This window comes from Microcystis sp. 49638_E5, assembly GCF_021300285.1.
Classification (GTDB): Bacteria; Cyanobacteriota; Cyanobacteriia; order Cyanobacteriales; family Microcystaceae; genus Microcystis; species Microcystis aeruginosa_C.
This window is the reverse complement of the sequence record NZ_JAJTDH010000027.1, coordinates 1-40,378: the sequence shown is the minus strand read 5'-3', so window position 1 is coordinate 40,378 and position 40,378 is coordinate 1. Positions and strand designations below refer to the sequence as shown.

General features: G+C 43.5%; 32 protein-coding genes and 1 pseudogene. 18 read left to right on the top strand and 15 right to left on the bottom strand.

Annotation, left to right across the window (positions count from 1 at the left end; genetic code table 11):
- Nucleotides 1–111 precede the first annotated feature (111 nt).
- The 3 genes from LW728_RS09690 to LW728_RS09680 all read right to left on the bottom strand — a co-directional run bounded on the left by LW728_RS09690 (nt 112) and on the right by LW728_RS09680 (nt 4,134).
- Nucleotides 112–1,071 (bottom strand): ribose-phosphate pyrophosphokinase, encoded by a 960-nt coding sequence (locus tag LW728_RS09690; RefSeq protein WP_230400840.1) that lies wholly within the window; start codon nt 1,069–1,071, stop codon nt 112–114.
- Nucleotides 1,072–1,484: 413 nt separating this feature from the next.
- Complete coding sequence (gene typA / locus LW728_RS09685) at nt 1,485–3,278, bottom strand: translational GTPase TypA (protein WP_002803668.1); 1,794 nt, start codon at nt 3,276–3,278, stop codon at nt 1,485–1,487.
- Between the two features lie 151 nt (nt 3,279–3,429).
- Nucleotides 3,430–4,134, bottom strand: coding sequence for a DUF1997 domain-containing protein (locus LW728_RS09680; RefSeq protein ID WP_287766478.1), 705 nt, complete (start codon nt 4,132–4,134; stop codon nt 3,430–3,432).
- A 123-nt stretch (nt 4,135–4,257) separates the two neighbouring features.
- On the opposite strand from LW728_RS09680, the gene LW728_RS09675 reads away from it, so the two are divergent.
- The gene (locus LW728_RS09675) at nt 4,258–4,917 is read left to right on the top strand and encodes an SDR family oxidoreductase (RefSeq protein WP_002803673.1); all 660 of its coding nucleotides are present in this window, start codon (nt 4,258–4,260) and stop codon (nt 4,915–4,917) included.
- A gap of 224 nt (nt 4,918–5,141) precedes the next feature.
- Here LW728_RS09675 and LW728_RS09670 read toward each other — a convergent pair whose 3' ends face one another.
- Nucleotides 5,142–5,705, bottom strand: coding sequence for a Uma2 family endonuclease (locus tag LW728_RS09670; RefSeq protein WP_287671406.1), 564 nt, complete (start codon nt 5,703–5,705; stop codon nt 5,142–5,144).
- Between the two features lie 204 nt (nt 5,706–5,909).
- Here LW728_RS09670 and LW728_RS09665 point away from each other — a divergent pair, with 204 nt between their 5' ends.
- Complete coding sequence (locus tag LW728_RS09665) at nt 5,910–6,146, top strand: ATP-binding protein (protein WP_287671408.1); 237 nt, start codon at nt 5,910–5,912, stop codon at nt 6,144–6,146.
- 59 nt (nt 6,147–6,205) lie between these two features.
- On the opposite strand, the gene LW728_RS09660 is transcribed toward LW728_RS09665, so the two are convergent.
- The 3 genes from LW728_RS09660 to LW728_RS09650 form a co-directional block, all read right to left on the bottom strand.
- Nucleotides 6,206–6,508 (bottom strand): hypothetical protein, encoded by a 303-nt coding sequence (locus LW728_RS09660; protein ID WP_287671410.1) that lies wholly within the window; start codon nt 6,506–6,508, stop codon nt 6,206–6,208.
- A gap of 170 nt (nt 6,509–6,678) precedes the next feature.
- Nucleotides 6,679–7,371 carry a response regulator transcription factor gene (locus LW728_RS09655; RefSeq protein ID WP_002801205.1) on the bottom strand — a complete coding sequence of 231 codons (693 nt, stop codon included), beginning with the start codon at nt 7,369–7,371 and terminating at the stop codon, nt 6,679–6,681.
- A 24-nt stretch (nt 7,372–7,395) separates the two neighbouring features.
- Nucleotides 7,396–8,604, bottom strand: a complete 1,209-nt coding sequence (locus LW728_RS09650; protein ID WP_287671412.1) for an RNA-guided endonuclease InsQ/TnpB family protein — start codon at nt 8,602–8,604, stop codon at nt 7,396–7,398.
- Nucleotides 8,605–8,846: 242 nt separating this feature from the next.
- Between LW728_RS09650 and LW728_RS09645 the strand changes: the two genes are divergently transcribed.
- From LW728_RS09645 to LW728_RS09635, 3 genes are all read left to right on the top strand, one after another.
- A complete protein-coding gene (locus tag LW728_RS09645) occupies nt 8,847–10,211 on the top strand; it encodes a sensor histidine kinase (RefSeq protein ID WP_287671414.1) in 1,365 nt (454 codons plus the stop codon).
- 456 nt (nt 10,212–10,667) lie between these two features.
- Nucleotides 10,668–11,069 (top strand): photosystem II protein Psb27, encoded by a 402-nt coding sequence (psb27, locus tag LW728_RS09640; RefSeq protein ID WP_012265509.1) that lies wholly within the window; start codon nt 10,668–10,670, stop codon nt 11,067–11,069.
- Between the two features lie 168 nt (nt 11,070–11,237).
- Nucleotides 11,238–13,607 (top strand): endonuclease MutS2, encoded by a 2,370-nt coding sequence (locus LW728_RS09635; protein ID WP_287766475.1) that lies wholly within the window; start codon nt 11,238–11,240, stop codon nt 13,605–13,607.
- 588 nt (nt 13,608–14,195) lie between these two features.
- Here the strand turns inward: LW728_RS09635 and LW728_RS09630 are convergent.
- Nucleotides 14,196–17,300 (bottom strand): efflux RND transporter permease subunit, encoded by a 3,105-nt coding sequence (locus LW728_RS09630; protein WP_287671419.1) that lies wholly within the window; start codon nt 17,298–17,300, stop codon nt 14,196–14,198.
- A 151-nt stretch (nt 17,301–17,451) separates the two neighbouring features.
- Nucleotides 17,452–18,129: a C40 family peptidase gene (locus tag LW728_RS09625; RefSeq protein ID WP_287766473.1), complete on the bottom strand. Its 678-nt coding sequence runs from the start codon at nt 18,127–18,129 to the stop codon at nt 17,452–17,454.
- A 488-nt stretch (nt 18,130–18,617) separates the two neighbouring features.
- Between LW728_RS09625 and LW728_RS09620 the strand changes: the two genes are divergently transcribed.
- From LW728_RS09620 to trpE, 7 genes are all read left to right on the top strand, one after another.
- Entirely contained in the window at nt 18,618–20,006 is a 1,389-nt protein-coding gene (locus LW728_RS09620) for an LCP family protein (protein WP_287766470.1), read from the top strand.
- A 2-nt stretch (nt 20,007–20,008) separates the two neighbouring features.
- Nucleotides 20,009–20,509 (top strand): pentapeptide repeat-containing protein, encoded by a 501-nt coding sequence (locus LW728_RS09615; protein WP_287670805.1) that lies wholly within the window; start codon nt 20,009–20,011, stop codon nt 20,507–20,509.
- A gap of 127 nt (nt 20,510–20,636) precedes the next feature.
- Complete coding sequence (locus tag LW728_RS09610; RefSeq protein WP_043997742.1) at nt 20,637–21,224, top strand: anthranilate synthase component II; 588 nt, start codon at nt 20,637–20,639, stop codon at nt 21,222–21,224.
- A 61-nt stretch (nt 21,225–21,285) separates the two neighbouring features.
- Nucleotides 21,286–22,095, top strand: coding sequence for an MBL fold metallo-hydrolase (locus tag LW728_RS09605; RefSeq protein ID WP_287670802.1), 810 nt, complete (start codon nt 21,286–21,288; stop codon nt 22,093–22,095).
- Between the two features lie 78 nt (nt 22,096–22,173).
- Nucleotides 22,174–23,811, top strand: a complete 1,638-nt coding sequence (locus tag LW728_RS09600) for an ABC transporter permease (RefSeq protein ID WP_287766469.1) — start codon at nt 22,174–22,176, stop codon at nt 23,809–23,811.
- A gap of 284 nt (nt 23,812–24,095) precedes the next feature.
- Nucleotides 24,096–24,521 carry a photosystem I reaction center subunit II PsaD gene (locus LW728_RS09595; RefSeq protein ID WP_002740397.1) on the top strand — a complete coding sequence of 142 codons (426 nt, stop codon included), beginning with the start codon at nt 24,096–24,098 and terminating at the stop codon, nt 24,519–24,521.
- A gap of 335 nt (nt 24,522–24,856) precedes the next feature.
- The gene (trpE, locus tag LW728_RS09590; protein ID WP_043997743.1) at nt 24,857–26,377 is read left to right on the top strand and encodes an anthranilate synthase component I; all 1,521 of its coding nucleotides are present in this window, start codon (nt 24,857–24,859) and stop codon (nt 26,375–26,377) included.
- A 75-nt stretch (nt 26,378–26,452) separates the two neighbouring features.
- Here trpE and LW728_RS09585 read toward each other — a convergent pair whose 3' ends face one another.
- Complete coding sequence (locus tag LW728_RS09585; RefSeq protein ID WP_287670796.1) at nt 26,453–27,586, bottom strand: PulJ/GspJ family protein; 1,134 nt, start codon at nt 27,584–27,586, stop codon at nt 26,453–26,455.
- A gap of 433 nt (nt 27,587–28,019) precedes the next feature.
- Between LW728_RS09585 and gloA the strand changes: the two genes are divergently transcribed.
- Nucleotides 28,020–28,430, top strand: a complete 411-nt coding sequence (gene gloA, locus LW728_RS09580; protein ID WP_002801217.1) for a lactoylglutathione lyase — start codon at nt 28,020–28,022, stop codon at nt 28,428–28,430.
- A 10-nt stretch (nt 28,431–28,440) separates the two neighbouring features.
- Nucleotides 28,441–28,914, top strand: a complete 474-nt coding sequence (locus tag LW728_RS09575) for a CYTH domain-containing protein (RefSeq protein WP_002801218.1) — start codon at nt 28,441–28,443, stop codon at nt 28,912–28,914.
- 18 nt (nt 28,915–28,932) lie between these two features.
- On the opposite strand, the gene nusB is transcribed toward LW728_RS09575, so the two are convergent.
- From nusB to LW728_RS09550, 5 genes are all read right to left on the bottom strand, one after another.
- A complete protein-coding gene (gene nusB, locus LW728_RS09570) occupies nt 28,933–29,586 on the bottom strand; it encodes a transcription antitermination factor NusB (protein WP_002801220.1) in 654 nt (217 codons plus the stop codon).
- 137 nt (nt 29,587–29,723) lie between these two features.
- On the bottom strand, nt 29,724–31,187 hold the full coding sequence (locus LW728_RS09565) for a DNA phosphorothioation system restriction enzyme (protein WP_287670792.1): 1,464 nt from the start codon (nt 31,185–31,187) through the stop codon (nt 29,724–29,726).
- Between the two features lie 280 nt (nt 31,188–31,467).
- Entirely contained in the window at nt 31,468–32,055 is a 588-nt protein-coding gene (gene hemJ, locus LW728_RS09560) for a protoporphyrinogen oxidase HemJ (RefSeq protein ID WP_287670790.1), read from the bottom strand.
- A gap of 630 nt (nt 32,056–32,685) precedes the next feature.
- Nucleotides 32,686–33,636 (bottom strand): SdiA-regulated/phytase-like domain-containing protein, encoded by a 951-nt coding sequence (locus LW728_RS09555; RefSeq protein ID WP_287766466.1) that lies wholly within the window; start codon nt 33,634–33,636, stop codon nt 32,686–32,688.
- 7 nt (nt 33,637–33,643) lie between these two features.
- The gene (locus LW728_RS09550) at nt 33,644–35,008 is read right to left on the bottom strand and encodes a UDP-N-acetylmuramoyl-tripeptide--D-alanyl-D-alanine ligase (protein WP_287766464.1); all 1,365 of its coding nucleotides are present in this window, start codon (nt 35,006–35,008) and stop codon (nt 33,644–33,646) included.
- A gap of 698 nt (nt 35,009–35,706) precedes the next feature.
- Here LW728_RS09550 and purD point away from each other — a divergent pair.
- The 4 genes and pseudogenes from purD to LW728_RS09530 form a co-directional block, all read left to right on the top strand.
- A complete protein-coding gene (purD, locus tag LW728_RS09545) occupies nt 35,707–36,972 on the top strand; it encodes a phosphoribosylamine--glycine ligase (RefSeq protein ID WP_287766461.1) in 1,266 nt (421 codons plus the stop codon).
- Nucleotides 36,973–37,180: 208 nt separating this feature from the next.
- A complete protein-coding gene (locus tag LW728_RS09540) occupies nt 37,181–38,407 on the top strand; it encodes a glycosyltransferase family 4 protein (protein ID WP_287670782.1) in 1,227 nt (408 codons plus the stop codon).
- A 178-nt stretch (nt 38,408–38,585) separates the two neighbouring features.
- Complete coding sequence (locus LW728_RS09535; protein WP_287766458.1) at nt 38,586–40,142, top strand: type II CAAX endopeptidase family protein; 1,557 nt, start codon at nt 38,586–38,588, stop codon at nt 40,140–40,142.
- A gap of 92 nt (nt 40,143–40,234) precedes the next feature.
- Nucleotides 40,235–40,378, top strand: a pseudogene (locus LW728_RS09530) (Uma2 family endonuclease); the annotation flags it as partial.

Below are 40,378 nucleotides of genomic sequence, written 5' to 3'. Positions count from 1 at the left end.
GGGAAAAAGTAGCTGAATTTCCCCCTGATCACTCCCATATCTGGTACTTTTGGATTTCAAAAAAGGCTAAAAGTCTTATCCAGCAAGGTTTTTAGATTTATTCAGCAGACCCTATTTAAACATATTACTTACGGAATTGTCCTCATGAATGCGCCATATGGCCTCACCCAGAATCGGGGCAACCGGCAAGACTTTCAGTTGCGGGAAAAAATGTTCTTGGGGGACGGGAATCGTGTTAGTAACGATCACCTCCTCGACTATGCCACTGGATAAACGCTCGATCGCAGGACCGGAAAAAACCGGATGGGTGGCACAAGCATAAACCTGTCGCGCCCCCTTGGCTTTCAGTAACTGCGCCCCTTGAGCGATCGTACCGGCCGTATCGATCATATCATCGACTAAAACCGCCGTTTTATCCTTAACATCGCCGATCAAGTTCATCACTTCCGCCACATTATGGGTTTGCCGGCGTTTATCAATAATTGCTAGGGGCGCATCATTGAGTTTTTTGGCAAAAGCCCGCGCCCTAGCCACCCCACCCACATCGGGAGAAACCACGACGATATCGGGTAATTGTTTACTGAGAAGATAGTCCACCACCACTGGGGAACCGTAAACGTGATCGAAGGGAATATCGAAATAACCTTGAATTTGGGCTGAATGCAAATCCATGGCCAGCACGCGACTTGCCCCCGCTTCCGTGATCAGATTAGCCACCAGTTTAGCGGCGATCGATTCCCGGCCGGCGGTTTTGCGATCGGCGCGAGCATAACCATAATAGGGAATTACGGCGGTAATTTGTCGGGCAGAAGCACGACGACAGGCATCGATCATGATCAACAATTCCATCAAATGATCGTTGACGGGATTGCAACAGGGTTGAATTAAATAGACATCACAGCCCCGGATCGATTCCTGAATCTGGATGTACAATTCACCATCGGCGAAACGTTTACGAATCATCGGACCCACATCCATGCCCAGATAACGGGCCACCTCTTGGGCAAGAGATACATTAGCGGATCCCGAAAAGAGACGAAGACGATTGCTGTCCGACGCGGCGGGAAACATCGGATGTCGCATCAAAGTAGCAGAATAGCTCACAGCAGATTCTTTACCCTCAAACTCAAGGCACTTTTTTCTATCATCTCAGTTTTGTTGAAAATCTGAGTGGATTTCTTTGTTAGATCTCAATCTTAACCAATTACCGATCATCGGAAATTTTGGGTCTGAAACCCCGCCGTTCTAGGTTGGCTTTACGTTAGAATTAAAAGGCCAGTCTCGAAAACCAAGTGGACGGTGTGTAAGACAGTACATGGTTTTTTAACTGTGGTATGCGACGGTGGTGGAAGCAGAAACTTAAATCGTGAGGTTTAGGAATCGCCGCACTTTTAGGGCGGCGAGGATGTCAACTTCGAGCCATTGCTGCCCCTTTTAGCGGCAATGGCCATGGCAAAATTGCCGCCGGATTTTGTCAAAACCGATTAACGTTTGGCTAACTTTTTCACCGGTAATTTACGCAGACGGATCGATTTCGGGGTAATTTCTACCAACTCATCTGGTCCAATGTATTCGAGGGCGCGTTCGAGACTCATATCCACGGGGGATTGTAACTGAACCAATTCATCCCCGGTGGCGGAACGATGGTTAGTTAACTGTTTAGTTTTGCAGATATTGATCTCCACGTCCTGGGGCCGGTTGCTTTCGCCGATAATCATGTTTTTATACACTCTTGTCCCAGGAGTAATAAAGAATACCCCCCGGTCCTCGGCGTTTTTGAGGGCGTAGAAAGTGGCCACTCCTTCCTCAAAGGCAGTAATCACGCCATTGTAACGGGTGGCTAATTCCCCGGAGAAAGGACGATATTCGAGGAAACTATGGTTCATAATCCCCTCACCGCGACTCAGACGGATAAATTCGCCCCGGAAACCGATTAAACCCCGGGCCGGAATCACGAATTCCAATTGAGTACGGCCATTGCTGCCCGTCTGCATATCCTGCATTTCCCCTTTCCGTTGGCCGAGACGTTCGATACTGGAACCCACCGCTTCTTCGGGTACATCTAAAACGAGGTATTCGTAGGGTTCGCAGGGTTGACCGTTAATTTCCCGATAGATAACCTGCGGCTGCGATACTTGGAATTCGTAGCCTTCCCGACGCATGGTTTCGATGAGAATGCCTAAATGCAGTTCTCCCCGGCCCGAAACCAGGAATTTCTCGGCGGAATCACTTTCTTCCACCCGTAGGGCGACGTTAGTTTCTAATTCTCGCATCAGACGATCGCGAATTTGCCGCGAGGTGACAAAAGTGCCTTCCTGACCGGCAAAGGGAGAATCGTTCACCGAGAAGGTCATTTGTAGGGTCGGTTCATCGACTTTAATTAGGGGTAAAGCTTGCGGGTCATCGGCTAAAGTTACGGTTTCTCCGATGTTAGCGTCGGCAAAACCAGCCACAGCAACGATATTACCGGCGCTGGCCTCGTTTAGTTCCACCCGTTTAAGACCTTCAAAACCAAGAAGTTTTGTTATTTTACCCTTGACAACCGCGCCCGTATCCTTTACTAAAGCAGCCTGTTGACCGGCTTTAATTACGCCGTTATGGATGCGGCCGATAACGATGCGTCCTAAGTATTCCGAGTAATCGAGGGTGGTTACTTGCAGCTGTAGGGGTTTGTTAACGTCCCCGGCCGGTGGTGGAACGTGGTGTAAAATCGCCTCAAACAGGGGCTGCATATCTTTGTCTTCGTCTTCGAGGCTTTCTTTGGCGAATCCTTGCATCCCGGAAGCGAACAGAGTAGTAAAATCACATTGGTCGTCATCGGCGCCCAGTTCCACAAACAGATCGAAAACTTTGTCCACGGCTAGGTTAGGATCCACGTTAGGGCGATCGATTTTATTAACCACGACAATCGGTCTTAATCCCTTTTCTAGGGCTTTTTTCAGCACAAAACGCGTCTGGGGCATCGGCCCTTCGTTAGCATCGACAATCAGGATACAACCGTCCACCATACCTAAAACCCGTTCCACTTCGCCACCAAAGTCGGCGTGACCGGGAGTATCGACGATGTTAATCAGGGTGTTTTGGTAACGAACGGCGGTGTTTTTGGCCAGAATGGTGATACCGCGTTCTCTTTCGAGGTCATTGGAATCCATGACGCAGGTGGGTACATCTTCCCCTTCTCGAAAGATTCCCGACTGTTTGAGGAGTGCATCGACGAGGGTGGTTTTCCCGTGGTCAACGTGAGCAATGATAGCAACGTTACGGATAGGCAGAGACATAAAATATTGAAGTAGTCTTAGGTTTATTTTTACAAGTAAACATTTCTTAAAATTCTAGCTTAGACTGACCAGCACCGTTAGCAAATCTTTATTTTTCCTTGGTTTCCCATCAGCAAGCTCTACTGATTACTGTTGACAGGCCCCCCAAACCCTAAGCAAGCAACCCACCCTCGGATGAGTCGAGACGATAGAAAAGACGACTGGAGGCAGGGGGTAGGGGTAAATTGAAGCTAGAGTGAAAATCCTCTTGAACTTTGTAGGTTAAGCGGGGGGAAACTTGGCGAACAATTTGTGTCAACAGTTTATCACCGGTTTTTTGGAGAATGGGACGGGGAATTTTATGAATAAACTTGGGAAACTTAACCATAACATTCATATGCAGTTCCCAGGTGACTTGGGTGATAACCGCCGGAATATCCCGTCCCTGTTGTCGAAAAATTGCCTCAATTTCCCGACTAGGAGAAGATAGCGGCATTTCCTCTAGTTTCATAATTGCCTGATAATCCACTAGATAGCCCAAAAACGGTTGATCGGGAATGGGAACACTACGAGTATGATAGACTCCATTGACGGGCAGCTCCAGAACCACAGCGATTTTCGGCTCCAGTTCATAGCCAAAAGCTCCATATTTACCGATGGTGATAATATAACCATTGTCACCGAAGGGCAGAGTTTTCATCGGTTCGGCACAACGACAAAACCAACCTTCGTGAGCGCGCAGATAATCGGCAACCTTGTCCTGATTGCTATACATATCCATACATCCGGCAAAATGGGTTTGAAAACCGAGAAATTGATTGTCTTCTTTGACTTCTACAGATTCGAGAGCTAGGGAGTTAATGGGGGGACGCTGCATGACTTAAAACCTGGAAAATGATAGTGCTAGAAACAGTTGGGGATTAACTGCCAAAGGATCAGGGAAATTTGTAGAATTGAGATTAGTGTAACGTATTGTTAAAAACTATTTGGTCAAGAAGCGATGAAAGCATTTGTAGCAGGAGCCACGGGGGAAACGGGACGGAGAATCGTTGCCCAATTAGTCGAACGTCAGATTCCCGTGCGTGCTTTGGTGAGAAACCCAGAGAAAGCGGCAGAAATTTTGCCAGCAGGGGTGGAAATCGTCGTCGGAGATGTCCAACAGGCCGATAAGTTAGAGGCACTCATCGCTGATTGTAGCGTTTTGCTATGCGCCACGGGAGCCAGACCGAGCTTTAATCCCACGGAACCTTTGTTAGTGGACTACTTGGGAACTAAAAATCTCATCGATGCCGCCAAAAAGAAAGGAATCGAACATTTTGTTCTCGTTACTTCCCTCTGTGTATCGAACTTTTTCCATCCTCTCAATCTCTTTTGGTTAATTTTATTCTGGAAAAAACAAGCGGAGGACTATTTAATCAATAGTGGCTTAACCTACACGATTGTGCGCCCCGGCGGCCTTAAAAACGAGGATAATCTTAATGCCATTAAAATGTCATCCGCCGATACCCTTTCTGAGGGCAATATTCCCCGCACAAAAGTGGCCTCGGTTTGCGTAGAATCCTTATTTTATCCCGCCGCTAACAATAAAATTCTCGAAATTGTTGCCCCCTCAGACGCACCCAATCTCGATTGGACCCAATTGTTTCAAAGTGTCAGCTAAACAGTGAACAGTAATCAGTTATCAGTAATCAGTGATCAGTAATCAGTGAACTGATAACTCAAATCTGGAAACTAAAAACTCATAGATGCCCCCCTTATTAAGGGGGATCCCCCCGCCTATCGGCACCCCCCTTATCAAGGGGGGCAGGGGGGATCGAACCTAAAATCCATTTTTAATTTAATTATAACCAGCTACTTAACTGATAACTGGTAACTGATAATCCGTTAACCTCTTAACCAGTCAAATAATTGACCGAGGGTGATTTGAAAATTCGTAGCAAAAGCGGGGACGGGTAAAAGAGCATTTTCTGATTCAAAAATAGCGATAGTTCGATCACTAAAATAAACAAAGATAATTTCTTCTTCTGGATCGATTAACCACCCCATTTGAGTGCCGTGATCCAGACAATAAAGAATATTTTTAACAACTTTAGTCTGATTTTGATCGGGAGAGAGAATTTCAATTAACCAGTCAGGAGCGATCGCAAAATTATTTAATACTTTTCCCTCGCCATCGCGGGGAATATTTTCCCAGAGAAAAACTGAAACATCAGGAACTAGAGAACGACTGCCAAAAGTACAACGCAATTCAGGATAGGCACGGGCAATTCGTTGGGGTTTTAGACTGGCGTTAATAGCTGGAACTAAATCACCTTGAATAGTGCTATGTTTACCTTGGGGCATCGGTTTAGGAATAATTTGACCGTCAATAAATTCCTTGCGGGGTTTAGTTTCTGGTAATTGCAGAAATTCCCTTAGTGTCAGGGAATTATTAACAGTGACAACCATAAAATTTTTTTATTGATCGCTATGATCGTTAATTTTATCGCAATTTCTCAAAGCAGAGAAGATCCAAACAGTTATACAGGGCTGGCTGAATAAATCTAAAAACCTTGTTGGGTAAGACTTTTAGATCTTTTGTCAATCAAAAAGTACTGGCTCTGGGAGTGATCGGGGGGAAATTTAGGCACTTTTTCCCTGAAAATTAGGTAATTGGCCACCTCAAAACTGGTAAAACCCCACACCCCACACCCCACACCCCACACCCTGCCACCACCGAAAAACTTTTTGCCGCAAACCCTATATAAAAATGTCCGTCACATCGCTGGGACAGGGTTGGGTTTGGTGGTGGTGCAGAAATGCGTGGAACTACACGGTAGCTCGATCGAAATTGCTATTATCCCCAGTAATGGAACCACTGTCACGATTCTATTACCGAAACTGGCCTGAAAATCAATAAATCGGAGCGAGAATCATTCTCAATCAGGGGAAAACTTCCGGGGAAGAAATTAGGAAACACCACCCAGACGGGCATATTCTAAAATTGACTGGCTAAGAGCATCGCGATCATCGCGGCTGAGATAATAATTCCGGCCGCCGATATCATTGAGAAATCGCAGTAGGGCAAGACAAGCGGACTCTAGATCCGCTCTGCGTCGGGCAGCGGCTAAAGCTTGTTCAGAGGTGGCATAAACTAGGCAATCGCTAATTCCTTCCCTGCCATCCACTCGCCAACATTGAAAAGAATAACCCTGCATTTCTAGGATCAATTCAATCTGCCAGCCGTGATAGTCAAGTCGCGTATAAATCATCTCAAGCAGCCCCGTTTAGGAGAGGAAAGTCACAGGTTTGACCGCTCTGATTGTCTAGAAGTCCTGCACCTGTCTAACTTTCTAATTTAACGGGTGATTATGGAAACCCTCTGCAAACTTCGTGCAGATTCCGTGCAGAAATGATTTTGTCTACTGTCCCAAGGCAGATATTACTTTAAACGATAACCAAGACCGTGAACGGTTTCAATAAAGTCTTCCGGCGCACCGAGGGATTTTAGCTTGTGACGAAGACCGCGAATATGGGAAGTAACGGTTTCCTCGGCTGGAGAATCGTCCAAAGACCAAACTCGCTCAATAATACCCGATCGACTTAAGACCCGGCGCCCATGGGTAACAAGTAATTCTAAGAGAGCGAATTCCTTGGGGGTGAGGGAAAGAAATTGACCGTTATAACTGGCCTCGTGGGTACTGGGATTTAACTGCAAACCCCCCCAAGATAATAAAACACTGCTGGTGCTGCTGCCGCGTCGGATCAAGGCCCGAATCCGCGCCATTAATTCGCCCAAATCGAAGGGTTTAGTGACATAATCATCGGCCCCTGCGTCTAATCCGTCGATTTTATCGATTACCGTATCCCTTGCGGTTAATAATAAAACGGGAACGGTGGCATTAGCAGAGACGGGATGATGGGATTCCGCTCGTCGCAGACGTTGACAGAGCAAAGTTCCGCTTAATTTGGGCAGGGTGACATCAAGAACTAAAAGGTCATATTTGCCTAATTCTAGCCAATTCCAGCCTTCTTCTCCGTCTCTAGCCACATCGACAACGTATTGTCGCTCGCTCAACGCCTCTCGCAAAATCTCGGCTAGTTGCATATCATCTTCTACTACTAAAATTCGCATGGTCTAGACTTGACACTCCCGCCGTCAAGCTGACGCTGTGACGGGGGATTCTTGATTCACAGAAACCCGCTTTTCGGTACAAGTACCAACGAGTCTTACAGTTTCTCCCCAAGCTTGAAATTCCGACTGTCCATCGGTATTTGTTGACAGTATTCTCATACCTTCTTCCCTTACATTCTTGGCGGCGTTTTCATCTCTATCGTGCTGCGTCTTACATTCTGGACAAATCCATTCACGAATACTGAGAGTCAATAAATCATTTTTAAATCCACAGCAAGAACAGAGTTTTGTACTCGGATAAAACCTGTCAACTTCTACAAGTTTTCCTCCCTCTCTTTTTAGCTTGTAGTCCAAGAAATTAAGCAACATACCAAAACCAGCGTCATGTATTGATTTGGCTAATTTAGTCCTTGCTAACCCTTTAATATTCAGATTCTCGGCTACAACGATTTGGTTTTCATCGCATAACTTTCTGGAGAGTTTATGAAGAAAATCCTGTCTAGTATTTGCTATCTTTTCGTGAACCTTGGCTACCTCCTTAATGGCTTTTTGGCGATTATTAGACCCCTTGGCTTTACGAGACAATGCTTGTTGTCTCCGCTTTAAACGTTTAGCATATTTTCTGGTAGGTTTGATTGGGTCAATCTTGTAGGTTGTTTCACCATCAAAAACCGTAACTAAAGAAGATAAACCTAGGTCTATCCCTGATATTTTTAGTTTTTCAATGGTTGTTGAGTCATCCATCTCAAACAAGATGGCAGCAAAATATTTATCTGTACTGGTTTTAGAAACAGTTACGGATTTAATCTTACCATTTATTACTTGAGAAATCTTAGCTTTTACAACCCCTAATTTAGGTAGCTTAATTCCCTTATTTCTAATTGAACAACTTTCAGGATAACGGATTGATTGTTTTTTGTTCTTACTTTTAAATTTAGGGAATTTTGTTCTTTTTGAGAAGAAGTTCTTAAAAGCAGATTCTAAGTTTTTCAATGATTGCTGCAAGGTAGCGGCAGTAGCCTCAGCTAACCATTCAAAATCCAGTTGTTTCTTGAGTTGGGTAAGGTCTTTTGCCATGTCACAGTAGGTCATTCCTTTACCAGTCTCTAGGTACTGATTGTTAGTTTTATTTAAGTAGTAATTCCAAACAAAACGGACGCAACCAAAGTTTTTAGCTAAGGCTAGTTCCTGTTTTTTGTTTGGGTATATTCTCACTTTTAAAACATTTAACATCAGCCTGACCCATCTGTGTTATCTTTCCACTATAACACTTACCGCTTAAATATGTCAAGCTCATACATACCTTGAGAATCAAGCCTTTCCTTATTAGGAAACGCTGTCGCGTTAGTTTAGATTCTGGGGGCAATTCATCTCCCGTTAATTTCTGGTATATTTTTAATTAAGGAGAAATTTAACGGGAGTCCTCTTGCTCCATTTAGATAGAGTAAGCTGGAAATAGCTTCGGTTTGCTGCTGATGAATTGGCTCAAACAAGGAAAATGGATCGCGGGAGGTTTCGGGCTAACTGTCTTATTGATGGGAACTATTAGCCTAGTTTCCTATCGCAATACCCTCGCTCTGCGTCAGCGCGCTGCCGAGGTGGAAGTTACCTACGAGATCATCGATAATCTCAGTAATCTTTACGCTAACATGGCGGTGGCCGAATCGGGAAGACGGGGTTATATCAAAACTGGCAGCCCCAGTGAATTGGGCCGTCATCGTCGGGCGATCGCTTTGATGCAATCTAACTGGCAACTCTTGGCTAAACAATTAGAAAACGGCACGGATTTCGAGCGGGAAATGGTGACTCAGATCGGGGATTTAATGTATCGGCGAATTACTTTATTTAATCAATCGATCGCTACCTATAAATCCGATCGATCCGATGATATTTCTCAAGATGCAATCACGGTTAAAAGTGTCGAAGTCCGGGATAAGTTTCAAAATCTTCTTACCTATTTACAAGCTAGTCAGAAAAGGAATTTAAGAAGTAGTATCGCTAGTTCTAGGGATAGTATTAGCGAAAATTCTCTGTTGGGTTTACTGGGAACTTTTACTAGCTTTGGGATTATTTGCGGAGTTTATTTTTTAGTTTTTTGGCAAGAGAAACGGCGACAAAAAAGTGATGAAATTCACCGGTTATTACTACAGGAAAAAGAACTTTCCGATCTAAAAATTCAGCTTTTTTCTATGATATCCCATGAGTTCCGAACTCCTTTAACCGTAATTCTTTCTGCCTCGCAGTTATTAGAAAATGGCTTAAAAGATGCAGAGCAGTCGAGCAGAAAAAACCTATATAGAATCCAGTCTTCTGTCAAGCTAATGAATCAATTCTTAACAGATATTTTGATTTTAACAAGGGCAGAATCTGGTAATCTCAGTTGTCGGCTAGAGCCGCTCGATATTGAAGCTTTTTGTTTAAATTTGGTCGAGGATTTTCAATTTATCAATAAAAATAATACGCCGATTAAATTTGTCAGTCAGGGATTGATGATCCGTCCTTATCTAGATGAGAAACTGCTCTACTCGATTTTAAGTAATTTACTCTTAAATGCGATTAAATATTCCCCCACGGGAGCAGGGATTAGTTTGATTTTGGGGAAAGATAGCGATCGCATTGTTTTTCAAGTCCGGGATCACGGGATCGGCATTGCCGAGGAAGATAGAGGTAAGATCTATGAACCCTTTTATCGGGGTCAGAATGTGGAAAATATTATTGGCACGGGATTGGGGTTAGCAGTGGTTAAAAAATGCGTCGAACTCCACCGTGGCGAAATCACCCTAGATAGCCAAGTGGGTGAGGGAACAAGCTTTACCGTCAAACTGCCCATTTCACCCTAGTTCCAGCTTGAGCGGCCAAAAGATTACAAAAGTAGTTATAATTAAATTGAAGATAGATTTTGCCTCTGATCCCCCCTGCCCCCCTTGATAAGGGGGGTGCCGATAGGCGGGGGGATCCCCCCTGCCCCCCTTGATAAGGGGGGTGTCTGACAACTTTTAACACCTACCTACTTATCTTCTAGATTAATCGATCGCAAGATCCAATCTCGATCGACCCTGAAACCGCCACCAGTGCCTGATTGCAGCCCGAATTAGCCCAGAATCAACCCCGAGGGAGTTGATGGCATCGCAACTTTTAGGCAAAAATAGGGCTTTTGCCGCCAAAAAAGCCTATATTTTGGCTCTTTGCCCCCTGTTTGACCCCTGATTTTTGCAGCCAGTTGACTCTCCTGGGGAACTGGTCACGGTTTCCTGATAGGATAAGGTGACTTGGGATTAACTTATGGTGTTGAAAATATGTCTCTAAAACCTTACATTTCTCGCTTATTAGCTTTGGTTCTCGTCCTGGTCATCGGATTGATGGGTTGTTCTAGTAGTTCGGGGTTAACGGGCAATTATGGAAAAGATACCCTGACGGTGATTGAAAGTTTAACCACAGCCCTTGATTTAGTCAAAGATGACCCGAATAAAGCGGCAGTTGAGTCGCAAGCAAAGGAACAAATCAACGATTACATCTCCCTCTACCGACGAGATAAAAAATCCGGGGGTTTGCGTTCTTTCACTACTATGCAAACAGCTTTAAACTCTCTAGCTGGTTATTATACCGCCTACGGTTCCCGTCCCATCCCCGACAAACTCAAACAACGTTTAAAACAAGAATTTAAACAGGTGCAATTCTCTCTCCAGAAAGGAATTTAGATACAGATTAGGGGTTGGGTGTTAGGGTTTTGGGGGGTTAAGGTTTTGGGGTATTAGTTGAAATCCCCCCATCTCCCCACACCCCACACCCCACACCCCACTCCTGTAAAAATCAGGCCAAATCTGGTTAGACTAGAAATACAAAGCGTATTATAAAAAACTACAAAATTGATTCAAGACGAAACCCTAGAATTATTGGAATGGCCGCGGCTATGTCAACACCTAGCTACCTTTGCAGCGACTAAACTAGGTGCGATCGCGATTCGTCAATTGCCATTACCAGAAAGCAAAGAGGAAAGTTTAAACCTACTCTGCCAAACCAAAGAAGTTTATAGCTTAGAACAAAAATTAGATAGTCGTCTTTCCTTTGATGGGATTAGCGACATCGGTGATGCCCTAGAAAGGGCGCATCTGGGGGGGTTATTATCGGGACAGGAACTTTTAAATATTGCCACGACTTTAGCGGGAGTGCGACGTTTACGCCGTTTAATTGACGAACAGGAAGATATACCAGTTTTAAAAGAGTTAGTAGCCGAAATTCGCACCTATCCAGAGATAGAACAGGAAATACACCGTTGTATCGATGAAGATGGCCGGATATCCGATCGCGCTAGTCCCCAATTACGCGAAATTCGGGGACAAATGAAGGTGATTAGAGAGCGAATTTACCGAAAATTACAGGATATCATGCAAAAACAGGGCGGTGCTATCCAAGAAGCGGTCATTACCCAAAGAAGCGAGCGCTGGGTGATTCCCGTCAAAGCAGCACAAAAAGAGCAAATACCCGGGATAATTCACGATACTTCCAGCACAGGGGCGACTTTTTACATTGAACCTCACTCTATCATTGACCAAGGCAATCAACTGCGGCAATATCGTCGTCTGGAACAAATCGAAGAAGAAAAAATCCTGCGGCAGTTAAGTAATACAATCGCCGAAGCCTTTGAGGACTTAGAATATTTACTAGCGATCGCTACTAGGCTCGATCTGGCCACCGCTAGGTCCCGTTACAGTTTATGGTTAGAGGGTAATCCCCCCCACTTTATCGATGGTTCGGAAACGATTACTTTACGGAATTTGCGTCATCCTTTGCTCTGGTGGCAAAAACACCATGAACAGGGGGGGGAGGTCATACCAATAAATGTGCAGATTAGCCCAGAAATTCGCGTTGTTGCCATCACCGGACCAAATACCGGCGGAAAAACCGTTACTTTAAAAACCCTCGGATTAGCGGCTTTAATGGCGAAAGCGGGCTTGTTTATTCCAGCGCGGGAACCGGTAGAGATACCCTGGTTCGATCAGGTTTTAGCCGATATCGGGGATGAACAGTCTTTACAACAGAGTTTATCGACTTTTTCGGGTCACATTCGCCGGATTGTCCGCATTTTAGCGGCTTTAAATTCTCGTTCCTTGGTTTTACTCGATGAGGTGGGAGCAGGTACGGATCCGGCCGAGGGAAGTCCTTTAGCGATCGCTATTTTACAATACCTCGCCGATCATAGTTTACTGACGGTGGCTACCACTCACTACGGGGAATTAAAAGCGTTAAAGTATCGAGATTCTCGCTTTGAAAATGCCTCGGTAGAGTTTGATGATCGCACTCTTTCCCCCACTTATCGACTATTATGGGGCATTCCGGGCCGTTCTAATGCTTTAACTATTGCCCAGCGTTTGGGATTAAGTGCCGAAATTGTGGCCGAAGCGAGAAATCATCTGGGGGGGTTATCGGAGGAGATAAATCAAGTAATTGCTGGTTTGGAAGCGCAAAGACGGGAACAGGAGTCAAAAGCTCAAGAAGCTAGTCAATTACTCCAACAAACGGAGAAATTTTATACAGAGGTGTCCACGCGGGCCAATTCTCTACAGGAGAGAGAGCGAGAATTAAAGCGTTATCAGGAACAGGAGATACAAAAGGCTTTATTATCGGCAAAAGCAGAGATTAATGATGTTATTCGTCGATTGCAAGCGGGAACAAAAACCGGTAGAGATGCCCAAAAAGCCACAGAGGAGTTAACTGCGATCGCAGAAAGGTTATTACCAAAAACGGAAAAAACTAAGGTTAATTATCGTCCGCAAGTGGGGGAAAGGGTACGCTTGCCCAATTTGGGACAAACTGCCGAAGTTTTAGCAATTTCACCAGAATCAGAGGAGATTTCCCTGCGTTTCGGTATGATGAAGATGACCTTACCCTTAGACCAGATTGAGTCTTTGGATGGTCAAAAAGTGGAAACTGTGCCAAAACCTGCCAAAAATTTGCCCCAAACTCCCACAAAACCCCAGGAGACCCCTTTAATTCGTACTTCTAACAATACCGTCGATATTCGCGGTTCTAGGGTGGCAGAGTCAGAAACGGATATCGAACAGGCGATCGTCAGGGCTACCCCATCGGGTATATTATGGATTATTCACGGTAAAGGGACGGGAAAATTGCGTCAAGGTGTTCACGATTTTTTATCCCGTCATCCCCAGGTAAAACGCTTTCAATTAGCACCCCAAAATGAGGGCGGTTCGGGGGTAACTATCGCTTATTTAACTTAGGGTTTGCGGCAAAAAGTTTTTTGTCGGGTTAGAAGCCAGGAGATAGGGTGATAGGGTGATGGGGTTTTAGGGTTTTAGGGTTTTAGTTGAAATTCCCCACTTCCCCACTTCCCCACTTCATAATTCATAATTCATACTTTGTGGTTTTTGTCAAAAAAACTTTTTTTTTGCAATAAAACTACACAAAAAAAAGATCATCGTTGTGGGTGAAATTGACTGATTTACCCGTCTTAATTAGGATCACCTTCTAGGTGTGGCAAGGGTTTCAGCCATTGCCGCCCAAAAAAGCACAGAATAGGCCACTATGAAATTCTATCAAATCGCTGTAACCATTACAACATCGTTGTTAAATAAAAATCTTTCTCAATTAATTCTTAAGAATTTATAAATATTGCGGAATGTTAATTTAAATATTCTCAAGTTTTTGGAGTCAATCAATAATTTTTGCTTATCTTTAGCCAACATTGGGTGAGAAGTCAGGAGTCAGGAGTCAGGAGTCAGGAGTCAGGAGTCAGGAGTCAGGAGACTTTTTTTATCCCACTTCATAATTCATAATTCATAATTCATAATTCATAATTCCCAAGAAGATTATTTTCTGGAGAATAAAACGTAAAAACAGGGAATAATAAACAGAGTTAACAGAGTTGCTAAAGACAAACCCGAAAAAACGACAATTCCTAAAGGTTGCAGGAATTCTCCCCCCTCTCCCAATCCTAAAGCGAGGGGAAATAAACCTAAAACCGTGGTCACGGTAGTCATTAAAATCGGTCGTAAACGTTGGGGAGCGGCCTTTAAAATGGCTTGTAGTCGAGTAAAACCGAATTCTTGCCGCAATTGATTGGCTAATTCCACCATAATAATCCCGTTATTAACCACAATCCCCACCAATAACACCACCCCGACGATGACAATGGCATTAATCGGGGTTTTGGTCAAATATAGTCCAAAAATTCCCCCCGCTAGGGCCAAAGGAACGGTTAACATAATCACCAAAGGGTCTATGAGTGAGTTATACTGCACGGCCATGACCACAAAGACTAAAAATACCGATAAACCCGCTAATAAACCCAAAGAACCCTGAATTTCTTGATTAGACGTGGCAGCAGCACTGGGTAAAATGCTGATACCATCGGGTAAGGGAGTAGCGTTTAAAACCGATTGTACTCCCGCGAGTGCGTCACTTAATTTCGCTCCCTCGACCAAACTGCCGATAATAATAAAAACTTGACGCTGATTAATTCTCTGGATGACTCCGGGGGTTTTTCCCCCTTCAATCCTAGCTATATCTGCTAATTTTAAGTCTTCTTGTCTATTGACAAAAATAGGTATTTGTGATATGTCACTAATTTTTTGCCGCGAGTTGGGGTCTAATTGCACCCGGATATCGATTAATCTTTCTCCCCGTTGCAGTTGGGTGGGGATCGATCCTTGAATAGCGGTCCGTAGCGTTTGTCCCACTTCCAGGGTACTCAATCCCAAACTATTTAAGCGGGTCCAATCGGGTTTAATCTGAATTTCTGGTTGTCTGGGGTCAGCATCGGCACGAAAACGCGCACTAGGTACTTTTTCATCGAGAATACCGAGGATTTCTTCACCAGCTTGCTCTAGAGTTTTCCCATCTCGTCCCTGTAACATCACATCCACATCGGCACCGACGGAGGGAGAGTTATTAAGAATAATACCGCGCACTTGACCGGGGGTGAGACGCAAACGCACGTTAACGAGGTTTAATTGCTCTAGTGCTTTGCTCATGCGTTCGATATAGGCTTCTGTATTAGTGCCTTTTTTGAGACTAATCGTACTAGAAGCACGCAAAATATTTTCATTGGTAGTTGTGCCAAAAAGAGAACCGCCACTGGTAGTAAAAACATACTCAGTTTCCGGCTGTGATAATAAAATCTTTTCTACTTCCCGCATCACCTGACGGTTAGTATTTAAATTGGTACCCGGGGGAAATTGAGCAAAAACGTTCACCTGTCCGGTTTGAATACGACTAAAGACTTCCTGGGGGATATATTGCCAGAGATAGAAACTACTTCCCCCTAAAATTAAAAAGGCCAGCAGGATAACAGGTATTCTGTAGTGGAGGATTTTAGCTAAAAAACGACCGTAGAGGATGGTTAAACCTTCTATACGTTGACTAAAGACTTTTAAGAGCCAAAACCGATGGATACCACTAGAAACCCGCATATTTAACAAACGACTGGCCAACATGGGAACAACGGTTAACGCACACAGCAGAGAAGCAGCCACAGCAAAACTGATAGTAAGGATAATCTCGTTAAACAGCAGGGAAATAAAACCACCCAGTAATAAAAATGGCAGGATAGAAACGAGATTAGTCGCAGTGGAGGCCACTAAAGCAGATTCTACCTCTTGGCTGCTATTCCGGGCAATTTCTAAAAAATCTCGCTTATTTTGGTTTTGATTAACTTTGAGGGCAATATTTTCCAGCATGACAATGGAATTATCCACCACGATGCCCACCCCTAGGGCCAATCCTCCCAAACTAAACACATTTATCGATAACCCGAATAACTTCATACAGATAATTGCGACGAGGGTAGAAAGAGGAATCGCTAGGGTAATGATAAAAGTCTGTCGTAGGGAACCGAGAAAGACGAATACAGTCAATCCTGCTAGAATTGTCCCCGCTAGTCCCGACGAAACCACGTTATTAACCGCGTTTTGGATAAATACAGACTCATCGGTAGTGGTGACGACTTGTATTCCCCCGGTCATTAACCCGGATTTTTTTAATTCTGTAATGCGTTTTTTGACCCCTTCTACCACAGCAATCGTGTTCGCATTCGGTTGTTTTTGGACGCTAACCCTGACGGCATTTTTTCCATTTAGGGTGACAAAAATTCTTTGTTCTTCTGTCCCATCGATAACTCTGGCCACATCCCGCAGATAGATTTTTTCTTCGGGATTATTACTATCGGTCAGTGCTAAATCTTGAATATCCGCTACGTTTTTAAATTTCCCCACCGCACGGGTTAAAGGTTCCCCGGTTTCTCCCTGTAGTCGGCCCCCAGAGATGTCCTGATTGCGTCTTTTTAGGGTGTCTAAAACCTGATTTAATCCCACTCCTAAAAATTGTAATCGCTGCAGGTCAATATTAACTTGAATTTCTTCTCTAACTCCCCCAATCACATCCACCACTGCCACTCCTTCCACAAACCCTAATTCTCTCCCTAATTCTTCATCGGCAAATAATCTTAAATCTTTTAGGGGTAGGGTATCAGAAACGAGAGCAAATTCATAGACGGGTAAACGAGAGGGTTCAAATTTATTTAAGCGCGGTTCCTCAATAATATCGGGTAAATTTTGTCGGACACGATTAAAACTTTCGGTAGCTTCGTTTAAAGCGACATTTAAATCTCCCCCCGGTTGAAAAAATAAATCTACTCGCATCCTTCCCTCGCGAGTTTCTGAATAAACTTGCACTACTCCCTCGGTGGCACTCATTCCTTCTTCCAGGGGTTTAGTTACTTCTTCGAGAATAACTTCTGGGGACACTCCCGGGACATTCATCCTTAAACTAATGCGGGGATAAGTGATAGAAGGAAGCAAATCTACTTGTAAACGATTTAGAAAAAAAAGACCGATGATGATAACTGCTATAGTTAACGTCAATACTCCTATGTGACGACGAATTGATAGACCGCTTAGGGAGATGTTTTCTGACATGATTACCTATGGGGGAGAGTGAGGAGTTAGGAGTCAGGAGTTAGGAGTCAGGAGTTAGGAGTTAGGAGTCAGGAGTCAGGAGATTATTTTTATCTATTCTTCCCACTTCATAATTCATAATTCATAATTCATAATTACCACTGATAACTGATTAATTGTGCATAACTCGACCGAAACTCCATAATTTTTGATAATAATGACGACTAACGCTATCCCTATCATCAGTAAGTAGATTTATAGCGATACCATTGTTACCTGTTTCTTTTCCTGAACTGTGGATATATTGATTATTCCCTAGATATAAAGCCACATGATTAACTCTTTTATCACCAAAAAAAATTAAATCTCCTGGGAGTAATTCCTCTCGGTTTATTTTTTGACAAAAAGCCTCCTGTTGATAGGAATCCCTCGGCAACCAAATGCCAAAGCTGGCAAAAGCGGCCTGGATTAATCCTGAACAATCGTAATTAGGTGCAAGGGTTCCACCCCAGAGATAATGATTGGTACGGTTCCTTGCTTCCTGAGTAAAAGTGATAATATCAGGAATATGTTTTTCTATGTCTGAACGAGTTAGAGGAATTTTTTGATAAGCTGTGGTGGCCACCGCAATTGCATCTAAATCTTCTCCGCATAACCAAGCTAAATAATTATCCTCCCTTAGCTGAATTTGTAGCCCTTTTTCGGTAATTTCTAGGGAAATAAATTTTAATTGTCTTCCCTGTTGTGCTTGGGTAGCTAACTCTTGACAACTGGGAGAATTGTAGAGATTTAAGTCTCTTTTACAGAGATATTCCTGGGTGGATGATGGGGGAATAGAGATAATTTTCATAAAAAATAGATCAGAATTATATTGACAGAAACAAATGCCCAACTAGCCAAAAGCGAAGGGATAAAAACAACGAGAATAACCTTAGTTCTGTCATCTTCAAGTTTCCACCTCTCTTAATTCTTGGCCACAGAGATAATCTATAACTGAACTGAATCCCTGAAAAATTATTAAACCTCTTGCCTAATTAACTTTTCACGGTTCAAGAACGGCAAAAATAAGGATTAAATGGCATAAAATCTGTGAATAGAGCATTTAATTGCTTATTATTCATTCTTAATTCTCCTGACTACTGACTACTGACTCCTAACCAACCAAGACAAATTTTGATTTTTACAACAGGTCTATTATAGCCAGTTTATTAACAATATGTTACAATAACCGGCGAGGGGGGAGTGACCGATATCTGGAACTTTTGGGCTAGAGATAGATTCTAGGGATCAACAGTCACCTCCTAAGTAAGCCTTTAATTCAGATGTTGAGGTTAGTCCATGGCCAATGTTTCCGGGCGGTTTGAAAAGCAAGAATACAGCCAAAACTCAGAAAATACCGTCACGGTGGTCAGTTCAGTCATGTCCGGTTTTAAAAAAGCATCTCCCCTGCAAAAGGGCTTATTTTGGGGAATAACCCTCAGTTTTACCGCCCTAGTTTCCGCTACTCTCGGGGCTGCCGTCGCTTTAATTAGTCCCTTACCCGCACCAATTGGGGCTATCTTCCAAAAAACGACTTTTCCCACCCAAACAGACATCCTTGAGGCCCAAGCTTGGAATAGCTTAATCAATCAGCAGCTTTCTCGTCCTGTTAATATTTTAGTTATGGGCATCGATCGAGTTTTAGATGCCAAAAACGGCGACGATGTATTTAAAGGTCGCAGCGATACCATGCTCCTAGTGCGCTTCGATCCTAGCGATAAAACCGTGAGAATGCTGTCTATCCCTCGCGATAGCCGCGTCAGAATCCCCGGCCACGGTTTCACTAAAATCAACGATGCCAACGTTCACGGCGGACCAACTCTAGCGGCGGAAGTGGTCAGTAATACTTTAGGGGATGTCACCGTTGATCGCTATGTGCGGGTGACTACCGATGCCTTTAAGGAATTAGTCGATTTAGTCGGGGGTGTAGAGGTTTATGTACCCGAACGAATGTATCATAAAGATGTCACCCAAAAATTAGAAATTGATTTACAAGAGGGTTGGCAAAATCTCAACGGCGACCAAGCCGAACAATTTGCCCGTTTTCGTAACCCGCAATACGGCGATATTGGTCGCGTACAAAGACAACAAATTTTATTAAAAGCACTCCAACAAAAGATTTTTAGTCCGACAATTCTCCCCAGTCTCCCGAAAGCAGTACAGGTTTTACAACAATATATCGATACGAATTTAAGCGTCGAGGAAATGCTGGCTATCGCTAATTTTGGCCGGGAAATTAAACAGGATGACTTGAGAATGATCCTACTCCCCGGCCGGTTTAATAGCCTCGAAGAATACGATGGTCGCAGTTATTGGATTTTGAACCGTCGCGAAATTAGAACCATTGTGGCTAATAATTTTACCGATAACTACGCGGGGGGAGAAACCTCCGTTTATAGTCTGCGGATTGCCATTCAAAATGCCACCCATACCAAAGGTTTAGCCCGTCGTACTCGTAATTATCTGGCCAAACGGGGCTATACAAATGTTTATATTAGCGATGACTCCTCCCAAAAGCTAGAAACCACCGCAATTATTGCACAAAAAGGTGATATTCAGTCCGCTAACCTCTTGAAAAATCAATTGGGAATCGGTAAAGTAGAATCATCCTCCACTGGTGCTTTAGACTCAGACCTAACCATTCGGGTGGGTGATGATGTAGCCCAGTTTCTCGACGCTCAACAGTAACAATGTTGAAAAATGTTTTCAGTCTGGTTTTAATTATTTTGCTGGCGATTCTTTGGCTACTTTTCGCGGCCCGTCCGGTGGCTTTAGCCCAAGATAAAACGATTAACTATAGTTTTGCCCAGCTGCAAGATCGGGATTTTTCCCATCAGGATTTGCGCGGAGGAGTTTTCGCAGCTGCCGCGATGCGGGGAGTTAACCTAGAAGGGGCCGATTTATCCTATAGCATTCTCACCGAGGCTGTCCTCTTAAAAGCTAACTTAAAAGGGGCCGATTTAACCGCCTCTTTGGTAGATAGAGTCACCCTCGATTTTGCCGATTTAACTAATACTATTTTTACCGATGCGATCGCTACTCGCAGCCGTTTTTATGACACAATTATTACCGGGGCCGATTTCACTAACGCGGTAATTGATGCCTATCAGGTCAAGTTAATGTGTGAACGGGCCGATGGGATTAATCCGGTCACGGGAGTGGCCACCAGAGATAGTTTAGGCTGTGATTAGCAATTCCGGGCAGATTCTGGCTGACGGCACAAAAATAGCCTACCCCCTACACTCCGGCTGTCTCGATCGAGACAGCCGGGATGTAGAATAAAAATACTGAGCGAGGCTAGAGAAAGGAGAGGGACTCTTGATAATCGTCATCGATAACTATGATAGTTTTACCTACAATTTAGTCCAGTATTTGGGAGAATTAGCCTCCGAGTTCCCGATCGCTGTGCCGATCGAGGTCTATCGTAATGATAAAATCGATCTGGCCATGATCGAACAAATGCGGCCGGATGGGATTGTCATTTCCCCCGGTCCCGGTCGTCCAGTCGATGCGGGCATATCTCTGGAATTAATCGCCAAATTTGGCCCCTATTTGCCAATTTTGGGGGTCTGTCTCGGTCATCAAAGTATCGGTCAGGTATTCGGAGGGGATGTGGTCCGGGCCCCGGTCTTGATGCACGGCAAAACTTCCCCAATCTATCACAACAATGAAGGGGTATTTCAAGGCTTAGAAAATCCCTTTACTGCCACCCGTTACCATAGTTTGGTGATCGAGCGCTCCACCATGCCGGATAATTTAGAGATCACGGCCTGGGTGGAAGATGGCACGGTCATGGGAGTCCGTCATCGGGATTACCCCCACATTCAAGGAGTACAATTTCATCCCGAAAGTATTTTAACCACTGCCGGCAAGGAACTTTTAAGAAACTTTCTGCGATCCCTCTAGTGTTTACTAATCGCCAACCCCTGAAATTAACCTTAACTTGATTAATTCTGCATCTATATTTATGAAAAGGCGAGATTTTATCTTATCGGCGGGGACAAGTTTCTTAACCGTGGCAGTAAGCTCAGTTTTAGCGGAAACTAAACCGAAACCCACTAACCCCACTTCCCCCCAAAAACCCGATAATTCCCTCTTAGTTCAATGGTTGGGTCATAGTTGCTTTTTATTCACCGGAGGAGGGCAAAGAGTCCTCGTTAATCCCTTCCGGGCAATTGGTTGTACGGCGGGTTTTCCTTTGCCAAAAGTAGAAGCAGATATCGTTTTAATTAGTAGTCAACTCTGGGATGAAGGGGCGGCCGAGGGTTTACCAGGTAATCCGAAAATTTTGTTTGAGCCGGGGGCTTATGATCTGGGTAAATTAAAATTCCAGGGCATTAGTATCGCCCATGATCGCGTAGGTGGCAAACGTTTCGGCATGAATGTGGCCTGGCGTTGGGCCCAAGCGGGGATTAGTATTGTTCATTTAGGGGGGGCAGCAGCCCCAATCGAATTAGAACAAAGAATTCTCCTAGGTTCGCCGGATTTAGCTTTTATTCCCGTGGGAGGGGGTCCAAAAAATTATAATCCCCAAGAAGCAAAACAGGCGCTCGAAGTTTTACAACCGCGAATTGCTGTCCCGACGCAATACTTCACCAGTGCCGCCGATAAAAAGGCCTGTGAATTAGTGTCTGTAGATGAGTTTCTCAAGTTGGTCAAGGATAAAAATATCCGTTTAATCGAGGACAATAAATTACGGATTCGTGCCGCCGATTTACCGAAAAAAGGGACTCTCATTCGCGTGTTTGACTACCGCAATCTGTTAGAGAAATCCTAATTTTAGGAGCCAATGACCTAGTACTGCTGTAGATCATCTCCTAGTTCTCTAAAAATTGCTTCAACAATTTTATTAAAAATGTTTTTGCTGAAAGAATCTCGCTCTTTTTTTAGACAGGGATGGACGATTGCAGTTTTACTAATTGCCCTGCTTGTTTCCCTGCCAATTTTATCGGTGGCCAGTAGTTTATTAACTAATTCCAGTCAAGTCTGGCAACATCTGCTCGAAACTGTTCTCTGGGATTATCTAGTTAATTCTTTTTGGTTAATGAGCGGGGTGGGTAGCGGTGTTTTAATCATCGGTGTCGGCACCGCTTGGTTAACAACGATGTGTCAATTTCCCGGTCGTCAACAATTTCAATGGTTATTATTACTACCCCTTGCCGCTCCTGCCTATCTCTTGGCCTATACTTATACCAATATGATGGACTATTTTGGTCCGGTGCAGACGTTCTTAAGAAGTGTTTTTGCTTGGGATAGTGTCGAGGATTATTGGTTTCCTAATATCCGTTCTCTCTGGGGGGGGATTCTGATGTTAATACTGGTGCTTTATCCCTACGTTTATCTGTTAGCAAGGGTCGGTTTTTTAGAACAATCTGTCTGCACGGTGGAGGCAAGTCGCTCCCTGGGATGTAATCCTTGGCGCAGTTTTTTTACTGTCGCTTTACCCCTAACAAGACCGGCAATTATGGCGGGATTGGCTCTAGCTTTAATGGAAACTCTGAACGATTTTGGTACGGTGCAGTATTTCGGAATTAATGCTTTTACCACGGGGATTTATAATACTTGGTTCGGCATGGGTGATCGCATAGCGGCGGGGCAGTTATCCACAGTTTTAATGGTATTTATCCTCGTTTTAGTTTTCCTTGAACAATCCTCCCGTCGTCAAGCTCGTTACTATGAAATGACCAATCGTTTCCAGTCACCGACTAAGTACAAACTGGGATTTATTCGGAGTTTTTTGGCAATGTTCTCCTGTTTTGTGCCGGTATTTCTGGGGTTTATTGCCCCTGCTTTCTATCTGGCCTATCTAGCCTTTAATCATGCCCAAGAAACTTTTAATAATGACTTTCTTAGTCTATCGGGAAACAGTTTTTTTCTGGCTAGTTTAAGCGCAATTATTGCGGTAGTTTTAGCTTTAATTCTCGCCTACGGAGAAAGACTTAATCCGAATAAAACTCTTAAGGGTTCCGTGCGGATTGCGGCGGCTGGTTACGCTATCCCCGGCATTGTTATCGCAGTGGGGGTTTTAATTCCTATCGGGAAATTAGATAAATTTTTAAATCAAGGATTAAATATCAATTTAGTTCTGAGCGGCACGATTTTCTGTCTGATTTTTGCCTATATTGTCCGGTTTTTAGCCGTAGCTTTTTCCACGTTAGAATCGAGCTTAAGTAAAATTAAACCTAGTTTAGATGATGCTTCCCGCAGCCTTGGCTATGGCACTGGTGCCACTTTAATTAAAGTGCATATTCCTCTTTTGTCGGGGGGATTATTGACGGCGGCTATGTTAGTTTTTGTCGATGTGATGAAGGAATTACCGGCTACTTTGGTCCTAAGACCTTTTAATTTTGATACCCTAGCGGTGCGCGTTTATCAATACGCCAGTGATGAACGTTTGGTGGAAGCGGCGGCCCCGGCCCTGGCCATTGTCTTAGTGGGATTAATTCCAGTAATTTTTTTAAGTTGGCAAATTTCCCGACGGGCGATCGATTAAATCAGTTGGCGAGCGCCTGGCCGCTTAGTTCTATTTAGGGTTTGCGGCAAAAAGTTTGTTGGTGGGGTTAGGAGACAGGAGACAGGAGATTATTTTATTTATTCTCCCCACACCCCACACCCCACACCCTGCCTGCACGAAAAACTTTTTCGGTAAATCCTAGTTCTATAGTCTAGTACAAAATAATGTTACAGTTCTTGACAAGACTACTAGAGAGGGGGGGTGTCAGTGATAGGATTCCCTAAAACCCCTTTTCTTTATTTTTGTAGAGAGAACAAAATCCTATGACAGAACTTTCTGGAAAAGCTCCTAAGTTCGGTGGCAGCACGGGCGGTTTACTCGCCAAAGCCGATCTAGAAGAAAAGTACGCCATCACCTGGACAAGCAGCAAAGAACAAGTCTTTGAAATGCCCACCGGTGGCGCCGCTATCATGAACGAAGGCGAAAATCTCCTCTATTTGGCCCGCAAAGAACACGCGCTCGCTCTTGGTACCCAATTCCGGACGAAATTTAAGCCCAAAATCGAAGATTACAAAATCTATCGGATTTACCCCAGTGGTGAAGTGCAGTATCTCCACCCCGCTGATGGTGTCTTCCCCGAAAAAGTTAACGCTGGTCGTGAATTTTTCGGCAAAAAAGACCGCAATATCGGCAAAAACCCGGAACCGGCGACAATTAAGTTCTCTGGTGTCACTCCCTACGAAGCATAAATAATCCCTAAAATCGAGAGTGGGGAGTTAGATTTAGAAGCTATTTAGCCCCAAGATTTAACTTCTGACTCTCGATTTCTCTTATAGCAATCGGCAATCAATTGCTAGTTAGGGTTTGCGGCAAAAAGTTTTTCGTGGGGTTAGGAGTCACGAGTCAGTATTCAGGAGATAGGATGGTCACTGCGTGCGCGTTGCGGGGGGTGTTAGGGTGTTAGGGTGTTAGGGTGATGAGACAACTTCCCCACTTCCCCATTCCCCCACTCCCCCACTCCTTGATAATTCATAATTTATAATTCATAATTCATAATTCCTTCCGTTTCCTGAACCATCAAAATATGATCTTCCCCGACTTCGATCGCTTTCGTCAACTCGCTGGTCAAGGTAACTTTATTCCTGTCTATCAAGAATGGATCGCTGACCTAGAAACGCCCGTTTCGGCCTGGTATAAAATTTGTGCCGATCAAGCCTACAATTTTTTATTAGAGTCGGTGGAAGGGGGCGAAACCTTGGGACGCTACAGCTTTTTAGGAGGCGATCCCGTCTGGGTATTAGAAGCGCGGGGAAACACCACTACCCAAACTTTTCGCGATGGTTCTCAAGAGATTTTTTCGGGGGATCCTTTCGAGATTTTAACCCAATGTTTAGCCCCGATCGTACCGGTTAAATTGCCGCAATTACCCGCCGGAATAGGGGGTTTATTTGGTTTTTGGGGTTATGAATTAATTAATTGGATCGAACCGCGAGTGCCTATTTATCCCGCTACCGATGGCGATCTACCGGATGGTATTTGGATGCAGGTGGATAATCTAATTATTTTCGATCAAGTTAAACGGAAAATCTGGGCGATCGCTTATGCCGATATCCGGGGTAAAAATCCCGATTTAGCGGCTGCTTATCAAGCGGCCTGCGATCGAGTGACCCAGTTAGTTCTGAAGTTACGATTACCCCTACCAACTAATGCCAAAACCCTTGAATTATTACCGGTTGGTCACGGGAAAGAATTAGTCTATGAAAGCAATACAACTCAGGAAGAATTCTGTCAAAACGTCCTAAAAGCCAAGGATTACATCAAAGCGGGGGATATTTTTCAGGTGGTTATTTCCCAGCGTTTAAATGCCAATTATCAGGGTCATCCTTTCGATTTATATCGTTCCCTGCGTCTGATTAATCCTTCTCCCTACATGGCTTTTTATAACTTTAAGGATTGGCAGATTATTGGCTCTAGTCCTGAAGTGATGGTTAAGGCAGAACGGGATGAATTAGGTAAAATAAGGGCCACTGTCAGACCAATTGCTGGAACCCGTCGCCGGGGACAAAACTTCAGTGAAGATCAAGCTTTAGCAACGGATTTATTGCAAGATCCCAAAGAAATTGCCGAGCATATTATGTTAGTGGATTTGGGGAGAAATGATCTAGGCCGGGTGTGCGATCGAGGTACGGTCAAAGTGGACGAATTAATGATAATTGAACGTTATTCCCACGTTATGCACATTGTTAGTAATGTGGTCGGGGATTTAGCAACCGATAAAACTGCTTGGGATTTATTAAAAGCTTGTTTTCCGGCGGGAACCGTCAGTGGGGCCCCGAAAATTCGCGCCATGGAAATTATTCATGAATTAGAACCCTGTCGTCGCGGTCCCTATTCAGGGGTTTATGGTTACTACGATTTCGAGGGACAGTTAAATAGTGCCATCACGATTCGCACTATGATTGTTCGTCCCCAGGGTAATCAAAATTATCTGGTTTCTGTGCAAGCGGGAGCAGGGTTAGTCGCTGATTCTGAGCCAGAGAAAGAGTATGAAGAAACCCTCAACAAAGCCAGGGGTTTATTGGAGGCAATTCGCTGTTTAAGTTAGGCTTTTTAGCCTAGGATCTAGTTAAGGGGTTAACTAAGGGGGATAACCTCAAGGTTCCAGCTTATGGCCATAAGTTTAGCGAGGGGTAATAGTTACTAAAACCTGATAGGAGTTTGGTACAGTCGTTGTAGTCGTAAACACGAATAAAACTTGGTTATTATCAAGATTTCTGGGTGAATCGCTGCTATCAGAGGTATATACATCTACTTGATATGGAGGTGTCCAAGAGAAATTAGACAGTAGATCATTCACGTCAATCCTAATGCCATCTCCAGCATCTGCCTGAACAGTGGAACCCATAGCTCCTTTTTGCCGAACAGTCCCCGTACCGTTGGGGGGGCCTATAGTAGCAACAGTACAGGATGCACAATTTCCTTGAATAACTTTAGCTGTAACATTTGCCGGCATGGTAACAATGGGTAGAGTTGGGTTGGTACTCCCTGGGGGGGGTACGAGGCAAAATATTTCACAGGTAGCTCTGGGGGAAACTCTGGTGCTGACAGAGTAGTCAACTTTATCGGTATCTCCAGTAGTCAGATTTACCTCAGCGTTGGCATTCAAAATCACTTGATTACCACCCGCGCGAACACAGGCATAAAAACCGTCCACAACAGGGTTAGGATTGACGGCGATTAGGTTAAAATCCTCAGGACAGATGCCATCAGGAGCCGGTGCTGGTGCTGCTAACCTATCGGTGACGGGGGAACTTATCCAAGTAGCAACATCTGCGGGGGTGATGTAGTTGCCATTAGCGTCCAAGTTCGGACCATAGCGCCACAAGATTCGCGGACCGGTCAAGCTACTTTCAGGGCCTGGGGAGGTGGTATAGTAAACGAGCTGGTTGGGGAGGAACTGACCTGGATTGCTGGGATTAAGAATTTGGAAAGCAAGAACTGCTCGCGCTCCTTCGGGTAGTTTATCCGTCATGATCGCAGCTTCAGAATCAGGGATAATTTTTGCCCGTCTCACTTCATCTGAAACAAACTCTAGAGTACGATTAAGATTATTTTGGATTTCACTATCGGCATTAGCTCGATAGTCACTTCTGAGCAAGTTAATCACACCAATTCCCGCCACCGAGATGACAATCACCATCATGGAACTTGCCAGTAAAACTTCTGTTATCGTGAAACCTGCTTGTCGAACCAACCAGGCGGATTTTTTTGGTAAACGGCCTAGGTAATTGATGTAGCCTAAATAAGAACGCATAGCTTTAACCCGTGCCAATTTCTTTGTTCTGTACTCCCCTAAATATTTGACATTTATTGCAGTCACGCAGATTTTCTTAAACTATCGGTCAGTCAAGTCAAAAGGTGTTTTCGGAAACCACTGAAAATTTACTACTACCTACTGCCTTGACAATTCCCCTAGAAAACTCGCGCTCAAGACTGTCTTGACTTAATCAACTTCACCACTAACTACAGGATAGACCAAGAAAATCTTCTAGATAGTGATTTAGGCGTTGCCAGAGAGTTGATTTTGTTCACAGCTATTAATCGCTTTTGGGAGTAAGTGATTTTACAGGTGAGTTTCGTACACTTGTATTAGTATAATTGTTGACCCTGAAGGAGATAAGAAGGCTCAAGGACTGGTTACAATCAAGGATGAGTAATTTTTCGATCAATGTCATCTAAAAATAATCATGCGTCTCTTACACACCATGCTCCGGGTCAATAACTTGCAGGAATCTCTACAATTTTACTGCGATGTGCTAGGAATGAAGTTATTGCGCCAGAAAGACTATCCCAATGGTCAATTTACTCTCGCTTTCGTCGGTTATGGCGATGAGGCTAATCATGCTGTCATCGAACTGACCTATAATTGGGGAGTCGATCGCTATGAGGTCGGTAATGCTTACGGTCATATTGCCCTAGGCGTGGATGATATCTATAGCACCTGTGAGAAAATTAAAGCTCTTGGTGGCAATGTCACTAGGGAACCAGGCCCGATGAAACACGGTTCTACGGTGATTGCTTTCGTGGAAGATCCTAATGGCTACAAGATCGAGTTAATTCAACTAGGAACCCAGGGGGCTGCCGTGGTTACGGCTTAATCAAAAACCTATGACTGTTGAAATTGAACGGAAGTTTCTGGTTAAAGGGGATCACTGGCGATCGCTGGCTGCGGGCAAGTTGTATCGTCAGGGATATATTCCTACCCAAGATGGATTGACAACTGTGCGAGTTCGTGTAGTTGGAGATCGGGGTTATTTAACCATTAAAGGCAAGACTGAGGGCATTAGTCGTCAGGAATTCGAGTATGCAATTCCCCTAGAAGATGCGGCACTCATGTTAGAAAACCTCTGTAAAAAACCTTTAGTCGAAAAGATTCGTCATCGCATTTCTCTGGATAATTTTACTTGGGAAGTTGATGAATTTTTGGGAGATAATCAAGGACTGATTATGGCTGAAATTGAGTTAGAACAAGAGGAGCAAGTCATTACTATTCCCGATTGGATCGGCGAAGAAGTCACGGGAGATGAGCGATACTACAATATCAATTTACAGAAATTTCCCTATAAAATGTGGTCATTGTAGTATTAATTTCCTACCAGTTTAACTCTGGGTAGATACGGCTTTTTCTGATTCGTTTAGCTTATTCGTTACCCGTCGGAGAACGCCATTAATAAAACGATAACCTTCATCATCAGAATAACGTTTTGCTAATTCGATTGCTTCATTAATCGCTACTTTTTGAGGTATATCGAGATAGAGCATTTCTGCCACGGCAATTTGCAGGATATCCCGATCGATTCTTGGTAAACGATGCAGTTGCCAATCCACTAAAGCGCCGGTTAATTCCTGTTCGATTTCCGCACGACGACGATAGACTGTACCGATTAATTCTAGGGCATATTCCCGCACTTCGTACTGACTAGATAACTGGACAATTTCGGGAAAATCTATCACGGTTCCTAAACGATTAATGGCATTGTGAGTAAGAGAAATTGCTTCTTTTACCATGGTTTGGGCGCTTTTTATATTTGTCGCCTTAGTATCACTAGCGAGAATCCTTTCATTACCACGACTAATTTCAGCAGCGGCAGTTTCTAAGGTTTCTTGAATTTCGACGGTTAAGGTTCTAACTGCGACTAAAATTAAATCGTTTAAAGTTTGCTGTTCCAGGTTTTCAGGATTACCTTTAATCTGACTTAAACTCAAAAGGGCAAGTTCTCGAGCAATGCGGCGGGGTTGTTGACGGGGAGGCATAGAAGTTTAGAAGTAGAGGAAAGAAAATTATACAACTTTATCGATCGCTATTCGGTTGGGTTGATTTTTCTCGGCGATCAATTTTTGACTAACTTCTATTCTAGCATAAAAGCTTCAAAAATATGAATTTTTAACTTTTAATTAGACAAAAGACAATATCTATCTTGAATCTCCCCTAATTTAGTCTCAGCTTCTTCAGCATTAATGGCTAATTGAGCAAACTCTAGAAAGCGTTTTAATTCCTTGCGTAATAAATTCCTTTCTACTTCCCAGGTTTCTCGATCTAAGGTCGGTGGCATAACGATCATATCAAATAAAGTGGCCTGTTTTTTATCGGGATGGGGGCGCAATATTCGCCCGCGACGCTGAATAAATTGTCGAGGATTACCACTACTAGCCAGAATGACTGCGTTTTGAATTGATGGCAGATCTACTCCTTCATCTAAACATCTAATTGCCACTAATCCTTGTAGATAACCCTCCTCAAATTGTTGGCGAATTTTTTCTCGTTCTTCTAGGGAAGTTTCTGCGGTGTAGGTAGCAACTCGATAACCTAATTGATTGCCCAATAAATGAGTAACTGCCTCTACCTGACGACGATAATTAGCAGTATAATTTTCTACATAACCATCCCCACAATAAAATAAAGTATGATCCGTGTCTAAACGCTCTTGCATCAGTTGTTGTAAAGCCTGTAATTTATTACTTGCTGAACCAATTAATCGCGATCTTTGCATTAGCAATGCTGTTAAATTTTCATTACCGTTTAAATTACTATTTTTCTGCAAAGTCCAGCCAATTCTTTGGGTTAATTTTGCGTATAATAAAGCCTCAGCATCGGTTAATTCAACCAAGACTGGATAATAAAAATAATTAACTAAAGCTCCTTTACTAATAGCATCAGCTAGGGTAAATTCTGGTTGTAGAATTTGTCCAAAATATTCAAGAATAGCGTCAGTTCCTTCCTCATCAAAATATCTTTCAGGAGTGGCGGATAAAGCCAATCTTAGACCTAAAGAACGGGGTAATAATTCCTCTAATCGGGGGGAACCTAAATTATGTGCTTCATCACCAACGATTAAAGTTTTATCGGGAAAAAATTTTATTTGTGATTGAAAACCCTCGCTAATAAAAGTTGAGTTAGTAGTTAAAATAGTGACAAATTTTTGATTACCCGCTTGCACATTATATAATTCTGTGGCTAGTTGACTTTGCCATGTATGGACACTTTCGTAGGCTAAAATCGGTTTAAGATTAAATTTTTCCGCTTCTCGTTGCCATTGATTGACTAGGTGACGATAGGGGCAAATTACTAATAATACTTGCAGTTCTATCGCTTGGTAAAGTTCCATGGCAATAGCTAAAGCAGTAATAGTTTTACCGCTGCCGGTGGCCATTTTTAAAGTTCCTCGTCCCCGATTACGAAACCAACTGATAATCGCTGTATTTTGGTAGTCTCTCAATTCCAAATCGGGGGGAATTCTAGGAATACCAGAGGGATTAACTCGATAGAATCCTCGCAATTCAGCCACTTGCTTGAGCTTGCGAGAACTCAGAAAATCTCTAGTTATTTTTTCCCAATCTATCCAGCAACTATTCATAGGACCTCTTGTAAAAATCAAAAATTGTTGTTAGGGTTAGGACACAGGAGACAGGAGACAGGAGAAGGGAGTCAGGAGCAGCGATAAACAATCCATAGCTTGGCAGTTCATCACAGTATTATAAATAGTTTTTGTATAAGCTCAAAAGTAGCAAAAAGCCAAAAATCTAAAAGCTAAAGGTTGCTCCCTATATAATTGGGATGGACTAAAAAGACCATCCCACAGCTATCAAACCACTCTTAACTGTTATCCTAGAAACCTAGGGAATGATTAGGATAATTTACATGGTCGCTACTTCTTCTTTTTGGAGAGTATTTTGCCGAAGTTTTTCTTGATCTTGGCGACGTTTTTTAGCATAAAGTTGGATTGTCACTGCCATTAATACCACTAAAGCTACAATTAACCAAGTGGTCAAATCGAGGGGTAATTGATTCTTAAATACTGCCAAAAGGACAATAACTACCAATAACAGGGTTGGTGCTTCATTTAAGGCCCGAAATTGCTGTCCCGTCCAATTACATTCCCCTTTTTCTAGCTTCTTCATGATGCGACCACAGTAGAAATGATAGAGCAGTAAAAGAGCCACAAAGGATAATTTAATATGTAACCATCCCGATTTTAAAATTTCTGGTTCTGTGGAGATTAAACCGATCGCCATGGCCACGGTGACAATCATCCCAGGTGTGGTAATGATATTGTAGAGTCGCTTCTCCATGATCTCGTATTGCGCTTTCAGAATAGCTTGTGCGGGTTCGGTTTGTGTTGCTGCCTCCGCATGATAGACAAACAAACGTACTAAATAAAATAGTCCCGCAAACCAAACAACTACCCCAATCAGGTGAAATGCTTTAAACCAATAGTAAGCCATAGTCTATATTGTGATGTGAGTCCCGAATTAATTAGTCTAAGAGTTATCCATACTTTCCCAGACTATCCCTATACAAAAGTTTAGACGGAAAATAGGGGTTGGGGGGAGTGGGAATTATGAATTATGAATTATGAATTATGAAGTGGGGTAGTGGGGTAGTGGGGAGTGGACAACCCTAGCTCCTGAATACTGACTCCTAACCCAATGTTGGACAAAGATAAGCAAAAATTATTGATTGAATCCAAAAACTTGAGAATATTTAAATTAACATTCCGCAATATTTACAAATTCTTAAGAATTAATTGAGAAAGATTTTTATTTAACAACGATGTTATGCTAGTTACAGCGATTTTACTGAATTTCATAATGGGTCTTTCTGTGCTTTTTTGGGCAGCAACGGTTGAAACCCTTGCCACACCTAGAAGGTGATCCTAATCAAGACAGGTAAATGAGTCAATTTCACCCACAACGATGATCTTTTTTTTGTGTAGTTTTATTGCAAAAAAAAAGTTTTTTTGACAAAAAGCACAAAGTATGAATTATGAATTATGAATTATGAAGTGGGAAGAATAAATAAAAATAATCTCCTGACGACCGACTCCTTACTCGGAGAATACTGACGACCGATAGCTAATTATCTAAGAGCAGAGGTCGCAGAAAACCGCCATAATTCTCGTCATCTGTACCGATAAAGACTTCTACTTCACCTCTAGGAGATTCTCTAGTAGTCAGCGCTTCCACTTTAGCACCGTCGATTTCTGCAATTTTTTGGGGATTAGGGGCAATAATTAGGCTATTATCGGCTGTAACTTGACCGATACGGTAAACAGCACTTCTAAACACTCCCGCACTATCTGGATCGTCAGCGGAAGCTATGTAGATATTACCTTGCTTATCTACGGCTAAATCGGAGATGAGGCGAATATTTTTACCACTACCAAAAGGACTCCGAAAAGTTACCGACCGAAATTCCCCGAATTTTAAGGGATTGAACGAGATATCCGTCCAGCGAATCTTTGTACTCTCTTGACTATCGGCCCGTTCTGCGTAGATAAATAGATAACGATCGCCTTGCCGACTAACAGCGATCGCCTCTACATTTTCCACCGCGATCGGCCAATTTATTTGCTCAACTATCTTGACTTGTTGCTGGTTGTATGCTGCTAAAAACAGTCTTTGAAAAGGTTTTTTCTCGCCACTTTCAGCCAACAAAAATAAATTAGTTTGAGGAATATGAGTAATACTTTCGAGATCGTTACTCAATCCCTCTGGATTTGGCCAATCTACCCTTAAAACCTGCCATAATAGGGGTTTTTCCTGCGTAGGTAGCTGTAAAAGACTCAGTCTTGGTTGAGATGGATCACTTTTTTTGCCCTTATTTTTGGCATCGTGAACCCCTAGAAAAATATCCGCTTCTACCCAAGCTAAACCACTGAGATCTGGGAGATAAGTCTCCAGTCGTCTCGATTCTTGAGCAAAAGAGACTTGAGCGGCCGAAAAAAAGAAAATTAGCGTTAAAATACCCGAAAAAACTGTTTTTAATCGGCTATTCTTGCTAAAAAATGCTCTATTCTCTAACATCTCTTCCCTAACTCCCAATATCACTGATTAACTCCTCCACCACCCGATTTAAACCGACGGAATGGGAAGCCTTGCATAAAATGCGATCGCCTGAATCGATCACTTCCTTTAAACGATTAATTAAATCTGCGTGAGTTTGAAAACATTCGCAAGCGACCCCAGTAGCCGCCTCAGCAATAAACTTAGCTTCTGGGTCGTCCACCAAGACAAACAAGCGATCTATGCCTAGTTTTTGCACCCTCTCACCCACTTGGCGATGTAATTGCTCCGAAAAAGACCCTAACTCCTTCATCGTGCCTAAAACAGCAATATGACGCTGACCGGGGGTAGCTTTCAGTAAATCCAAGGCCGCTAACATTGATTCTAGACCTGCGTTATAGGTTTCATCGAGGAGTAGGATATCCGGCTCTATTTGGTAACGTTTGGCCCGACCACTGGGTAAATTAACCTTAATTCCCTCTTGCAAAGAAGTCCAATCGATGCCTAAAATTTTCGCTACAGCCAAGGCTGCCATAAAATTTAAAGCATGATGACGACCGGATAAAGGTAAGTTAAAATCTAGTCCATTGACTCGTAAAGTAGTTAAATCCAGTAATTCTCCGACTATATCGCCGCCAGAGAAGCCATAGGTAATTGTTTCCCCCTGCCATACCCGTTTAGCTGTTTCAGTAAGTAAAGGGTGATCGTAGTTAAGAACAGCTATACTACCAGAAGGAGACTCGGCCAATAACTCGCATTTCGCCTCTGCGATCGCCGCTTGCGACCCTAAACGACCGATGTGAGCGGTTCCCACATTAGTAATCACTGCGATGGTCGGTTGGGTGATTTGAGCGAGCAGGGCAATTTCTCCTCGTCCCCGCATTCCCATCTCGATTACGGCACTATCGTGAGTTTCATCCAGTTCGAGGAGAGTTTTCGGCACTCCGATCTCATTGTTATAATTAGCCAGGGTTTTGTGTACCTTTCCCCGGGTTGCTAATAGGGAGGCGATTAATTCTTTAGTGGTGGTTTTCCCCACCGATCCTGTAATAGCAATCACGGGTATAGTAAATTGATTCCGCCACCAATGGCCTAATTGCTGATAGGTTTCTAGGGTATTATGGACTAGGAATACGGGAATATTACTAGAGGAATTTACCGAAACTGGCTGATCGACAATCAAGGTCGCCGCTCCTCTTTTGATAGCCATATCGATAAAATCATGACCATTAAAATTATCACCTTTTAAGGCTAAAAATGCTTGTCCAGGCTCAATACTACGGCTATCAGTATTAATGCCAGAGACTAAACTATCGGGACTAAAACTTATGTCACCCTTATTTTGTAAGGATAATAATTGAGCTAGTTGATTGAGGGATAAATGACAGGGCATAGACAATAAAAATACTTAGGAGTAAATTCCGAATAATCTAAAAGATAGATTGATGTTTAACGGGGACTTAGAGCAGATAAAATCGATGTTTCTTGGCCCTCTCAATCGCACCGGGTGCAATGTAAGGAGGCAACGTGGTCAGTAAGTTTATCGAACTGCTTGCGCCCATAATGTGAGATAGTGAATATTTTTCAGCCAATGTCCGAGAGAGCCAACTCGATGGCGTAGAATGACCCAAAATAGGGACAGCCTAAGAAGGGCGCATCTACTATCTAATCACAATTGACTCCTTTACAGCAGTTAGGGACTTGCGCTTTGATAATGTACCTTTTGGGCGAACGCAGTTCGCCCCTACATTGTGGACAAAATCCGTTACTGTAGGGGCGCAATGCTTGCGCCCTCCGATCGCTCAGGTTTGCTGATCACCCTAAGTAGGGGGAGAGCCTTCGAGGTGTTAGGGACTTGCGCTTTGATAATGTGCCATCTGGCTGGTCTGGTTCTTCTACAGAGCGATTTTCTGGCTGGGATATTATTCCTACGCAAATCCCTTATCTAATCACCTCCGTAGGACTAGAGCAAGGGTTTTGCTCAACAGGTGGGGAGCGAGGATTAAAAAGTTAAGTAATCTCAACTTCTAGGCAATGACACCCCGGAGCTAGGGGATAATTAAACCATCGTCATTTAGGCTGCGTTTATCCGTGAAAATTATCGTTATCGGCAGTGGTGGTCGAGAACACGCCCTGGCTTGGAAACTGCTGCAATCACCCGAAGTTGAACAAGTGTTCTGTATTCCGGGTAATGGGGGAACGGCAATTTTACCTCAATGTGAAAATATCCCCCTAGCAATGGAGGATTTTGCTGAAATTAGCCGTTTTGCCCAGGAAAATAGCGTCGATTTGGTGGTTGTTGGCCCAGAATATCCCCTCTCCCTCGGCATTACCGATCATCTTCTGTCCCAAGAAATTGGCGTTTTTGGTCCCACACAAACCGGGGCCTTAATTGAATCGAGCAAATCCTGGGCCAAAGAATTAATGAGCGAAGCCGGAGTGATCACCGCCGCCTCGGAAACCTTTACCGATGCAGAATTAGCAAAAACTTATATCCGAGAGCAAGGAGCGCCCATCGTGGTGAAAGCCGACGGATTAGCCGCAGGAAAAGGGGTAATTGTCGCCGAAACCGTAGATACAGCCCTAGAAGCGATCGATGATCTTTTTACCAGTGGCTTTACTAAAGTCGTGGTGGAAGAATTCCTAGAGGGGGAAGAAGTGTCCATCCTCACCCTCACCGATGGGATCAGCTTTCGTTCCCTGCTACCCGCCCAAGATCACAAGCGCATCGGTGAAGGCGATACCGGCAAAAATACCGGCGGTATGGGAGTTTATGCCCCCGCACCCATAGCCACCGCCGCCATTATCGAAGCGGTGGACCGAGACATCCTCGCCCCCATCGTCGCCACCCTGCAAAAACGCGGCATTGACTATCGGGGAGTCCTCTATGCGGGTTTAATGATTTCCCCCGCCGGAGAGGCAAAAGTTCTCGAATTTAACTGTCGTTTTGGCGATCCCGAAACCCAAGCGGTTTTACCCCTACTGGAAACTCCCCTCGCACCCCTACTGCTGGCTTGCGCTCAACAAAAATTAACTGACTTCCCCTCTTTACAATGGCGCTCCGGTAGTGCTGTTTGTGTGGTGGCTGCCTCTGCCGGTTATCCCGACCACTACGAAAAAGGCCGGTTAATCACTGGAATTAAGGCCGCTGAAACCGAGGGAGCGATCGTTTTCCACGCCGGCACGGTTTTAAAACACGGCGATATCTTCACCGATGGCGGCCGCGTTTTGGGTGTCACTGCTATGGGGTCTAATTTTAATCAGGCGATCGAACTTGTCTATCAATCGGTGAAAAGGATACACTTTGAGGGCATCTATTATCGTCGCGATATCGGCCACCGGGTACGCGAAAAATAAGGGTCAGTATTGAGGCAGGGGTAAGGGAGAATAGTTAGGGGTTTTGAGGATTAATTTATTAGCCAATTTCCCTTTTTTTCCGCATCTCTGACCGAATCCTCACCTCTTTCTAGGGTAATCCCTGACAAAGGCGAATCCGATTTGTCAAAAAAACAGTAACTATTGATAAAATCATGAAACTGAATCGCCCAACCAAATTGCCATCCCTATGCGAATTTTGCTCTATTCTTATAACTATTATCCCGAACCGATCGGCATCGCTCCCCTGATGACAGAATTAGCGGAAGGATTGGTTAAAAGAGGTCATCAAGTCAGGGTTTTGACGGCTTTTCCTTGGTATCCTAATAGTGAAATCGATCCCGAATACCGAGGAAAAATCTATCTAGAAGAAGAACGAAATGGTGTTAAAATTCAACGTTCCTACGTTTGGGCCCGTCCCCAAAGAAGTTTAAAAAATCGAATTTTCTTTGAATTGAGCTTTGTTTTTTTGAGTTTCTTTCAGGCTCTCAAGGGTGAAAAACCGGATCTAATTTTCTTAACTGTCCCCGGATTACCCGTTTGCGTTCCCGCCGCTTTATTGAGTAAATTATATGGGGTACCGATTATTCTAAATTTACAGGATATTCTGCCCGATGCGGCAGTTCATGTGGGATTATTAACTAATCAGAAAATGATTAAAGTTTTTAGTAGTCTAGAAAAATTTGCCTACAAAACTGCCAGCAAAATCTCAGTTATTGCCGATGGTTTTACCAAAAATCTCCTCACTAAAAATGTGCCGAGTGAGAAAATTATTGAAATTCCTAATTGGGTAGATGTAAGCTTTATTAAACCTCTGCCGAAAAACCATAATTATTTCCGCCAAGAAAATCATCTTGAGGGCAAGTTTGTTGTTTTATATTCTGGCAATATTGCCCTAACCCAACCCTTAGAAACCCTGATTGATGCTGCAGTTCACTTAGTTGACATCCCTGAGATTCAAGTGGTAATTGTTGGTAAAAAAGAGGCCCTTGAGCGCCTAGAAAAGTATCGCCAACAACAGGGGGCCAGTAATGTGCTTTTATTACCCTTTCAACCCCGGGAAAAATTACCAGAAATGTTGGCAGCCGCCGATGTGGGTATGGTGATGCAAAAACATAACGTTATTTCCTTTAATATGCCGTCCAAAATTCAGGTATTATTAGCTAGTGGCCGTGCTATTATTGCTTCTGTTCCCGCCGATGGAACCGCCGCTAGGGCGATCGAGCGCAGTGGTGGTGGTTTGGTGGTTACTCCTGAAGATCCAGAGGCATTAGCTACGGCTATTTTAAAGCTATACAAAAACCCAGATTTAGCAACTATACTAGGAGAAAAGGGACGACAATACGCGGAGGAAAATTATGCCTTTGAAAAGACTTTGGATCAATACGAAAAGCTTTTTTCTCAAGTAGTTAGTTAATAATTAGGGTAAGTAGTTATAATTAAATTGAAGATAGATACCCCCTTAATCCCCCCTTGATAAGGGGGGTATCTGACAATTTTTAATACCTACCTATAGGGAATAGGGGAATTTCAACTAAAACCCTAACACCCTAAAACCCCAACACCTAACCCCTAACTCCCACTTAACTATTTTCATGTTCGATAATTTCTCAAAAAAACTCTCCTGGCAAAGTCTCAAACAAGCGATCGCTTTTGTATTAACAATTATTGCGTTAACTCCAGTGGTTACAGCTTTAATTTCTAGTGTTAATCAGCCCCAAATCCAATCGAATATTCAACTATATCAAACCAATCTCAATCTACAAGCCACGACTCTCAGCACCGATGCTGATCCTAATAGTGAAGAATTTGCTAATCTTAAATTAATTCAAACTTCCCTGATTGGTCAAGACCCCTACAGCACCGCCGAGGAACAGTATTTATCAGCCCAGAAAAGTGCCAAAAAAACAATCACCGAACTAGAAAAATCAGCAGTTAATCCCGAACAAAAAAAATCCCTTGAGCGCGACATCAACTCCTTAAAAGATTTAGAATTGAAATTAAGTCTCATTCAAGCTAGTCAAGGTGACTTGGATTCGGCACGGAAAATCTGGCAAGACATCAAGGAAAAATCAGAATTTGAGAACTATAAACCTGCTATTTTACAAAATGCGCTGCTGTTAGAGGGATTGTACAGTGAACCCCCCGAAATTGCTGCCGATGCTGAAGCGAGAATCGAGCGCAATTTTCAAGGATGGTTTCGTTATACCATTCTGGAAAAATTATATAGTCTCGAAAATCGTCAAGAGGATTTACTCGCTTTAGAGGAAGAACAGAGTGAAGTGGCGGCTAATGCCTTAATTAAACTAATTTTATTGGCTTTTTTGCCTCTTATCGGCGGTTTAATCGGTGTTGTGCTGTTGGTCTTTTTATTAGTGCAGTGGCTGCTCCGCCAACAGCGAGCGCTGCTCTTTTTAGATGATAGTCTCGCTTGGCAAACTAAGTGGGGAGGAGAAACCCTCTGGTGGGGAATAATTATCGGTTTCTTTTTCGTCGGACAAATTGTTTTACCGGTAATTTTCGGGATTTTATCGAGTTTCTTGAGTCTCAATCCCGAACAATTTAACCTAGAAGCTAAAGCAATATACGTTGTAGTTAGTTATTTAGCCTTAACATTGAGCAGTTTATCGGTTTTATACCTAGCAATCAAGCCTTTTCGCCCTTTACCTCCCGATTGGTTTCGTTTTAAACTCTTTAGTCCTTGGTTTCTCTGGGGATTAGCCGGCTATTTTGTCGCTTTACCCCTGGTTATTATCGTTTCTTTGCTCAATCAACTAATTTGGCAAGGACAAGGGGGTAGTAACCCGCTGCTGACTTTAGCCCTAGAATCCCAGAATACCTTCGCTTTGCTCTGTTTTGGCTTTACTGCTTCCCTTGCCGCTCCTTTTTTCGAGGAAATTGTCTTTCGCGGCTTTTTACTAGCTTCTTTGACTCGTTATCTACCCGTCTGGGGTGCGATTACCCTTAGTAGTTTGATTTTCGCCCTTGCTCACCAAAATTTGTCAGAAGTGCTGCCTTTAACCGTCCTAGGTTGTGTTCTTGGCTTTGTTTACACCCGCTCGAAAAATTTATTATCCTCGATGTTGGTTCATAGTCTCTGGAATGGTGGCACCCTGTTAAGTTTATTTTTATTGGGCAGCGGTGCGGGTTAGGTGAGGTCAAAAGTCTCTGGTTTTCGGGGTAGTCTAGAGATGATGACAAATACCGTCTAATTAATTATCAACCTATCTCTGTTGGACAAACCATGACTATCGCTCAAAGCTTACCCCTAGTGGAGTCTCATGTAAACCCTGAGATAATCTTCCCAGAAGGCGAATTTTGGAGTGATGAACCCCCTTTGGAAAGTAACCTACATCTACAACAAATTATTTTATTAATTCAGTGTTTA

What these genes read in the sequence shown, in the direction of transcription:
- LW728_RS09690 (WP_230400840.1), bottom strand. Translation starts at nt 1,071, where the DNA reads ATGTTTCCCGCCGCGTCGGACAGCAATCGTCTTCGTCTCTTTTCGGGA.
- typA (WP_002803668.1), bottom strand. Translation starts at nt 3,278, where the DNA reads ATGTCTCTGCCTATCCGTAACGTTGCTATCATTGCTCACGTTGACCAC.
- LW728_RS09680 (WP_287766478.1), bottom strand. Translation starts at nt 4,134, where the DNA reads ATGCAGCGTCCCCCCATTAACTCCCTAGCTCTCGAATCTGTAGAAGTC.
- LW728_RS09675 (WP_002803673.1), top strand. Translation starts at nt 4,258, where the DNA reads ATGAAAGCATTTGTAGCAGGAGCCACGGGGGAAACGGGACGGAGAATC.
- LW728_RS09670 (WP_287671406.1), bottom strand. Translation starts at nt 5,705, where the DNA reads ATGGTTGTCACTGTTAATAATTCCCTGACACTAAGGGAATTTCTGCAA.
- LW728_RS09660 (WP_287671410.1), bottom strand. Translation starts at nt 6,508, where the DNA reads ATGATTTATACGCGACTTGACTATCACGGCTGGCAGATTGAATTGATC.
- LW728_RS09655 (WP_002801205.1), bottom strand. Translation starts at nt 7,371, where the DNA reads ATGCGAATTTTAGTAGTAGAAGATGATATGCAACTAGCCGAGATTTTG.
- LW728_RS09650 (WP_287671412.1), bottom strand. Translation starts at nt 8,604, where the DNA reads ATGTTAAATGTTTTAAAAGTGAGAATATACCCAAACAAAAAACAGGAA.
- LW728_RS09645 (WP_287671414.1), top strand. Translation starts at nt 8,847, where the DNA reads ATGAATTGGCTCAAACAAGGAAAATGGATCGCGGGAGGTTTCGGGCTA.
- psb27 (WP_012265509.1), top strand. Translation starts at nt 10,668, where the DNA reads ATGTCTCTAAAACCTTACATTTCTCGCTTATTAGCTTTGGTTCTCGTC.
- LW728_RS09630 (WP_287671419.1), bottom strand. Translation starts at nt 17,300, where the DNA reads ATGTCAGAAAACATCTCCCTAAGCGGTCTATCAATTCGTCGTCACATA.
- LW728_RS09625 (WP_287766473.1), bottom strand. Translation starts at nt 18,129, where the DNA reads ATGAAAATTATCTCTATTCCCCCATCATCCACCCAGGAATATCTCTGT.
- LW728_RS09620 (WP_287766470.1), top strand. Translation starts at nt 18,618, where the DNA reads ATGGCCAATGTTTCCGGGCGGTTTGAAAAGCAAGAATACAGCCAAAAC.
- LW728_RS09615 (WP_287670805.1), top strand. Translation starts at nt 20,009, where the DNA reads ATGTTGAAAAATGTTTTCAGTCTGGTTTTAATTATTTTGCTGGCGATT.
- LW728_RS09605 (WP_287670802.1), top strand. Translation starts at nt 21,286, where the DNA reads ATGAAAAGGCGAGATTTTATCTTATCGGCGGGGACAAGTTTCTTAACC.
- LW728_RS09600 (WP_287766469.1), top strand. Translation starts at nt 22,174, where the DNA reads ATGTTTTTGCTGAAAGAATCTCGCTCTTTTTTTAGACAGGGATGGACG.
- LW728_RS09595 (WP_002740397.1), top strand. Translation starts at nt 24,096, where the DNA reads ATGACAGAACTTTCTGGAAAAGCTCCTAAGTTCGGTGGCAGCACGGGC.
- trpE (WP_043997743.1), top strand. Translation starts at nt 24,857, where the DNA reads ATGATCTTCCCCGACTTCGATCGCTTTCGTCAACTCGCTGGTCAAGGT.
- LW728_RS09585 (WP_287670796.1), bottom strand. Translation starts at nt 27,586, where the DNA reads ATGCGTTCTTATTTAGGCTACATCAATTACCTAGGCCGTTTACCAAAA.
- gloA (WP_002801217.1), top strand. Translation starts at nt 28,020, where the DNA reads ATGCGTCTCTTACACACCATGCTCCGGGTCAATAACTTGCAGGAATCT.
- LW728_RS09575 (WP_002801218.1), top strand. Translation starts at nt 28,441, where the DNA reads ATGACTGTTGAAATTGAACGGAAGTTTCTGGTTAAAGGGGATCACTGG.
- nusB (WP_002801220.1), bottom strand. Translation starts at nt 29,586, where the DNA reads ATGCCTCCCCGTCAACAACCCCGCCGCATTGCTCGAGAACTTGCCCTT.
- LW728_RS09565 (WP_287670792.1), bottom strand. Translation starts at nt 31,187, where the DNA reads ATGAATAGTTGCTGGATAGATTGGGAAAAAATAACTAGAGATTTTCTG.
- hemJ (WP_287670790.1), bottom strand. Translation starts at nt 32,055, where the DNA reads ATGGCTTACTATTGGTTTAAAGCATTTCACCTGATTGGGGTAGTTGTT.
- LW728_RS09555 (WP_287766466.1), bottom strand. Translation starts at nt 33,636, where the DNA reads ATGTTAGAGAATAGAGCATTTTTTAGCAAGAATAGCCGATTAAAAACA.
- LW728_RS09550 (WP_287766464.1), bottom strand. Translation starts at nt 35,008, where the DNA reads ATGCCCTGTCATTTATCCCTCAATCAACTAGCTCAATTATTATCCTTA.
- LW728_RS09540 (WP_287670782.1), top strand. Translation starts at nt 37,181, where the DNA reads ATGCGAATTTTGCTCTATTCTTATAACTATTATCCCGAACCGATCGGC.
- LW728_RS09535 (WP_287766458.1), top strand. Translation starts at nt 38,586, where the DNA reads ATGTTCGATAATTTCTCAAAAAAACTCTCCTGGCAAAGTCTCAAACAA.